Here is a 55,396-nt window from a genome sequence, read left to right on the forward strand (position 1 = left end):
CACCGCCGTGTCGACCATGCGCTCGCAGGCGGCGGCATCCGTCACGTCGGCGGCGGCGGCCTCCACCTCATGGCCTTCGGCGCGCAGCGCATCGCGCGCGGCCGTGCAGGCCTCGGCATTCACGTCGGACAGCACCACACGGGCACCGGCCTGGGCGAAATGCCGGGCCAGCCCCAGGCCGATGCCCTGGGCCGCGCCGGTGATGGCCACCACCGCGCCCGCGGGCGGGAGCGTGGCAAGGGTCGGGCTGGAAACGCTCACTTGGCGGCGCGGATGCGTTGCAGTTCGGCGTTCACGGCGGCGAGCGTGTCCTCGCCCACCACCTTGGCCTGTGCAGCGTAGACGTCTTTCACGCGGTCGCGCATGCGCTGCAGTTCGGCGGGTGCCACCTCGTTCACCTGCATGCCGTTCTTCTTCAGCTTGGCGATGACTTCGGCGTCGGCGGCACGGCCGACGCGGCGCGACTCCTCCTGACCGGCAATGGCGCACTCCTGCATCACGGCCTGCTCCTGGGGCGAGAGCGTGTCGTACTTCTTCTTGGAGATCAGCACCGCCAGCGGGCTGTAGGCGTGACGGGTGAGCGAGAGGTACTTCTGCACTTCGTAGAACTTCATGTTCTCGATCAGCGCGATGGGGTTTTCCTGGCCGTCGACGGTGCGCGTCTCCAGCGCGGAATACACCTCGGAGAACGCCAGCGGCGTGGGGTTGCTGCCCAGCGCGCTAAAGGTGTCGAGGAACACCTTGTTCTGCATCACGCGCATCTTCACACCCTGCAGGTCTTCCCACTTGTTCACGGCGTGCCTGGAGTTGGTGACGTTGCGGAAACCGTTTTCCCAGTAGGCCAGGTTCACCAGGCCGGCAGCCTCGAACTTGGGCGCGAAGGATTTGCCGATCGGGCCGTCGAGCACCTGGTCGGCCTCTTTCTCGTTGGAGAACAGGAACGGCAGGTCGAACACGGCCAGCTGCGGGATCGCGCCGACCAGCGGAGCGGTGGAGGTCAGCACCATGTCCAGCGAACCGGTGCGCACCTGCTGCGAAGCGGTGGTGTCGTTGCCCAGCGCGCCGTCGTAATAGGTCACCAGCTTGAGCTTGCCGCCGGACTTGTCGGCCGCGCATTGCGTCATCTTGGTGATGCCGAAGCTGATCGGGTGGCCCTTGGCCACGCCGGAGGACACGCGCAGCGAGCGTGCTTCGAACTGGGCATGCGCGGGGGCAGCGATGGCGGCGACGGCGAGAGCAAGCGCGGAAATGCTCAGAAAACGGGACATCATGGCAAAGGTCTCCTGGTTGGAATGACGGGACAAGGGAAAAAGCGGAATGGCGCGCATCAACCTGTGAACCAGCGCAGCGGCACCAGCACGATGGACGGGAACAGCACCAGCAGGAACAGCACGGCGACCTCGGCGATCAGGAAGGGCATGATTCCCTTCATCAGCTCGCCCATGCGCAGCTTGGCCACGCCGCACACCACGTTGAGCACGATGCCCACGGGCGGTGTGATCAAGCCGATGGCGTTGTTCATGATGAACAGCACACCGAAGTACACGGGGTCGATGCCGGCCTCGCGCACCAGCGGCATGAGCACCGGCGTGAGGATCAGCAGCGTGGGCGCGAAGTCCAGTGCCGTGCCCACGATCACCACGAGGATCATCATGATCGCCATCAGCAGGATCGGGCTGTCCACGAAGGGCTGCAGCAGCTCGCTCACCTGCTGCGGAATGTCGGAAGCGGTGATCAGCCAGCCCGAGACGAGCGCGCAGGCGATCAGGAACACCACCACGGCCGTGGTCTTGGCGGCGCTGACGATCAGCGGGTAGATCGCGTTCCACCTGAGTTCGCGGTACACGAACATGCCCACCAGGAAGGCGTACACGGCGGCCACCACGGCGGCTTCGGTCGGCGTGAAGATGCCGAACTTCATGCCGCCCACGATGCCGATCGGCATCACCAGCGCCCAGGTGCTCTCGACCGCAACGCGCAGGCGCTGCTTCATGGGCATGCGCGGCAGCACGGCAACCTGGTCCTTGCGTGCCACGATCAGCCAGGCCACGAGCAGCGAGACGCCCATCAGCAAGCCCGGCACGATGGCGGCCATGAACAGCTTGCCGATGGACACGTTGGCCACCACGCCGAAGATGATCATGCCGATGGAGGGCGGCAGCACGGGGGCGATGACGCCACCGGCCGAGATCAGGCCCGCCGAGCGCGGGATGTTGTAGCCGGCCTGCCGCATCATGGGGATGAGCATGGTGGCCAGCGCGGCGGCGTCGGCAGCGGCCGACCCCGAGATCGCGGCCATGATCACCGCCGCGAGGATGGCCACGATGCCCAGACCACCGCGGATGTGGCCGACGAAAGCCAGCGCGAAGTTGACGATGCGCTTGGAGATGCCGCCCGCGTTCATCAGTTCGCCGGCCAGCATGAAGAAAGGAATGGCCAGCAGCGGGAAGCTGTCGGCACCTTCGATGATCTTCTGCGACAGGATGGTCGTGTCCACCTGGCCCTGCAGGAACATCAGCGCGACCGCGCACACCAGCAAGGCGAAGGCGATCGGCATGCCCAGCGCCATGGCGCCGAGCAGCGAGAAGACGAAAACGCCGGCGGTCATGCGCGCCCCCCGGTCGGTGCAGCGGGGGCCGCGGGCACATGGGTCACTTCTTCCTCGCTCTCCTGCACGCCGATGAGTTCGGCGTCGCTCAACCGGCCCGTGACCACGCGCCAGAGCTTGTGCAGGCTCACGATGGCAATGCCCACGCTGGTGAAGTAGCCCATGCCGAAGATCCAGATCATCGACATGCCGGTGACCTGCGCCATGGTGGTGGCGTTCACCTCGTGCTGGCGCCAGGTGCCCCAGAAGAACATGGCGCAGCACGCCAGGATCAGCAGCTCGCTGGCCACCAGACAGGCAATCTTGCCGCCACGCGGCAGCGCCTGCACCAGTGAATCCACGCCCAGGTGCGCACCTTCGTGCATGGCCACCACCGCGCCCACGAACACCAGCCAGATGAAGGCGAAGCGCGACAGCTCCTCGGACATCACCAGACCGGAATCAAAACCGTAGCGCAGCACCACGTTGCCGAACACCATCACCACCATGGCGATGAGACACACGGCCAGGAAGAACTCGAGCAGGCGGATCACCGGCCCGCGGCGGGAGGACGACGCGCTCATGAGCCCCCCAGAAAGAAAACCGCTTCCGCGTGGGGCGCGGATCGGCAGATGAAGGGGCACAACATGGTCTGTCTCCGGAAAAACTCGAACGGGGCGTATTGTTGTATGTAAGGTACGGTACACATATTAGGGTAACCACCTAGAAAAATGGCCACCGGTCGCCCACGCGACTCGGCGGCCGGGAGGACCAGCCAGAAGATTCAGTACGCCAGACGGGCGCCGGCGCGCAGCGCCTCGGCCGTGGTCGTGGGCAGGCCGAAGAACTCCAGGTAGGCGGGGATCTGCTCGAAGAGCATGTCGGTGCCGATCTGCACCGCGCAGCCCCGGGCCGTGGCGGCCTGCAGCAACGGCGTCATCTCGGCCTTCATCACCACCTCGCCCACGAAGGTGCCGGGCGAGAGGCGGTCCACGTCCAGCGGCAGTGGGTCCCTGGCGTTCATGCCCAGGGGCGTGGCGTTGACGACGAGGTCGAAGCCCTGCGGGTCGTTGCCACCCGCAAAAACCTCCAGCGCGGGATGGTGCTGGCGAAGCCGGTCCGCGAGCGCCAGGGCCGAGGCCGGATTCGCGTCGGACAGCGCCAGGGTGCCCACGCCCGCCCCGGCCAGCGCGGCGGCAATGGCGCTGCCCACACCACCGCTGCCCACGACCAGGGCGCGCGCACCCTGTAGCTGCAGGCCCTTGCGCCGCACGCCGCGCACGAAGCCCTCGCCATCGAACATGTCGCCCACCAGGCGACCGTCGGCATCGCGCCGCACGGCGTTGCACGAGCCGGCCACCTTCACCGCCACGCTGCTCTCGTCCAGCAGCCCCACGGTGGTGACCTTGTGCGGCATGGTGATGAGCGCGCCGACCGCGTTCTCCAGCGCGAAGAAGCTGCGCAGCACCGGCACGAAGTGTTCGGGTTTGCAGCCCATGGGGACCACGACCGCGTTGATGCCCGCCGATTCAAAGTACGGGTTGTAGATCATCGGCGACTTGAAGGTGTGCGTCGGGTAGCCGATGTGGGCGATCAGCCCGGTGTGTCCGTCAATGTTCATCCGATACCCCCGCCTTGTGGGCAGCACTCAAGCGTCCACCAGTGCGCCGCCCGCCTTCAACACCTCGCGCAGCCGTGCGGCATCGACCCCGCGCACGTCCAACGCGCCCTCGCCTTCGCAGGCCAGGGCAGCGGCGGTGCCGGCGGCCTGGCCGACGGCCATGGAGATCGTCATCACGCGGATCGCGGCCAGCGCAGCGTGCGTGGCCGAGATGCCTCGCCCGGCCACCAGCGCGTTGGTGACGCCTTTGGGAATGAGGCTGCGGTACGGAATCTGGTACGCGTGGTCATCGCCCATCGAGGCGTAGAGCAGTTCGCCACCCGACGCGGGATGGATGTCGATCGGGTACGCACCGCAGGCGATCGCATCGTCGAACGCCACCGGCTGCGTGAGCTCCTGCGCGGTGAGGACGTGTTCGCCTTCGACGCGGCGCGTCTCGCGGATGCCGACCTGCGTGGCGAACGCGCGCAGGCGCCCGCCTTCGCAACCGGGCACGGCGCGCCGCAGGTAGGCGGCCGCCTTCCAGGCCTGCCGGCGGCCTTCGATCTCGCCCTGGCTCAGCGCCTGCGCGTCGGTCGCATCGATGCCGAGGCGGCTGATGTTGAACCAGCCGTCGGTGGAGTACGGATCGCGCGAGGCATGCAGCGCGGCACGGGCGAGGTCTCCGCTGGCGTAACCCTCGGTGGCCAGCACCTTCATCTCGGCGGTGGTGATCGCGTCGAAGCGCTCGAAGTCGATCGGGCCGAAGCGGAACATCATGGTGGCCGGCTGCAGGGCATCGCCCTCGTCCAGCGACAGGAACCGCGCGCCCGCGCGGTGCAGCACGTCGATGTCGCCCGAGGTGTCGATCACCACGCGCGGGTGCACGTTGACCACGCCGCTCCTGGTGAGCATCCGCACGGCGCGGATGCGCCCGTCCTCGCAGACCACATCGCACACGCTGGCGTGCAGCATGGGTTGCACGCCGGCCCCGGTCACCATGTCGTCGAGCACCAGCTTGAGCACCTCCGGCGCGTACTCGACGCGGTCCATGCGGTGGCCGGTGGACATCACGAACACCTGGTGCTCGCCGGCGGCCTCGTAGGTGCGCAGCCGCTGCACCACTTCATCGGCCAGGCCCGCCACCACGCGGCGGCCGGCCTCGGTCTGCCAGCTGTTGAACTGCGCCACGGCGCCGCCCGTGGCGTTGCCGCCCAGGAAGCCGTAGCGCTCCACCAGCATCACGGTGGCGCCCTGGCGCGCCGCGGCCACCGCCGCCATGGTGCCGGCAACGCCGCCACCGCACACCAGCACATCGACCGCCCGTGGCGGCACCGGGTTGGGTTTCGTCACGCTCACTCCGCCTTGATACCGCGGGCCTTGATGACAGCGGCATAGCGCTCGCCCTCGGCCTTCATGAACTTCGCGGTGTCGGCGCGGCTCTGGATCACCGGCGACACACCCAGCGTGGTGAAGCGGTTCTTCACCGCGTCCGATGCGAGCGCGGCGGACAGCAGGGTTTCCAGGCGCGCCAGACCGGCGGCAGGGATCGAGTCCCTGGGCGCGAACAACGCGGCCCAGCCCTGCACTTCCAGGCTGGGCTGGTTCAGCGCGCGGAAGGTGGGCACACCCGGCAGCTCCGGCACTTCCTTCGGCGACGACACCGCCAGCGCGCGCAGCTTGCCCGAGCGGATGTGCACCAGCACGCTGGGCAGGTTCAGGAAGCCCAGCGACACCAGGCCGCCCAGCAGATCGGGCATGAGCGCGCTCTCGCCCTTGTAGGGCACGGGCGTGAGCGTGGCGCCGGTCTGGCTGGCGAAGATTTCCGAGGTCAGGTGCGCCAGCGTGCCATTGCCGCTGTTGCCCGCCATCAGTTCGCCGGGCCTGGCCTTGGCGGTGGCGACCACATCGGCAAAGCTCTTGAGCGGCGAGGCGGCCGGCACCACCAGCACCAGCGGCTGCGCCGAGACCATGCCCACGGCGTCGAAGTCGCGCACCACGTCGTAGCCGATGTTGGGGAACAGCGACGGGTTGATCACCATGCTGTTGCTGCCCATGAGCAGCGTGTGGCCGTCGCGGCTCTGCGCGGCGGCGTTCACGCCGATGGCACTGCCCGCGCCAGGGCGGTTGTCCACGATCACGCTCTGCCCCAGCTGGGGCGCGAGCAGTTCGGCCAGCACGCGGGCGGAACTGTCGGCACCGCCACCCGGAGCAAAGGGCACGATGATGCGCACCGTCTTCGACGGCCAGGCGTCGGCGGCGAAAACGCCATGGGGCCAGAGCGCGGTGGCGGTCAGCGCGGCGGCGCCAGAGAGCAGCGTGCGGCGGCGCACGGGGAAGGTTGGGGAAGTCATGTCATGTCTCCTGGTCAATTCAAAAGGATCCGGTGAATCCACGCAAATGCAGCCGGCATCCTAGGAACGCACCCTCTAACAGGCAAATACCAATCTTGCGCCATGCAATAACATGTTGTTATCAACTCCACGGGATGAAGCCACATGAACCTGCGCCAGATCGAAGTGTTCCGGGCCACCATGCTCACCGGCTCCACCGCCGACGCCGCGCGGCTGCTGCACGTGTCGCAGCCCGGCATCAGCCGCATGATCGGGCACATCGAGCTGCAGCTGGGCCTGCGGCTGTTCGAGCGTGGCAAGGGCCGGCTCAAACCCACGCCAGAAGCCCACGCGCTGTATGCCGAGGTGGAACACGTGTACCGGGGGGTGCGGCGCATCGACGAGCGCGCCCAGGCGCTGAAATCGGGCGGCGGCCTGGCGCTGCGCGTGCTGGCCAGCCCCAGCACGCTGCTGGAGATCGTGCCCCGCGCCGTGGCCTCGCTCTCGGCCGACTACCCCGATTCCATGATCTACCTCGAATCGCAGCTGGTGCGCGACATGGTCCGCCTGCTGGCCATCGGCGAGGCCGACGTGGGCATCAGCAACCTGCCCATCGATCATCCCCTGCTGGTGTCGGAGGTGGTGGGCTCGTGGTCGCTGAGCTGCGTATTCCAGCGCGGGCACCGCTTCGAGCAGGAGACGTCGGTGTCCATCAGCGAGATCGTCAAGGAACGGTTGATCGCCTTCAGCCCCGATACGCCACAGGGCCGGCTGGTGGCCGAACACTACCCGCGCACGCTGGACACCGGGCCACGGCGCATCGAGGTGCGATCCGGCCAGGTCGCCTGCGCACTCGCCGAGGCCGGCGCCGGCGTGGCGGTGGTGGACAACCTCACCGCCCGCGCCTGGCGTAAGGACCAGCTCTCTTTCCGCCCCATCAAGCGCTCGCCCCGCACCCAGGTGTTCCGCGTGCGCAACCCCGCGTTCCCCGGCTCGGTGCTGGAAGACGGGCTGGTCGAACGCATCCGCCAGGGCTTTCGCGCCATGGACCGGCCAGGCCAGTGACGGCACCTGGCATCTCCGGCCCTATGATCCGCTGACCCCACGGATGCCACAGAATGCCGCCCATGAGTACCGCCAGCGCACAGACGCCCCCTGCGCTCTCCCCCGCCACCTTTCGCGGTGACCTGGGTGGTTCGCTCGGCGATCTCGGCACGCTGTTGCCTTTTCTGGTGGGGTACATCGTCGTGGCCGGCGTGCAGGCCAGTGCGATTCTGCTGGCGTTCGGCATCAGTCTGCTGGCCGTCGGGTGGCGTTACGGCATTCCGTTTCCGGTTCAGCCCATGAAGGCTGTGGGCGCCGCGGCGCTGGCCCACACGGCCACCGCCGCCCACAGCATGCCCGAGGTGCTGGCCTTGACCGCCGCCATGACCGCCGCCTTCTGGCTCGTCGCGGGCTGGACGGGAGTCGCCCGCTGGCTGGCGGCGCACCTGTCGCGCGATGTGGTCCACGGCGTGGTGCTCGGCCTGGGCATCGCGCTCATCCTCGGCAGCCTGCGCCGCATCGAGGGCGACTGGGTGGTGGGTCTGACTTCGGTACTGGCCGCCCTGGTGCTGCTGGGCAGAGGCGCCTGGCTGCTCATGCCGTTGCTGTTGCTCGCCGGGTTCGCCGTGGGCACCTGGCGCCAACCCGAGCTGATGGCTGCGGCGCTGCAGACGCCTGCGGCCGTCGCCCTCCCGCAGCCCGTGTGGAATGGCATCCCCGCCACCAGCGTGTGGCTGAGCGCGGCCGCCCTCACCCTGGCCCAGACACCGCTGACCTTCGGCAATGCCATCCTCGGCATCGTTTCTGAAACAAAGCGGCTGTTTCCCGCCACCCGCATCGACGAAAACCGCGTGGCCCGCAGCACCGGCTGGATGAACCTGCTGGCCGCCGGCCTGAGCGCGCCACCCATGTGCCACGGTGCCGGTGGACTCGTGGCCCAGGCAGCACTGGGCGCGCGCACCGGGCGCGCGCCGATGTGGCTCGGTGGCGCGCTCGTGCTGCTCGCGCTGTTCGCCAGCGCCCCCGTGGCCGCGCTGCTGGCCCTGCTGCCCCAAGGCACCCTCGGCGCCATGCTGTTCGTGGCCGGTTTCTCGCTGGTCATCGGCACCGCCGGCAACCCGCGCGACAAACAGGCCCGGGCCGTGCTGCTAACCACCGCGGCCATCTCTGTCTGGAACGCAGGTGTCGGCGTCCTGGCCGGCCTGCTGCTGGAAAAAGGTCTGCAGACCCGCGTCTTCAAACTCTGACCTGAACGAGGCGTCAGCCGGCGCGCGCAGGGCAGCGAGCGAAGCAACCCGTCCAGAGACAGCGAGGGACGGCTACGCCGGCCCCAGCTGTCGCCCCCTTTCCAAGGGGGGTGGCGCCGAAGGCGACGCGGGGGGTTTAGATGTTTCCGTAATAAACAACCAAAAAAGCATTCGTTCCCTATCCGTGGCTTTGTCGGGATCATCCCGTCCATCCCATCAACCACGGACTCTTCCGAAGGAACGACATGACCACCCGCCGCCAACTCATCCAGGCTTTTGCCGCCACCGCCCTGACCGCCAGCGCCCTCACGGCCGTGGCCCAGACGCCGGCCCCGGTGACGCTGCTCAACGTGTCGTACGATCCGACGCGTGAGCTCTATGTGGAATACAACGCCGCTTTCACCAAGTTCTGGAAGGCCAAGACCGGCCAGGACGTGACCATCAAGCAGAGCCACGGCGGCTCGGGCAAGCAGGCCCGTTCCATCATCGACGGCCTGGACGCCGATGTGGCCACCCTGGCGCTGGCCGGTGACACCGACGCCCTGCACGACAACGGCAACTGGATCCCCAAGGACTGGCAGAAGCGCCTGCCGCTCAACAGCACGCCGTACGCCTCCACCATCGTGCTCGTGACCCGCGCCGGCAACCCCAAGAACATCAAGGACTGGGACGACCTGATCCGCCCCGACGTGAAGGTCATCACCCCCAACCCCAAGACCTCGGGCGGCGCCCGCTGGAACTACCTGGCCGCCTGGGAATTCGCCAAGCGCAAGTACGGCGGCGACGACAAGGCCAAGGAATTCGTGAGCAAGCTCTATAACAACGTGCCCGTGCTCGACACCGGCGCGCGTGGTTCCACCATCACCTTCTCGCAGCGCAACCAGGGCGACGTGCTGGTGGCCTGGGAGAACGAGGCCTACCTGCTGGAGAAAGAGTTCGGCAACAAGGTGGACTTCGTCTATCCCTCGCTGTCCATCCTGGCCGAACCCGCCGTGACCATCGTCGACAAGAACGTGGACAAGAAGGGCACGCGCGCCGTGGCACAGGCCTACCTGGAATTCCTGTACACGGAAGAGGCACAGGACATCATCGGCAAGCACTTCTACCGTCCGACCTCCGCCAAGGCCCAGGCCAAGTACGCCAAGCAGTTGCCCAAGATCAACCTCTTCAAGATCGAGGACGCGTTCGGCGGCTGGGAGAAGGCGGCCAAGGTGCACTTCTCCGACGGCGGCAGCTTCGACCAGATCTACACGAAGAAGTAAGCCGCGCGCCGCTGTCACACGCCAGAACCAGAACGCTCCAGGGAACCGCACCGTGTCCATTCTTCTGATCGCAGGCAGCCCGTCCGAGCATTCGCGCTCGGCGGCGCTGCTCGACGCGGTGTCCCAACGGCTGGGTCTGCGCCACGCGCTGATCGAACGCCTCCACATCCGTGACCTCTCGCCCCAGGCCCTGCTGCTGGCCGACGTGGGTCACAAGTCGATCCGCGCCGCGGTCTCCCAGGTGGAGACCGCCCGCGCCCTCGTGGTCGCCACACCGGTCTACAAGGCCGCCTACAGCGGGGTGCTCAAGGTCTTCCTGGACCTGCTGCCGCAGACTGCCCTCAAGGGCAAGGTGGTGCTGCCACTGGCCACCGGCGGCAGCCCGCACCACATGCTCGCGCTCGACTACGCATTGCGCCCCGTGCTGCAGTCGCTCGCGGCGCGGCACATTCTCCCCGGGGTCTATGCCACCGATGCGCAGATCCCGAAAGACACCGAAGGCCAGTACCAGGTCGGCCGCGACATCGGCGAACGACTGGACGACGCGGTGAACACCCTCCTTCACGAAGGCCTGCGAATGCCGGTCACGGCCGGGTTCGCGCCCGTGCCGTTCGCCCAGGTGCGATGTAGCGTCTGAACCGCCGATACGGTTCTGCATTCAAGCGCAGAACCGTAGGAGAGCCGGGACCACCCGGCCCATCCCGTCCGCATCCCCGATCCGCATTTTTCAGCCACCGCGCGGGTGGCCTGGACGGCCTTTGCCTGCGCTTTCATCAAGAGGATTCCATCATGAGTGAACTGTTCCAACACCACCCCGAGGCCGGCACGCCCGTCGAGCCGTCCCGCTTCGACCACATCAAGCGCTGGGCCATCGGCTTCCTGGTCTTCGTCATCGCCGCCTTCGGCCTCGCGTTGCTGCTGTTGCCTGTGCCCGAAGCCAAGGCACAGACGAAAGGCGAGCTGCGCATCGGCTACCAGAAGTCGGCCAGCCTGTTCGTGCTGCAGAAAGCACAAGGCACCCTGGACAAGAAACTCGCGCCCCTGGGCTTCGGCGTGAAATGGGTGGAGTTTCCCGCCGGCCCGCAGCTGCTCGAAGGCCTGAACGTGGGCGCGGTGGACGTGGGCTACGTGGGTGAGGCGCCGCCCATCTTCGCGCAGGCCGCCGGTGCGCAGTTCGTCTACTTCGGTTACGACCCAGCCGCGCCGCGCGCCGAAGCCATCCTCGTCACGAAGGACTCGCCCATCAAGTCGGTCGCCGATCTGAAGGGCAAGAAGGTCGCGCTCAACAAGGGCAGCAACGTGCACTACCTGCTGGTGAAACAGCTGGAGAAACACGGCCTGAAGATCACCGACATCACACCCGTCTACCTCGCACCCGCTGACGGCCGCGCCGCGTTCGAGAGCAAGAACGTCGACGCCTGGGTGATCTGGGATCCGTTCCAGGCCGCCGCCGAGAAAGCCACCGGCGCCCGCGTGCTGGCCGACGGCACGGGGGGTGTGGTCAACAACTACCAGTACTACCTGGGCGCGCGCAACTTCGTCACCAAAAACCCCCGGGTGATCGAGGCCCTGTTCGCCGACTCGGTGGAGCAAGGCATCTGGCTCAAGAAGAACCTGCGCCAGGCCGCCGAGCTCATCGCGCCGCTGCAGGGCCTGCCGGTGGACGTGGTGGAACTCGCGCTGCAGCGCTACGAGTTCAACGTGAAGCCAATCACCGCCGCCGTGGCCGCCGACCAGCAAAAGATCGCCGACACCTTCTTCGACCTGAAGCTGATTCCCAAGGCCATCAAGGTGAGCGAGGCGGTGGTGGTGTCGCAACCCTGACGCGCCGACCCACACGCGGAGCCCGCCATGTCCAAGCCCTTCGATGCGGCCGACCTGCGCCGCCAGATCGCCAGGCTGCTCGCCACCACCGCCGCCGCCTGGAGCATCGCCGCCGCGAAAGCGCGCAGCGCCCTTTCAACACCCACCAGGACACCCATGACTTTCGATTTCTCCGACCGCCGCCGCTTCGTCCTCTCGGGCGTGGGCGCCGCCGCCCTCGCCACGCTGCCCCAGTTCCCTGCGCAGGCACAGGTGCAGGCCACCGCCGGCAATCGCGTGCTGCGCATCGGCCACCAGAAAGGTTTCCTCAGCCTGCTCAAGGGCCGGGGCACGCTAGAACAGCGCCTCGCCCCGCTCGGCGTGAAACTGAGCTGGACCGAATTCACCGCCGGCCCGGTGCAGCTGGAAGCACTCAACGTCGGCTCGATCGACTTCGGTGACGTGGGCGAGGCCCCGCCGATCTTCGCGCAGGCCGCCGGTGCGCCGCTGGCCTACGTGGCCGCCACCGTGCCGCGCCCCGCCACCGAAGCCGTGCTGGTGCAGAAGGACTCGGCCATCAAGACCGTGGCCGATCTCAAAGGCAGGAAGGTTGCCTACAACAAAGGCTCCAACGTCCACTACTTCCTGGTGAAGCTGCTGGAGAAGAACGGCCTGAAGTACGACGACGTGCAGTCCGTCTTCCTGCCCCCGTCCGATGCGCGCGCCGCGTTCGAGAAGGGCGCCGTGGATGCCTGGGTGATCTGGGACCCGTTCCTGGCCGCCGCCGAGGTGGGCCTGGGCGGCCGCATCCTGGCCGACGCGAACGGCGTGGTGAACAACCGCGCCTACTACTTCTCCACGCTCGACTACGCGGCGAAGAACGCCGACGTGGTGAAGATCGTGATCGAGGAGATCAACAAGCTCGACCAGTGGGGCAGCACCAACCGCGACGCCCTCGCCGCCGAGTTCGCGCCGCTGTGGGGCATTCCCAAGCCCGTCGTCGACCGCGCGGTGACCCGCTCGGCCTACGGCACCGGCTCGATCACCAAGGCGATCCTGCAGGAACAGCAGGTCATCGCCGACACCTTCTTCAACCTCAAGCTGATCCCGAAAAGGATCAACGTGCTTGAAGCCGCTGTAAATGCTGGTTGACCACCCCCGCCGCGCTTCGCGCGCCCCCCTCAAGGGGGCGGCACCAGAGGCCCGGCAGAGCCGGTTCCTCGGTGCCACTTGAACAAACCCCTTCGTTCGGAACGTCATGTCACTCAACATCTTCTGGTTCATCCCCACCCACGGCGACAGCCGTTACCTCGGCACGGCGCAGGGCGGGCGGCAGCTCAACCACGACTACCTCAAGCAGGTGGCGCAGGCGGCAGACAGCCTGGGCTATGAAGGCGTGCTGATTCCCACCGGCCGTTCCTGCGAAGACCCCTGGGTCGTCGCGGCCAGCCTGCTGCCGGTGACGCAGCGGCTCAAGTTCCTGGTGGCCGTGCGCCCGGGCCTGCACCAGCCGGCGCTGGCCGCGCGCATGGCCGCCAGCTTCGACCGCCTCTCCGGCGGACGACTGCTCATCAACCTGGTCACCGGCGGCGACCGCGCCGAACTCGAAGGCGACGGCGTGTTCCTCGACCACGCGCAACGCTACGAACAGTCGGCCGAATTCATCCGCATCTGGCGCGAGATCCTGGCGCGCAGCCACGAGGGCGAGACCTTCGACTACGACGGCAAGCACCTGCAGGTCAAGGGCGCCAAGCTGTTCTTCCCACCGCTGCAACACCCCTACCCACCGGTGTACTTCGGCGGTTCTTCCGAGGCCGCGCACGAGCTCGCGGGCGAGCAGGTCGACACCTACCTCACCTGGGGCGAACCGCCCGCCGAGGTCGCGAAGAAGGTGGCCGACGTGCGCGCCCGCGCCGCGAAGCACGGCCGCACGGTGAAGTTCGGCATCCGCCTGCACGTGATCGTGCGCGAGACCGACGCCGAAGCCTGGGCCGCCGCCGACTCGCTCATCAGCAAGCTCGACGACGACGTGGTGAACCGCGCGCAGGCCGCGTTCGCCAAGATGGATTCCGAAGGCCAGCGCCGCATGGCCGCCCTGCACACGCAGGGCAGCAAGCGCACCCGCGCCGACCTGGAGATCAGCCCGAACCTGTGGGCCGGCGTGGGCCTGGTGCGTGGCGGAGCTGGCACCGCGCTGGTGGGTGACCCCGAGACCGTGGCCGCGCGCATCCAGGAATACGCCGAGCTGGGCCTGGAGAACTTCATCTTCTCGGGCTACCCGCACCTGGAAGAGGCCTACCGCTTCGCCGAACTGGTGTTCCCGCTGCTGCCGCGCAAGCTGCGCGAAAAGCTGCCTGGCCCGGCGCTCACCGGCCCCTTCGGTGAGACCGTGGCCAACGTGTTCGTGCCGCGCGCCGCGCAGAGCTGAGGGCGCGCCATGAGCATCCATTCCATCCACCATGTGCAGCTCGGCTTTCCCGCCGGCCAGCAGGCGCTGGTGCGGCACTTCTACGGCGAACTGCTGGGCCTGAAGGAATTCCGCCTGGGCACGGGCAACACGCTGCGCTTCTACGCCGCGTCCCAGCGTGTGGACCTCGTGCCCGTGCCGAACTGGACGGCCTCGCCCTCGCCGTCGCACCTGGCCTTCGAGGTGCAGAACCTGCCGGGCTTTCGCGCGCGCCTGCTCGATGCGGGCCTGGAGATCGACGAGAGCCAGCCGCTGGCCGGCCACCTGCGCTTCCGTGTCAACGACCCGGCGGGCAACCCCATCGAATTCCTCGAACCCGACCCTTCCCAAGGAGGCGCCGCATGACGCAGGCCCAGGCTCAGACTTTTCGCGAAGCCCCGGTGACGCCGGTGCCCGACACCATCGACGCACCCGGCTGGGGCCTGCTGCCCGGCCCCACCGGCAAGGCTTCGTGGCTGGCGCCCGCGCTGCGCGGCGCGTGGCAGCGCTTCCTGCCATGGCTGGTGCCGGTGCTGCTGGTGGCGGTGTGGCAGCTGTCCTCTTCGCAGGGCTGGTTGTCCACCCGCGTGCTGCCCGCCCCGCTCGATGTGGTCACCGCGTTCTGGACGCTCGCGGTCTCCGGCGAACTCTGGACGCACGTGAAGGTGAGCGCGGGCCGCGCGCTGATCGGCCTGGCCATCGGCGGCGGGCTCGGCCTGCTGCTGGGGCTGCTCACCGGCTCGTTGAAGTTCTTCGAGACCCTGCTCGATTCCAGCGTGCAGATGGTGCGCAACATTCCCGCGCTCGCGCTGATCCCGCTGGTCATCCTGTGGTTCGGTATCGACGAAGCGGCCAAGCTGTTCCTCATCGCCGTGGCGGTGTTCTTCCCGATCTACCTCAACACCTTCCACGGCATCCGCAACGTGGACCCGGGCCTGATCGAGATGGGCCGCACCTACGGCCTCACGCGCTGGGGCCTGTACACGCAGATCATCCTGCCCGGCGCGCTGTCCTCCATCCTGGTCGGCCTGCGTTTCTCACTCGGCCTGATGTGGGTGATCCTGATCGTGGCCGAGACCATCTCGGCGCAGGCCGGCATCGGCTACCTGACGATGAATGCCCGCGAATTCCTGCAGACCGACATCGTGCTCGTCGGCATCCTGCTCTACGCCGCCCTCGGCAAGCTCGCCGATGTCTTTGCCCGAGCCCTGGAAACCTATTGGCTCCGCTGGCACCCGGGCTACCAGACATGAACACCCCCCTGCGCCGCTGCGCGGCTTCCCCCCTCTCTTGCGCGCCTTCGGCGCTGGGAGGGGGGGACGGCGGCTCGGGCCGGCGGAGCCGGACCCTTGTCGCCCCTGGACCGACGTCCTCAAACGCAACCGCTTTTTTCATCCTGAGGTCTCTCATGACGCTATCCACTTTCACCCGCCGCGCCGCCCTGGGCGCCATCGGTTCCCTCGCGGCCAGTGCCGCGCTCGCGCAAGGCAACACACCGCGCACCGTGCGCCTGGGCTACCAGAAGTCGTCCACGCTGATTGCCGTGCTGCGCCTGCAGGGCACGCTGGAGCAGCGCCTGGCACCGCTCGGTGCCACGCTGAGCTGGCACGAGTTCACCAGCGGTCTGCCGCTGCTCGAAGCCCTGAACCTGGACAACCTCGACTTCAGCGCCGACGTGGCCGACACCGTGCCCGTATTCGCGCAGGCCGCTGGCGCGCAACTCACCTTCGTGGCGCAGGAAGCGCCCTCGCCCACGGCCCAGGCCATCCTGGTGCGCAGCGACTCGCCGCTCAAGAGCGTGAGCGAGCTCAAGGGCAAGCGCGTGGGCTTCGCCAAGGCCGCAGGCGCGCACTACCTGCTGCTGGCCGCGCTGGAGAAAGCCGGCCTGTCCTTCAGCGACATCGAGCCCGCCTACCTCACGCCCGCCGATGGCCGCGCCGCCTTCGAGCGTGGCGCCATCGATGCCTGGGTGGTGTGGGACCCGTTCCTCTCCGCGGCACAGAAGCAGGCCGGCGCGCGCGTGCTGGCCGATGGCACCGGCCTGGCTTCGTACCAGCGCTACTACCTCGCCAGCACCCGCTTCGCGCAGGCCCGGCCCGACGTACTCGGCGTGATCTACACCGAGCTGGAAAAGACCGGGCGCTGGGTCAAGCAGAACCCGAAGGAAGCGGCCGCGCTGCTCGCGCCCTTCTGGGGTCTGGACGCCGGCATCGTCGAACAGGCCAACGGCCGCCGCAGCTATGCGGTGCGCCCGGTCACGCCGCAGAACATCACCGAACAGCAGAAGATCGCCGACGACTTCCTGGCCGAGAAGCTGCTGCCCCGCCGCGTCAACGCGACCGACGTCGCGCTGTTCAAACCGCAGGTGTGAGCGCATGACAGAGAAGACCACCACCCCTGGCGTGCGCGTGCAGCTGCGCCACCTGAGCAAGCGCTACGGTGCGCGCGAGGTGCTGCGCGACAACCAGCTCACCATCGAACCTGGCGAGTTCGTCGCCATCGTGGGTCGCAGCGGCTGCGGCAAGAGCACGCTGCTGCGCCTCGTCGCGGGTCTGGAAGCCGTCAGTGGTGGCGAGCTCCTGCTCGACGGCAAGCACGTCGACGGCCTGCACGACGACACCCGCATCATGTTCCAGGACGCGCGCCTGCTGCCCTGGAAGCGCGTGCTCGACAACGTGGCGCTCGGCCTGCCGAAGGGTCAGCGCAAGGACGCCGAGGCCGTGCTCGGCCAGGTGGGCCTGGGCGACCGCCTGGGCGACTGGCCGGCCAAGCTCTCGGGTGGCCAGCGCCAGCGCGTCTCGCTGGCCCGCGCCCTGGTGCACCGGCCCCAGCTGCTGCTGCTCGACGAGCCGCTGGGCGCGCTGGACGCGCTCACCCGCATCGAGATGCACGAACTCATCGAGGGCCTGTGGAAGCGCCACGGCTTCACCGCCCTGCTCGTCACGCACGACGTGCAGGAAGCCGTCGCCCTGGCCGACCGCGTGATCCTGATCGAGGACGGTGCCATCGCGCTGGACGAGCGCGTGCCGCTGGCGCGCCCGCGTTCGCGCGGCGATGCGACCTTCGCCGCGATCGAGAAACGCATCCTGGACCGGGTGCTGCAGATCCCCGACAGCGCCCCGCCGTCGAACGACCCGGTCTGGCCCGCCCAACCTGCCCACGCCTTGCGCTGGGCCGTCTAGATGAACACCGCCCGCATCGCCTTTGGCACTACTCCCCACGGGGCAACGCCAGTGGCCCGGCAAAGCTGGTTCCACGGCGTTTCTTGATCAAGACATCTCTCTTCACTGCCTCTTTTCACAACCAAGGAAAACACCATGTCCATCCAAGCCATCAACGTGCGCAACCAGTTCAAGGGCAAGGTCCGCGAAATCATCAAGGGCGACGTCGTCTCCGAAGTCGACGTCGAAACGCCCTGGGGCATCGTCACCTCCGTCATCACCACCCGCTCGGTGAACGACCTCGGCCTGCAGGTCGGATCGGAGGTCGTGGCGCTCGTGAAGTCGACCGAAGTCTCCATCGCCAAGTTGTGAACACCTCCCTGCGCCTCTTCGCGGCTTCCCTCCTCTCTGACGCGCCTTCGGCGCTGGGAGGAAGGACGACACCAGCGGCCTGGCAAAGCCAGTTCCGCGGTGTCCCTGACGAACTCCCCCTCATTCTTTGCGATTCTTTGTGATCCTTCTCGACAACATCCACCAGACCTACCGCGGCCCGAAAGGCCCGGTGCACGCCCTGCGCGGCGTGAGCCTGCACATCCGTGCGGGTGAGGTCTTCGGCGTGATCGGACGCAGCGGCGCGGGCAAGAGCTCGCTGGTGCGCACCATCAACCTGCTCAACCGGCCCAGCCAGGGCACGGTGACAGTCGCCGGCCGTTCCCTCACCACGCTGAATGCCGCCGGGCTGCGCGCAGCGCGGCGCGACATCGGCATGATCTTCCAGCACTTCAACCTGCTGACCTCGCGCACGGTGTTCGACAACGTGGCGTTGCCGCTCGAACTGGCCGGCCTCTCGCGCCAGCAGATCCAGGCCCGCGTGAACCCGCTGCTCGAACTCGTGGGCCTGGGCCACCTGGCCGACCGCTACCCGGCGCAGATCAGCGGCGGTCAGAAGCAGCGCGTGGGCATTGCGCGCGCGCTCGCCAGCCAGCCCAAGGTGCTGCTGTCGGACGAAGCCACCTCCGCGCTCGACCCCGAAACCACCCGCTCCATCCTGGCGCTGCTGCAGCAGATCAACCGCGAGCTCGGCCTCACCATCGTGCTGATCACGCACCAGATGCAGGTGATCAAGCAGGTGGCGCACCGCCTCGCGGTGATGGAGGCCGGCGAGATCGTCGAACAGGGCGAAGCGCTCAAGGTGTTCAGCGACCCGCAGAACGAAACCACCCGCAGCCTGCTCGACGACGTGGTGCCGCGCGAGCTGCCGGCCAACGTGCTGGAGCGCGTGCGCACCCTGCTCGGCGCGCCGGGTCAGCCGCCCGCGAGCCTGCTGCGCCTGGTGTTCGCCGGCTCGGAATCCGACCAGCCGCTGCTCTCCGACCTGGTGCGCCGCTTCGGGCTGGACCTGAACATCGTGCACGGCCAGATCGACGAGGTGCAGGGGCACCCGTTCGGCACGCTCGCCGTGCTGGCGCGTGGCGCGCAGGAACAGCTGACCGCCGCCGTGAGCCACCTGCGGGGCGCCGGTGTGCAGGTGCAGGAGGTGGCCCATGCTTGAACAGCTGCAGAGCTGGTTCCCCCCGGCGCTCATCGATCTCTTCGTGCTCTCGTTCTGGGAGACGCTGGTGATGGTCGGCATCTCGGGCTTCGTGGGCGCGCTCATCGGCGTGCCGCTGGGTGTGCTGCTGCGCCTCACCGACCACGGCGGCGTGCTGCAGAACGCGGCGTTCAACCGCACGGTGGGCGGCATCGTGAACGCGGTGCGCTCCACGCCTTTCATCATCCTGCTGGTGGCGATCATTCCGTTCACGCGGCTGATCACCGGGTCGTCCATCGGCACCGCGGCCGCCGTGGTGCCGCTCACCATCGCCGCCGCGCCCTTCATTGCGCGGCTGGTGGAAACCTCGCTGCGCGAGGTGGACAGCGGGCTGATCGAAGCCGCGCAGGCCATGGGCGCGACCACGCCGCAGATCGTGTTCAAGGTGCTGCTGCCCGAGGCCTTCCCCGGCATCGTGGCCGGTTTCACCATCACCCTGGTCAGCCTCACCGGCTACTCGGCCATGGCCGGTGCCATCGGCGGCGGCGGCCTGGGCGACCTCGGCATCCGCTACGGCTACCAGCGCTTCCTGCCCGAGGTGATGCTGGCCGTGGTGCTGCTGCTCATCGTGTTCGTGCAGGCCGTGCAGAGCCTGGGCGACTGGCTGGTGCACCGACTGAACAAGAAATGAACACCCCCCTGCGCCGCTGCGCGGCTTCCCCCCTCTCTGGCGCGCCTTCGGCGCTGGGAGGGGGGACGGCATCTCGGGCCGGCGGAGCCGTCCCCTGATGCCTCTGGAATCTGCCACGCGCTCCGGCGCTGTGAACACTTTTATCAACCACTAGGAACCTTGAAATGATCAAACGGCAACTGCTCAAATCCACCCTGGCCATCGCCCTGGCGGCCAGCATCGTCACGCCCCTGCTCGCGCAGGACAAGCCGCTGAAGATCGGTGTCACCGCCGGCCCGCATGCACAGATCTTCGAACAGGTGAAGAAGATCGCGGAAAAAGACGGCCTGAAGATCCAGATCGTCGAGTTCAGCGACTACGTGCAGCCCAATGCCGCGCTCGCCGCCGGCGACCTGGACGCCAACAGCTACCAGCACAAGCCCTACCTGGACAACCAGATCAAGGACCGGGGCTACAAGTTCACTGCCGTTGGCTACACGGTGAACTTCCCCATCGGCATTTACAGCAAGAAGGTCAAGAGCCTGAAAGACCTGCCCGAGGGCGGCAAGGTTGGCATTCCGAACGACCCCACCAACGGTGGCCGCGTGCTGCTGGTGCTGCAGGACCAGGGCCTCATCAAGCTCAAACCCGACGCCGGCCTGCGCGCCACGCCGCTGGACGTGACCAGCAACCCCAAGAAGCTGAAGTTCGTGGAGCTCGACGCCGCCCAGCTGCCGCGTTCGCTCGACGACCTCGACGCCTCGGCCATCAACACCAACTACGCGCTCTCCGCCGGCCTGAACCCTGGCAAGGACGCTATCGCACAGGAAAGCGCCAAGAGCCCCTATGTCAACCTCATCGCCGTGCGCGAGGCCGACAAGGACAAGCCCTGGGTCGCCAAGCTGGTGAAGGCTTACCAGTCGCCCGAGATCAAGACCTTCATCCAGACCGAGTTCAAGGGCTCTGTCCTGGCTGGTTTTTGACCCACCCCTGCCGCGCTTCGCGCGACCCCCTCAAGGGGGCGACACCAGCGGCCCGGCAAAGCCGGTTCCGCGGTGTCTCTGGAACGAGAAAACGCCACCTCCATTTCTGACATGACAACCACTCGGCAGATGCACCTCGGTGCCTTGTTCTTCGGCGCGGGCCACCACCTGGCCGCCTGGCGGCACCCGGACGTGGTGCCCTCGGCGGGCGGGCAGATCGCCGCGCTCACCGAATGGACGCAGCTCGCCGAGGCCGCGAAGTTCGACGCCATCCTCTTCGCCGACAACGTCGGCCTGCCCGGCCCGCCCGACGAGGTGGTGACGAAGAACGCGCTCTGGTACCCGCTGGACCCGGTGCTCACCCTGGCCGCGCTGTCGCAGAACACCACGCACATCGGCCTGGTGGCCACCGTCTCCAGCACCTACCTGCCGCCCTACCACCTGGCCCGCAAGTACGCCACGCTCGACCAGCTGAGCGGCGGGCGCTCGGGCTGGAACCTCGTCACCTCGGGCAGCGACTTCGAAGCGCGCAGCTTCGGGCTGGACCAGCAGATCGCCCACGCCCAGCGCTACGAGCGCGCACGCGAATACGTGCAGGTGGTGAAAGGCCTGTGGGACACCTGGGAAGACGACGCCTTCATCGAGGACAAGGCGGCCAACCGCTTCTTCGACCCCGCGAAGCTGCACCGCGTGGCGCACGACGGCACGCACTACAAGGTGCACGGCGGCCTGCAGACGCGCCGTTCGCCGCAGGGCCACCCCGTGCTGGTGCAGGCCGGTTCGTCCGCCGACGGGCAGGACCTGGCCGCCGCCAGCGCCGAAGTGGTGTTCACCGCGCAGCAGAGCGCCGAGGAAGCGCGCAAGTTCTACAACAGCCTCAAGGGCCAGCTGGCGGCGTACGGCCGCTCGCACGACGCGCTGAAGATCCTGCCTGGCATCTCGCCCTTCGTGGGCCGCACCCAGCAGGAAGCGCAGGACAAGCTCGAGCAGCTCCAGTCGCTCATCGACCCGGTGCTCGGCGTCGGCCTGCTCTCCACCTTCCTTGGCAATGTGGATCTGTCCCGCTACCCGGTGGATGGCCCGTTCCCTCAGGACCTGCCCGTGACGGAAGGCTGGCAGAGTCGGCAGGAGCTGTTCGCCGGCCTTGCGCGCCGCGAAGGCCTGACGATCCGCCAGCTGTACGAACGCGTGGCCGGCGCCCGTGGCCACTGGACGGTGGTGGGCACGCCCGAGTCCATCGCCGACCAGCTCGAACACTGGTTCACCACCGGCGCCGCCGATGGTTTCAACGTGCTCGCGCCCACGCTGCCACACGGCCTGAAGGACTTCACGCAACTGGTGGTACCCGAACTGCAACGGCGCGGCCTGTTCCGCACCGAATACACCGGTCGCACGCTGCGCGAGCACCTGGGCCTGCCGCGCCCCGCGCACCCGGCCACCGCTTCACACCCCGCACGCGAAACCGTGCCCGCCTGACCCTTCTCATCAAGGAGCTTTTCCCCATGTCGAACGACCCGCAGAAAGACTGGCAATTCGAAACCCGTTCGGTGCACGCCGGCTACCGGCCTGACCCCACCACCAAGGCGGTGGCGGTGCCGATCTACCAGACCGCCGCCTACGCGTTCGACAACGCACAGCACGGCGCCGACCTGTTCGACCTGAAGGTGCCGGGCAACATCTACACGCGCATCATGAACCCGACGCAGGACGTGCTGGAGCAGCGCATTGCGTCGCTCGAAGGCGGCATTGCCGCGCTGGCGCTGGCCTCGGGGCAGGCTGCGGTGACGTACGCGATCCAGACCATCACCGAAGCCGGCGACAACATCGTCTCCAGCACCGCGCTGTACGGCGGCACCTACAACCTGTTCGCGCACACGCTGCCGCAGTTCGGCATCACCACCCGCTTCGCGGACCACCGCGATCCGGCCAGCTTCGAGCCGCTGATCGATGCGCGCACCAAAGCCATCTTCGTCGAGTCCATCGGCAACCCGCAGGGCAACATCACCGACATCGCGGCCATCGCCGCCATCGCGCACAAACACGGCGTGCCGCTGATCGTGGACAACACCGTGGCCACGCCCTGGCTGCTGCGCCCGATCGAACACGGTGCCGACATCGTGGTGCAGTCGCTCACCAAGTACCTGGGGGGCCACGGCACCAGCATCGGCGGCGCCATCATCGACAGCGGCAAATTCCCCTGGGCCGAGCACAAGGCCCGCTTCAAGCGACTGAACGAGCCCGACCCGAGCTACCACGGCGTGGTCTACACCGAGGCGCTGGGCCCGGCCGCCTACATCGGCCGCGCGCGCGTGGTGCCGCTGCGCAACACGGGTGCGGCCATCTCGCCGTTCAACGCCTTCCTCATCCTGCAAGGCATCGAGACGCTCTCGCTGCGGCTGGACCGCATCAACGCCAACACGCTGCGCGTGGCAAAGCACCTGGAAAAGCACGCCAGGGTGGCATGGGTGAACTACGCCGGCCTGCCCGGCCACCCTGACCACGCGCTCGCCCTGAAGTACCTCGGCGGCCACGCCTCGGGCCTGCTCACCTTCGGCGTGAAGGCCGCCCCCGGTGAAAGCCGCGCGGCCGGTGCGCGCTTCCTCGACGCGCTGCAGCTCTTCACCCGCCTCGTGAACATTGGCGATGCGAAATCGCTCGCCACGCACCCGGCCTCCACCACGCACCGCCAGCTCTCGCCTGAGGAGCTGCAGAAGTCGGGCGTGCCGGAAGACGCGGTGCGCCTGTCCATCGGCATCGAGCACATCGATGACCTGCTGGCGGATCTCGACCAGGCGCTTGCCGCTGTCTGACCTCTTTTTCAACAACAGGAGACCCCACGATGAAACGAACCCTCGGCCTGGTGGCCGCCACGCTCGCACTGCTGTGCGGCTCTGTGCAGGCCCAGACCGCGCCCGATGTGCAGACCCGCGCCTGGGCCGCTTCCTGCGCCGCGTGCCACGGCACCGGTGGCAAGAGCAACAGCGCCATTCCCTCCATCAACGGCCAGGACAAACAGGTGCTGCTGACCAAGCTGCTCGCCTACAAGCGCGACCAGTTGCCCGCCACCGTGATGCACCAGCACGCCAAGGGTTACACCGACGCCGAGCTCGACCGCCTGGCCGACCACTTCTCCCACCAACCGAAATAACAACGAGGAGCACCACCCCATGACCATCCAACTCAACCGCCGGCACCTGCTGGCCGCCGCCGGCGGCGCCGCAGCCGCACTCGCCCTGCCCGGCTGCGCCTCCGTGTCCAGCGCGCCCAAGGCGCGCGTCGTTGTCATCGGTGGCGGCTTCGGCGGCGCCACCGCCGCCAAGTACATCCGCCTGTGGGCCCCCGAGATCGAAGTGGTGCTGGTGGAACGCGAAGCCGCTTTCGTCTCCTGCCCGCTCAGCAACCTCGTGCTCGGCGGCTCCGAGAAGATCGAGAACATCACCACCGGCTACGACGCGCTGCAGAAGAAGCACGGTGTGCGCGTGGTGCGCGACGAGGCCATCGCCATCGACGCCGCGAAGAAGGAGGTGCGCCTGGCGCGCGGCGACACGCTGAAGTACGACCGCCTCATCGTTTCGCCCGGTGTCGACTTCCAGTACGACCAGGTGCCCGGCCTGCAGACGGCCGATGCCCAGGCCCGCGTGCTGCACGCCTGGAAGGCCGGCCCGCAGACCGTGGCCCTGCGCAAGCAGCTCGAAGCCCTGCCCGATGGCGGCGTGTACGCGCTGCACATCCCCAAGGCACCCTACCGTTGCCCGCCCGGCCCGTACGAACGCGCCGCGCAGGTGGCCTTCTATTTCAAGAACCACAAGCCGCGCAGCAAGGTGCTGGTGCTCGACGCCAACCCGGACATCACCTCCAAGAAGGCCCTCTTCCTGAAGGCCTGGAACGAGCTGTACCCCGGCATCGTGGAATACAAGCCCAACAGCGAAGTGGTGCGCGTGGACGCGGCGAACCACACGATCGAACTGCAGTTCGAGACCGTGCGCGCGGGCGTGCTCAACGTGGTGCCGCCACAGCAGGCAGGCCGCATCGCACAGACCGCCGGGCTCATCACCGCCAACAACAAGTGGTGCGGGGTGAACTTCCAGACCTTCGAGTCCACCGTGGCCCCGGGCATCCATGTGCTGGGCGATGCGACGCTCTCCGCACCCGGCATGCCCAAGTCCGGCTTCATGGCCAACAACCACGCCAAGGTGGCGGCCGACGCGGTGATCGCGCTCATCCAGGGCCGCCCGGTGAACCCCGACCCCATCATCGCCAACACCTGCTACAGCTTCGTGAGCGATACCGACGTGGTGCACGTCGCGTCCGTGCACAAGTGGAACGCCGAGCAGAAAACGCTGGTGGCCGTGCAGGGTGCGGGCGGGCTCACGCCCACCGCCAACGCGCTGGAAGGCCAGTACGCGAAATCGTGGGCAAAGAACATCTGGGCTGACGCATTGTTATGAAACACACCCGCCGCGCCTTGCGCGCGCCCCTCGAGGGGCAGGCTCTGCGGCCCGGCAAAGCCGGTTCCGCGATGCCCCTGGCCTGCGTCACCTCGCGCGGCGGGCGGATTGAACAGAAAGTCGAATCATGAACTTCCAGCAACTCCGATCGGTGCGTGAGACGGCGCGCAACGGCTTCAACCTCACCGAGGTCGCCGCCATGCTCTACACCTCGCAGCCCGGCGTGAGCCGGCAGATCCGCGAGCTGGAGGAAGAACTGGGCGTCACCATCTTCGCTCGCGCCGGCAAGCGCCTCACCGGCCTCACCGCGCCGGGGCAGACGCTGCTGCCCATCGTCGAGCGCCTGCTGCAGGAGGCCGACAACCTCAAGCAGGCCGGCAAGGACTTCGTTTCGCGCCTCGAGGGTGGCCTGTCCATCGCAGCCACGCACTCGCAGGCCCGCTACGCGCTGCCCCACGCGGTGCGCGACTTCCGCGCGCTGTTCCCGCAGGTCACGCTCAACCTGCACCAGGGCTCGCCCAAGCAGGTGGCCGAGATGCTGATCGCCGGCGAGGCCGACATCGGCATCGCCACCGAAGCACTGGCCACCTACCCGCAGCTCGTCACGCTGCCCTGCTACCGCTGGACGCACAGCATCGTGGTGCCGCACGGCCACGCGTTGCTGCGCGAGGAAGGCCCGCTCACGCTCGCGCAGCTGGCCGAGCACCCCATCATCACCTACGACCAGGGCTACACCGGCCGCTCGCACATCGACGACGCGTTCGCCAAACAGGGTGTGCAGCCCAATGTCGTCATCACGGCGATGGACGCCGACGTGATCAAGACCTACGTGGAGCTCGGCATGGGCGTGGGCATCGTCGCCAGCATCGCCGTGGACCCCGAGCGCGACCGCCTCCTGCACGCGCTCGACGCCCGGCACCTGTTCGAGATCAACGTCACGCGGCTGGCGGTGCGGCGCGGCACCTGGCTGCGCGGCTATGCGTACAGCTTCATCGAGAACTTCGCACCGGGCTTGAACCGCCAGGTGGTGGAGGAGGCGCTGAACGACGAGATCGTGACGGTGTGATTCGGTCACCCGCCCGCCTGCCCCTCAGCGCGACATCTTCTCCGCCTTCCACACCTCCGCAAACGCCTCGCAGAACGCCGCCTGGATCAGCGATGGCGGGCTGTAGCGGTTGCGCAGCACGGCCACGGGCAGGCGCTCCTGGGTCTGGAAGGGCTTCACGGTGAGGCGGCTGAAGGTGGCGCCCGCGACAGCCAGGCGGTCCACCACTGCCACACCGCCACCGGCCTGCGCCTGCCAGCAGGCCGATGTGGCGGAGCGCACGAGGGTGTGGATGTTCAGGCTGGTGTTCGCCCGGCCGTAGGCGCGACGCAGCGCCTGGCCATACGGCGTGTCGGCCGGCGAGCTGATCACGCGCTCCCCCACCAGATCCGTGGGTGTCACCGTCCGCTTGCTGGCGAGTCGATGGTCCGGTGGCACGACGCAGGCAAAACCGCATTCGTAGTCGGCCACCGGCATCAGGTTGGGATGCTCGTTGGGCAGCAATGCGACGCCCACATCCGCCGAGCGGTCGAGCAAGGCATCCACCAGAATGGGGGCCACCAGGATTTCCATGCGCGTCTGCAGGCCGGGAAATCGTGTGGACAACAGGGCCAGCGCTCTCGGCACGAGGTAAGGCGCCAGACTGGCCGAAACGGCGACCGTCAATGTGCCGCTGCGTGGCGAGGCCAGCGCTCGGGTGGTGTCTCGCACCCGTTCAACGCCGCGCCACAGCGCATCGATCTCGATGTGCAGGGCCTGTGCCTCGGCGGTCGGCACAAGCCGGCCCTTGACCCGCACGAACAGGGCGAACTTCAGCGAGCGCTGTGCCTGCGCCAGCATCTTGCTCACCGCGGGTTGCGAGATGTGCAGCAACTCGGCGGCACCCACCACGCCGCCCGTGAGCATGACGGCACGAAACACTTCCATCTGGCGCAGGTTCATGGCAGGAACATAACCGAAAGTTAAGTCCTATCCAACTCTTTTCATTTGACGCTGCGTGACGGCAAAAGCACCATCGACTCAAGAGGCCACCACGGCCCAACCCTGGAGACATCGCCATGCAGAAAGCCTTTTCCCTCACCCGGCGCCACACCGTCATGGGCGCGCTGGCCAGCCTTGCATTGCCCGCCTGGGCCCAGGGCGGCAAATACCCCAGCCGCAATGTGCGCATCGTTCTGCCGCAGCCACCGGGCGGTGCCGCCGACCGGCTCGCACGCCTCATCGGCGAGCGGCTGGAGGCGCACTGGAAGCAGAGCGTGATCATCGAAAACAAGCCAGGCGGCGGCGTGGTCATCGGCACGCAGACCGTGGCCCGTTCCGCACCCGATGGCTACACCATCGGTCTGCTCGGCAGTTCGTTGAGCATCAACGCCGTGCAGCGCAAAGACCTGCCCTACAGAATCGAGGATCTGACGCCCATCGCACGGGCGGGCTACTACACCGTGGCCCTGGTCGCCTCGTCGAAATTCCCCGCCAACGACATCAAGTCGCTCATCGAGTACGCGAAGTCGCAGCCCGCGGACAGCATCTCGTTCGGCTCCAACGGCATCGGCACGTCGGCGCATGTGGCGGGCGAGATGCTCAACCACATGGGCGGCATCCAGCTGCAGCATGTGCCATACAACGGCGCCGCCAAGATGTACACCGACATCGCTGGCGGTGTGCTGCCCATGGGTTTCTCCGTGGTGAGCTCGGCGGAGAGTTTCATCAGCTCAGGACAGATGAAAGTGCTCGGCGTCACGAGCCTGCAGCGCAGCCCGATGTACCCACAGTGGCCCACCATCGCCGACACCCTGCCCGGCTTCGAAGCCATCAACTGGGCCGGTTTCTGCGGGCCGGCTGGCATGCCGCGGGAGATCACGCAGCAGATTGGCCAGGATCTCATCGCCGTGCTGAAGATGCCCGACATGGCCAAGTCGCTGCAAGCCTCGGGCTTCGAGCTCGCCCCACAGGGCCCTGCCGAGTTCGGCGAATTCATCCAGAGCGAAATCAAGCGCTTCGCACAAGTCACCAAACCCCTGCCTGGACAGAAGTGAGCCATTTCGTGAGTGCCACCTACCAACTCTCCCGCACCATTCCCTCCGACGAACCCTACGACCTCGTCGTTGCGGGCGGCGGCCCGGCCGGCACCGCGGCAGCCGTCTGCGCGGCCCGCCTGGGCCTGAAAGTCCTGCTGGCCGAAGCCACCGGGTGTCTGGGTGGCATGGGCACCAGCGGACTGGTGGCGTCGTTCGGCCCGGTCTCCGACGGTGAACGCATGCTGGTGGGCGGCTTCATGAAAGAGTTGCTCGACACCATGTGGGCGCAGGACGCCTTTGCACCGCAGGTGACGCAGGAGTACCTGAACCGCCAGTTGAACCGCTGGGTGCCGTTCAAACCCGAACACCTCAAGCGCATCCTGGACGATTTCACGGTGCAGGCGGGGGTCGAGGTCCGCTTCTTCACGCGCGTGGTGGAAGCCGATGTCGATGGCCGCCGGCTCAACGGTGTGGTGGTCAGCAACGTGGAAGGGCTGCGCTACGTGCCCGCGAGGGCCTTCGTGGACGCCACCGGAGACGCGGCGCTCGCCACCCTGGCGGGCGCGGAATGCAAGGTCGTTCTGCGCGACACCGAAACCGTGGCACCGAGCACGCTGTGCTCCATCCTGGCCGGCATGAACTGGAACGACCCGGCCTACGACGGCAACGGGCTGGACACCATCAAGGCGCGCGTGCGCAGCGAATGGGTGCCCAAGGCCATCGACGACGGCTTCTTCACGCAGGAGGACCGCTTCTTCCCCGGCATGAACCGCATCGGTCCGCAGGGCGCCACGCTCAATGCGGGCCACGTCTTCAACCTGAATCCGCTGTCGGTCAGAAGCCTGTCGGACGGCATGGTGCTGGGCCGCAAACTCGCGGTCGAGTACACCGAGTTCTACCGCCAGTACGTGCCCGGCTGCGAGCAGGTGGAGCTGCTGGGCACCGCGCCGTCGATGGGGGTTCGCGACTCGCGCCGCATCGTGGGCGAGTTCGAACTGGGCATCGACGACTTCCTGGCGCGCCGGCAGTTCGCCGACCAGGTCGCGGTCTACAACCGGCCGACCGATGTGCACCCCAGCGACACCAGCAAGAAGGAGTACGAGCGCTTCCTCAAGGACTTCCACGGCAAGGACAACCTGGGGCATGGGGAGTGCGTGGGCATCCCCTACAGCATCCTGGTGCCCCGTGGCTGGGAAAACCTCTGGGTGGCCGGCCGTTGCCATTCGAGCGAGACCAAGGTGCATGGCTCCATCCGCGCCCAGTCGGCCGCATACATGATGGGCCAGGCCGTGGGCACCGCGGCCGCCCAGTCCATCCGCACCGGACAACCCGCGAACGACCTCGACACCCGGGACCTCGTGCAGACCTTGCGCCAGGCCGGCGCCTTCCTGCCCCAGAAAGAGCTCGCGCGCGACATGACCCGCGTCTGAGGCTTCGAGAAATTCCATGTTCACCACCAACTCACACCCGACCGGCCGCCACTTCCTGCAGATTCCCGGCCCGAGCCCCGTGCCCGACCGCGTGCTGCGGGCCATGAGCCTGCCCACCATCGACCACCGGGGCCCCGAGTTCGGCGCGCTCGGTCGCCAGGTGCTGCTGGGCATGCGCGAGATTTTTCAGACGAAGCAGCCGGTGGTCATCTACCCGGCATCGGGCACCGGTGCATGGGAAGCCGCGCTGGTGAACACGCTCAGCCCGGGCGATGACGTGCTGATGTACGAGACCGGGCACTTCGCTTCGCTCTGGGCCCAATTGGCCAGGCGGCTGGGCCTCAAGCCGGAAGTGCTCACGCTGCAGGTGGACGATCCGGTGCTGCCCAACGCACCCGGCTGGCGGCGCGGCGTCCAGGCCGATCTCATCGAGGAACGCCTGCGCAAGGACGATGCGCACCGCATCAAGGCGGTCTGCGTCGTGCACAACGAAACGTCCACCGGCGTGACGTCGGACATCGCGGCCGTCCGCCGTGCCATCGACGCCGCGCGGCACCCTGCCCTGCTCCTGGTCGACAGCATCTCAGGGCTCGCCAGCGCCGACTACCGCCACGATGAGTGGGGCGTCGACGTCACGGTGAGCGGATCGCAGAAGGGCTTGATGCTGCCGCCCGGCATGAGCTTCAACGCCCTCTCCCCTCGTGCACTGGAGGCCTCGAAGACGGCCAGGCTGCCGCGCTCCTTCTGGGCGTGGGACGAGATCGTGGAGATGAACAAGACCGGGTACTGGCCCTACACCCCCAACACCAACCTGCTCTACGGCCTGTCCGAGTCGCTGGACATGCTGCTGGGCGAAGGCCTGCCGCAGGTCTTCGCACGCCACCAGCGCTGGGCAGCGGGCGTGCGCGCGGCGGTGGAGGCCTGGGGCCTGCCCATCCAGTGCGCGGACCCGGCGGTGTACTCACCCATCCTCACCGGCGTCATCACCCCCGAGGGTGTGGACGCCGACGAGGTGCGCCGGCTGATCCACGAACGGTTCGACCTGTCGCTGGGCACGGGCCTCGGAAAACTCAAGGGGCGCATGTTCCGCATGGGCCACCTGGGCGACAGCAACGACCTCACGCTGGTGGCGATGGTGGCGGGTGTGGAGATGGGCTTGAAGCTGGCGGGTGTTCCGCTTGCGGACAGCGGCGTGCGGGCGATCATGGCGCACTTCGAGCGGGGCTAGGACAACCACTCCCGCACCACCTCTTCCGTGTGCGCCCCGAGCGCAGGCGGCCCCAGCGCGTACGACACCGGCGTGGCCGACAGGCGCAGCGGGCTGGCCACGGTGCTCAGCTCACCGGCCGGCCCGGGCATGGGCACACGCAGGCTGCGCGCCACCACGTGGGGGTCGGCGAACACCTGGGCGATGTCGTTGATCGGCCCGCAGGGCACGCCCGCCTTTTCCAGCGCGTCGATCCATTGCGCGGTGGTGCGCTTCACCGTCTCGGCCCTGAGCAGCGCGACCAGTGCCTCCCGGTGCTCCACGCGCGCCGCGTTGGTGCGAAAGCGCGCGTCGGCGGCCCATTCGGCGTGGCCGGCCACTGTGCACAGGCGCTCGAACTGGCCGTCGTTGCCGACCGTGAGGATCATGTGCCCGTCGGCGGTCGGGAAGTCCTGGTAGGGAACGATGTTGGGGTGCGCATTGCCCATGCGCTGCGGCACGAGGCCGCCCACCAGGTGGTTGGCGGCCTGGTTGGCGAGGGCGGCCACCTGCACGTCGAGCAGGGCCACGTCGATGTGCTGGCCCTCGCCGGTGCGGTGGCGGTGTTGCAGGGCGGCCAGGATGGCGTTCGAGGCGTAGAGCCCGGTCATCACATCGACCAGCGCCACGCCCACCTTCATCGGTCCGCCCCCGGGTTCGGTGTCGGCCTGGCCGGTCACGCTCATCAGGCCGCCCATGCCCTGGACGAGGAAGTCGTAGCCGGGCCGCTGGGCGTAGGGCCCGGTCTGGCCAAAGCCGGTGATGGAGCAGTAGATGAGCCCGGGGTTGACCTGGCTCAGGCTCGCGTAGTCCAGCCCGTACTGCGTGAGCCCGCCGACCTTGAAGTTCTCGACCAGCACATCGGTCTGCGCGGCGAGCCGGCGGATGAGCGCCTGCCCGTCTTCGGACGACAGGTCGATGGCGACGGAGCGCTTGCTGCGGTTCGCGCAGGTGAAGTAGGCGGACATGTCATGCGCCGGGTGGTCGGCACCACCCACCCAGGGCGGCCCCCACGCGCGCGTGTCGTCACCGGTGCCCGGGCGTTCGACCTTGACCACATCGGCCCCGAGATCGCCCAGCATCTGCGTGGCCCAGGGACCCGCGAGCACGCGCGAGAGATCGAGCACCTTCACGCCGTGAAGGGCCCCCGGCTTCGGCGAGCTCATTCGGCGCGGATGCCGTTGCGCAGCGTGCCGATGGCGTCCACCTCCACCTCGCACACGTCGCCCGGCTTCATGAAGACGGGTGGCGTGCGCTTGCTGCCGACACCGCCCGGCGTGCCGGTGACGATCACGTCGCCGGCCTCGAGTGGCACGAAGGTGGAGATGTAGGCGATCAGGCGCGGAATGCTGTGCACCATCATGTCGGTGGTGGCGCGCTGCAGTTCCTGCCCGTTCAGGCGGGTGACGAGCGTCATGGTCTGGTCGGGCGCGATCTCGTCGGCGCTCACCATCCAGGGGCCGAACGCGCCGGTCTTCCAGAAGTTCTTGCCGGGGCCCCATTGCGAGGTGTGGAACTGCCAGTCGCGCACGCTGCCGTCGTTGTAGCAGCTGTAGCCCGCGATGTGCGGCCAGGCATCGGCTTCGGCGATGTGGCGGCCGCCCTGGCCGATGACGATGGCGATCTCGCCTTCGTAGTCCAGCTGTTCGGAGACGCGGGGATGCACGATGTCGTCGCCACTCGCCACCTGCGAACTCGCCACGCGCAGGAAGATGACGGGTTTCTCCGTCACGGTCTTGCCGGTCTCGCGGATGTGTTCACCGTAGTTCAGGCCGACGCAGAGGATCTTGCCCGGGTTGGGGATGACGGGGAGCAGCGTCACCTCGCTCAAGGGCAGCGCGACCTGCGCCTGCGCGATCCGGGTGGAGGCGTCCGCGAAGAGGTCGGCCGCGATGAACGCTTTCAGGTCTGGTGCACGCGCGCCGTAGAGCCGCCCGAGGTCGACCACCCCGTCGCCCACGATGGCGCCGTAGCTGTCCTGGCCGGTGTGTTGGTAACTGACGAGTTTCATGGCTGTCTTGCGTCGCGGCCTCTCACTCCGGTGTGATCTTCGCGGTGCGCACGATCTCGGCGTAGCGCTTTTCCTCGGACTGCACGAAGGCGGCGAACTCCGCCTGCGGCCGGCCCGAGGGTTCGTAGCCGCCCTGGATGAGGAAGTTGCGCACCTCCGGCACGGTGATCGCCTTGCGGAACTCGGTGTTCAGCCGCGCCACGATGGGCGCCGGCGTGCCGGCCGGGGCGAACACCGCGTGCCAGCCGCTGTCGAACGTGAAGCCTTGCAGGGACTCGGCAACTGTCGGCACGTTCGGCAGTTCGGACCAGCGCTTGGTGCTGGAGAAGCCAATGGCCTTGAGCTTGCCGCTCTTGACCTGGGCGACCGCCGTGGTCGGCGGGATGAACATGGCCTGCACCTCGCCCGACATCACGGCCGTGAGTGCCGGTGCCGCGCCCTTGTAGGGCACATGGGTCATCTCGATGCCGGCGCGGCTGGCAAACGTCTCCGCAGCCAGGTGCAGCGTGTTGCCGATGCCGGGCGACGAGAAGCTGACCGGGCGGTTGCGCTTGGCGTAGTCGAGGAAGGCAGGGATCGTGTCCACGCCCAGCGCGGGGTTGACCACCAGCAGGTAGCCGTCGCCCATCGCCACATCGGTGATCGGCAGGATCTCGCGGGCGAGGTCGTAGGGCACCTTCTTGTACACGCTGGGGTTGATCACGATGGATGGCGTGGTCAGCAGCAGCGTGTAGCCGTCTGGCGCGGCCTTGGCCACGGCCTGTGCGGCGATCATGCCGTTGGCGCCCGCGCGGTTCTCGATCACGAGGGACTGGCCGATCGAGCGCGACACCTGTTCGGCGATCGTGCGGGCGATGGAATCTGGCGTGCCGCCTGCGGCAAAACCCACCAGCAGCTTGATGGGGCGCTGCGGATAGGTGTCCTGCGCGAAGCCCATGCCAGGCAGCAGCGCGGCGCCTGCGGCGAGCGCCAGGAAAGAACGCCGGTTCGGCGGGGCCTCGAAAGGAATGTGCTGGGATGTCATGCGTGTTGTCTCGCTCTGGGTTGGTGGATGGCTCGAAAAAATCTTAGAGCGCCAGCCCGCTGCCTACAATCCGGGTCATGCACGAAAGTCCACAACATGGACGTTAAGTCCAAGACGCCCACCCAGGGGGCACAAAGCCTGCGGCGCGCCCTGGCGGTGTTGCGCCTGGTCGCCGAGACCCAGGAGCACGGCATCCGTCTGGTCGACCTGGTGGCCGGCACCGGCCTCAACCGCCCCACCGTGCACCGCCTGCTGCAGGTGCTGCGCGAGGAAGGCGTGATCGAGCAGGACGAGGAAACGCGCCGCTACCGGGTGGGTGCCGAACTCGCGCTGCTGGGCATGGCGCGCGGCAACCGCTTTCCCATCCGCGGCATCGCCGAGCCCTTTCTTCACGACCTGGCGGCGAAGGTCGGCGACACGGTGTTCCTCACCATCCGCCAGGGCGCCGACAGCATCGCCATCGACCGGGTCACCGGCCGGTACCCGATCCAGGTGCTGGCCACGGAAACCGGCGTGCGCCGCCCGCTGGGCGTGGGCGTGGCCGGTGTGGTCATGCTCGCCTGCATGCCAGCGGACGAGGCCACGGCGCTCATCAGCGGCAACGCCCGCCGGCTGGCCCGCCTCGGCATGACGGCCACCGGCCTGCAGGCGCGGGTGGCCGAAGCGCACAAGCTCGGCTATGCCTGGGCGCCGAGTGGGGTGGTGCCCAACACCAGCGCCGTGTCCGTTCCCGTGCTCGACGAGCACGGCGAGGCGCTGGCGGCGGTCACCGTCGCGGCGATGGCAGACCGGCTGTCCGACCACCGGCTGACCGAGGTCGTCGCGGCGCTGCAGGACACCGTGCGCCGCATCGCGCGCCGTCGAAGGGAACTGGCGGCGCGCCGCACGCGTTGACGTCCACGATATGGACGTTTGCGGAAGTTGGCGATTGCCTGCCTGGCAGGACGGGGGCTAGAGTCCCGTTCTCCTGACCAGCGCACCCCACCTTCACAATGAAAGCCATCCAGATCCACCACACGGGGGGACCCGAGGTGTTGCGCCATGTCGATCTGCCCGACCCACAGCCCGGGCCCGGTGAGGCCGTCGTCCGGGCCGAGGTCATCGGCGTCGGCAAACCGGACGTGATGATCCGCACCGGCGTCTACCCGTGGATGCCGCCGCTGCCGGCGGTCCTCGGCAACGAGATGGTGGGCACCGTGGAATCGCTCGGGCCCGGTGCCAGCGGCGTTCAGACCGGCCAGCGGGTGCTGATCAGCGCGCGCGAACTGCCCACGCGGGGTGGCTGCTATGCGGAACGAATCCGTGTGCCGGCCGACGCCCTCTTCCTGCTGCCGCCGTCGGTGGACGCCTTCGCCGCCGCGAGCCTGGGCAACTACCAGCTTGCGCAGGGCATGCTGTTCGACTCCGGCTCTCCGGCACCGCGGTCGATCGTGGTGCAGGCCGCGGCCGGGGGAGTCGGCATCGCGCTGGTGCAGACCGCCGCCGCGCACGGCATCCAGGTGATCGCGGTGGCGGGTTCGGAAGCCAAGTGCGCCTACGCCCGCGAGGCGGGCGCGCACCACACCCACCTGCGCGGCAGCGGCGACCTGAGGCAGGCCGTGCTGGCCGCCACCGAAGGGCGCGGTGTCGACATGGTGTTCGACCACGTCGGCGGCCCTGGCCTTCTGCCGCAGCTCGACCTGCTCGCGCCGCGCGGCACCCTGCTTTCGTACAACGTGCTGCAGGGCCTGCCGGAAGAGAACGTCGTCGCGGCGCTGCGCCAGCGGCTCGACCGCAGCCTGGCCATCCGCTGCTACTCGGTGCACGTGCTGGACCGCGAGCCCGTGCGCCGGCGCGAGCTGATGAACAACGCGATCGGGATGCTGGCGCAAGGCCGCATCCAACCACCGGCACCCCGCCGATTCCCACTGAAGGATGCGCAGGAGGCGCACCGCCTGCTCGCCGCGCCAGACGCCCTCGGAAAGATCGTGTTGGTGCCCTGACCCCTCAACCAGAAGGACTTTGAAAATGATGATTGCCGATTCCCAAGTGCACCTCTGGGGCGACGAGACGCCCGACCGCCCCTGGATTCCGGGTGGCCAGGAGCGCCTGCGCCACATGGGGCACCTCACCTCGCTCGGGCCCGACTTCCTCATCGGCCAGATGGACGAAGCGGGCATTGACCGCGCGGTGATCGTGCCGCCCACCTGGGACCGCGACCGCATCGACGTGGCCCTGCAGGCCTGGCGCCGCGCGCCAGACCGCTTCCGGATCATGACGCGCATTCCCCTGGACGATCCCGAGGCCGCCAAGAAGATGCTGCAGTCGCTGCGCGACGAGCCCGCGGTGGCCGGTGTGCGGCTGACCTTCAGCTTCGAGGTCGAGCGCGACTGGATCCACGACGGCACGGCCGACTGGTTCTGGCCCTACGCCGAGGAGCACGACATTCCCGTGATGATGCTGGTGCCGCGCCACAAGGACAAGGTGGCAAGGGTCGCCGAGAAGCACCCCGGCCTGCGGATCGCCATCGACCACATGGGCATCCTGGGCAACACGACCGACGACAAGATCGCCCCCTTCATCGCGGACACCGTCCAGCTCGCGCGCTACCCGAACATCGCGGTGAAGATCTCGAACATCCCGAGCTTCTCCACCGCGAAGTACCCCTTCACCAACGTCATGCCGTATGTGAAGCAACTGGTGGAGGCCTTCGGCGCGCAGCGCTGCTTCTGGGGCACCGACCTGTCGCGCCAGCTGGGCAAGTACGGGGTCGGCTACAAGGAAGGTGTCGAGCTCGTGACCGAGCACATGCCCTTCCTCTCCGATCGCGAAAAAGCCCTGGTGCTCGGCGAGGCGCTGTGCACCTGGCTGCGCTGGGACGGCCGCTGAGCAGGAGGCCGCATGAATCTCGGAATCGCGGGCCGGCACGCCCTCATCTGCGCATCGTCCAAAGGCCTGGGCCTGGCCTGCGCCACCGCCCTGGCGCAGGAAGGCTGCGAGGTGACGATCAACGGGCGCGACGCGCAGGCACTGGAGAGCGCCGCGCAGCAACTGCGCAAACTCACCGGCGCCAGGGTCACGGCCATCCAGGCCGACCTGAACACCGTGCAAGGCCGCGAACAGATCATTGCCGCCTGCCCTGCGCCCGACATCCTGGTCAACAACAACGCCGGCCCCCCACCTGGCGACTGGGCCAGTTTCACGCGTGAAGACTGGCTTGGCGCAGTGGAGTCGAACATGCTCGCGCCGATCGCGCTGATCCAGGCCTATGTGCCCGGCATGCGCGCGCGCAGGTTCGGGCGCGTGGTGAACATCACCTCGGCCATGGTGAAGGCGCCGCTGGTGCACATGTCGCTTTCGACCACGGCGCGCGCCGGGCTCACGGCCTTCTGCAAAGCCGTGTCGCGCGACGTGGCGGCGGACAACGTGACCATCAACAACCTGCTGCCGGAGCGGATCGACACGGGCCGGCAGCAGTTCATGATCGAGCGCCGCGCCAGGCTCGATGGCGTGTCGCTCGAACAGGCCCGGCACACCATCACCCAGACCATCGCCGCCAGACGCTTCGGCACACCGGAAGAATTCGCCGCCACCTGCGCCTACCTCTGCAGCGATCTGGCCGGCTTCATCTCGGGCCAGAACGTGCAGGTGGACGGGGGCACGTATGCCGGCTTGATGTAGGCGCGCATCCAGGTCGTGCCCCATGGCTATACTCCGGCGGCCAAGCCCGCGAAGGGCCTGACCGGGCTGGTTCTCCTGCTGGAATTCCTGTAGCGAAAGATCGGGAACACCTGGGCGGCCCCACCCGTTCGAACCACGCCCCTCACGAGGGGGCGGTGGTGGTTGCAGAGAGCACCAGGGAGCAACAGACATGAGCACGAAACTCAGCCCGTCCGGGTCGGTATTCACCCGTGAGCGCCGCACGCAGTTCGCGTCCCGCGTTGTCACCGTTTCCGCGAAGGCCGCCAACCAGGCGCAGCAGCTCGCCCAATCCTTGCAAAAGCTCACCGCGCTGGTGGAAGAGCTGTCCACGCGGGCGGCCACCGACCCGGGCGGACGCGGGCCGGTGGCCGCCAGGGTGCGCCTGTTTCCCGAACGTAGCCTGGCCATGGGCCGCCACCTGGAGAGCCAGCTCCGGGGCCTGCAACAGACGATCGAAACGCTGCAGAGCCTGGCGCGGAGCGAAACCAGCAAGTGACGGTGCGGATGGCGCGGGGCCGGCGAAGGCCTTGGTGGTGGAGAAATGGCGAACAAGCCCCTCCTACAATCCGGCCAGCACAGCCCCTCGACGACAACCCGTGCCTGAACGTGCCCCACACCGGTGACCCCCCTGCAAGACAGACGACATTCCGGCTGATCGCCGTGATGTTCATGTGCCTGCTGGTGCTGGCCGGGGTTTCGCTGGGCGGCGCGGCCGCACATCCGGGGCAGAGCGCACCCGATACGCACCTCTTCGACCACGGCTCGCCGTTGCGCCATGCCGTGATGACGGCGCCCGCACGCCCGGCGATCGCCGCCGCACGCCCCGCTGCGACAAAGGCCAGCCTGTCCAAGCGCTCGGGCGACGCACTCCCTCCGGAAGAGCACATCTGCGTTGTGCCCGGCGTGTCCGGCGGACCTGCCCCCGGCGCGCACGCTTCGACGTTCACCGGGCCCGCACCCCGCGGCTACCTGGCCCGCGCCCCGCCTGCCCGGGCGTGACGCCTGGCGCATTCCTCCGAAGCGCACCCCCTCTGAAGACACCGCTGTCGCGATGTGCCGCCGCGCCCATGGCGCCGCGCCGCTTCGCCGCGCGTGTCCATCGCCTCTTCACGGATTCCTTGTCATGACTTCATACGACTACGCCCTGACCATCGGCTCGCTGGCGGCCCTGCTGCTCTGGATCGCCTGGAACGAACGCAAGAACGACAACCCGCGCGACGCCAGGCTGCTGCTCGCGCTGGGCTCCGTTGCCGGGTTGGCCGCCGGCGCTCTGGCGCTTCTGGCTCCGCCCTGAACAAGGTGCCAGAACCAGCCATGGTTGCCGATGAAGGTGGCCATGAGCCCACCCTCATCGGCGTGCGCGCCTCGGCCTTTCTCTTGGGTGCGCGATGGGGCATGTCCGGCAGTTTCACGGTCCCGGCCATGGCCCCACGCCGCTTGCAACCCGCGCCCGCTAGTACAGTGCACTGCCTTATCAACAACTTCACCCAAGGAAACGACATGCCCAAGGCTTACTGGATGGCCACCTACCGCTCGATCAGCAACCCCGACGCCCTGGCCGAGTACGCCCGGCTGGCCGGCCCGGCCATCCAGGCGGCCGGCGGGCGTTTTCTGGCGCGTGGCCTGCCCGCACAGGTGTATGAAGCTGCAGAGAACCAGCGCGCCGTGCTGATCGAGTTCGACAGCGTGGCCAGCGCCAAGGCAGCGCACGACAGCGCGCAATACCAGCTGGCGCTCGAGGCGCTGGGCGATGGCGCGGTGCGCGACATCCGCATCGTCGAGGCGGTGGAGTAATCGCCAGCGGGTCTGCCAGGGTGAATGGGTGAGCCCGATGCGGCGGCGGCACCCCGCAGTGGCACGTGAGCAGGGTCATCTGTTGACTACCGAACAGTGCGCGCAGTGGCTTCGTGGTGTGATGCGGGGAAGATTGACCGTCACCAACCATCTTTGAAGCCAACCTGGAGGACCACAGCGTGGACGAACCCATTCGGTGGATTCCGTATTGCGGCGAGGCGCCGGGTCCGGAAGTCTGGCTGAGCCGCTGGAATCTCGATCCGCTGCTGGGTGGGGTTCTGTTCCTGTTCGGGCTGGCGCTCTGGCTCTGGCCCTCGAGTGACGATCTCACTCCCAGGCAGCGCCTGGGTCTGCGTGCCGCGTGGGTTCTCACGCTCGTGCTCTACGTATCGCCTCTGTGCGCCCTGAGTTCGGCCTTCTTCACGGTGCGGGTGGTCCACCATATGGCGCTCGTGCTGGCGATCGCGCCGCTCCTGGCATTCGGGCTTGAACCATGGCTTCGGCGGCTGCCGACCCCGCTCTGGAGCGTCACGGCCCTCAGCGCGGTGGTTTTCTGGATCTGGCACGCACCCGCTCCGTACGCGGCCGCCCTGTCGTCGGACGGGATCTACGCGCTGATGCAACTCACCCTGCTGGCCAGCGCAATCGGCTTCTGGACGGCGATCCGTCGATCGCCACCGGCATCGGCGCTGGGCGCCATCCTGGTCACGACGGTGTTGATGGGCCTGCTGGGCGCCTTGATCACGTTCGCCGCACAGCCGTTGTACCCCCCGCACTTCGCGTCCGCCCTGGCCTGGGGTGTTTCGCCACTGGAAGACCAGCAGGTCGCCGGCATCGTGATGTGGGCACCGGGCAGTTTCGCCTACCTCGCCGCGGCGATGTGGATCGGCTGGCGCTGGATGTCTGACGAACGTGCGAGCGGCTGGCGCGCCGGTCCCGCATGAATCTCGTTGCGGCCATCGAGTGGGCCGAGGGCTGCATGGGCGCGGTCGTCAGTCGCGGATGGGTGTTGCCTTCCATTGGGTGATGACCGTGCTGTTCAGCGCCATGCCTTCCTTCGTTTTCATGACCTGACGGCGGTTCCCGCTCCGCCAGCCCTGAGCGCGGGAACACGGCTTGCCAATGGATGCCATGAGCCCGCCTGCCTTCAACCCCTTCGGCCCCGACATCGGGGATGTCGCCGAGCACGGAGAGCCTTTGCTGGCGGGCAACCGCTTCGATCTTTTCGAGCATGCCGACGAGGTTCGCGTCGCCCAGGTGGCAATGTTTGAACGCGCGCTGGTGAAGGCCATTCTGGCGGCGACCGAGCGTGGGTGGACGTGTCGGTGCTGGTGCCGGGTGGCATGTGGAGCCACTGGTGGTGGCAGCGCTGCGCGGCGCACTCCTGCGCTCGACGGCGCGTGCACCAGGGGGATCGCAAGTGCCCCTTCCCACCCCACTGCGTGATGGAAGGGACGTGGTCCCGCCTGGCGCTGGACGGCGGGGCGCGTCGGCATGGGCTTGCGCTGGAGGAAGGCGCCGATCTGATCGTGCAAGACACCGGATTCGCCCACGCCCTCGAGGCGGTGTGCCGCCGCGCCACGCTGCATGCGGCGGCGCTGGCGGGTGGCGTTTCTCGTCCCGCGAAGCTGGCCAGCCCGGGCCTTTGAGGGCTGGCAGGTATGTCCATTGCCCCTGCAGGTCACAGATGACGCTTGAACGGTGAAACGGCATCTGCATTTGTGACCACTCACCGAAAGGACACTCTCATGCCTCAGAACGACAACCGCAACCGCCAGCGCGGGGGTTCGCAGCAGCAAGCCTACAGCCAGAACGAGCGCCAGCAGGGCTGGCACGAGACGTCGCGCCAGCCACAGGGCGACTATGGCTGGGGCCGCGACCACGCTCCCCTGGGCAGTGGCAACGACAACGATTGGCGCCGCCAGCAGGACAACCTGGGCGCCTACCGCGATTCGGAATCGCGCGACGACTGGCGCGACGCCCGCAACGCGCAGGTCCCTTACCACCCGCGCGATCAGGACGACCGCTATGGACAGTACGGCCTGCGCCGTTCATCAGGCGGTGGGCAGCAGGACCGCTGGGACGACAACGGGGACTACGGACCGTTCGGTCGCGACTATGGCTATGGCATGCGCGACCGCGATGAGCAGCGCCACCGTGCCTTCGACCAGCAGGAACGTGACCGCTCTCAACGCCCCAGCGGCCTGGATCGTGACTACCGAGGGGCCAGCTACGCAGGCCCGGGTGGCTACGGAGGTGGCTACGGCAGCAGCTACAGCGGCTCAGGCCAGGGTCGCGAACGTGATCGCGAGCAGGGGCACGACGCCGACTACAGCCAGTGGCGCCGCGAACAGCTGAGGGCGCTGGACGACGACTACGACCAGTGGCGTCAGGACCGGTTCAAGAAGTTCTCTGACGAGTTCACCACCTGGCGCTCCTCGCGCAGCCAGCAGCAGAACCTGGGCAAGGACGAAGCCGGCTCCACGCCGGGCAAGAAGAAGGACCCGAGCTGACCGCTCGACACGTGAATCCGGAGGGCGGCGCACGCTGCTCTCCGGCCTTTGCTGACCGTGGGGCCGCACAAGAAGGATTTGCAGCAAGACATGCGGTCGCATCCTCACCTGGAGATTCCCATGAGACCACGGCCTGCCGTCTTGCGATTCCACACCGGGACGATCGGCTTTCGTTGAACACATCCAGGGAGAGTTCCATGGCGAAGTACCGCCCCAAGGCGTCCGAGAAGGTGGAGAAGGCAGTGCACGAGATGAAGGAAGGCACGCTCAAGACCGGCTCGGGGAAGAAGGTCACCAGCCGCAAACAGGCCGTGGCGATCGGGTTGTCCGAAGCGCGCGATGCCGGCGGCAAGGTGCCGAAGAAGCGCTCTGACCGCTCCAGCTGACCGTCCCCCACACACCCGCACAGACCGATGACACCACCATCCGACCGAAGCCGCCTCCTCGTCCTCCTCTCCGTTCTGCTGGCGCTGACGGGCCTCTGGTTCGTGGGCGGGGGCGCCTGGCTGGTGTCGCTCGGTGGGTCGGTGTACTACGTGGTGGCCGGTGTGGTGCTGCTGCTGGTGGCGGTACAGGTGTGGAACCGGCACGCCGGCGCGCTCTGGCTGTACGCGGCGTTCTTCCTGGCCACGCTGGCGTGGAGCCTGTGGGAAACGGGCCTGGCCTGGTGGCCGCTGGCCGCACGCACCGACGTGTTCTTCCTGCTGGGCCTGCTGTTGATCACACCATGGACGGTGCGCCGCCTGCGGCACGATCCGTCGCCCGGAAGCCGCGAACCCGGGGAGCACCTTCATCCAGGCTGGTCCAGCGGGCGCAGCGTGCTCGCGGTGGTGCTCACGCTGTACGCCGGTGTGGCCGTGGGCACCTGGATGGCCGATCCCACGGCGATCAAGGGCACGCTCGGCGACGCCCCCCGCGATGCAGCCGTGGCCGATGCCGGGGTGCCTGAAGGGGAGTGGCACGCCTACGGACGCACCGGCCAGGGCCAGCGCCATTCGCCCCTGAGCCAGATCCAGGTGGACAACATCCACAGGCTGGAGGTGGCATGGCAGTACCACACCGGCGACCGGCGCGGGCAGCCGGGTGACCCGGAGGAGACCACGTTCCAGGTGGCGCCGCTCAAGGTCGGCGACCGCCTGTTCATCTGCACGCCGCACCACTTCGCCATCGCCCTGGACGCCACCACCGGCAAAGAGCTCTGGCGTTTCGACCCGAAGGTGCAGAGCGGCCTGGCCCTGCAGCACCAGACCTGCCGCGGCCTGTCGTACTCCCCGGCGGCCAGCGCCGCCGAGGCGGTGCCAGACGCTCCGTTCCCCGATGCACCCGAGCTGCCCGTGGCCGCGCAGACCGGCCCCGCCGTGGACAGCTGCATCGGCATGCTGTACCTGCCGACGGCAGACGGGCGCGTGATCGCGCTGGACCCCGAGACCGGTGCGGTGTGCCGCACGTTCGGCGGCGGCACGGGCCAGATCAACCTCTGGCGGGGCATGCCCAACGTGCGTCTGGGCGGTTACTACGCCACATCGCCTGTCGTCGTCTCCGAACGCGTGCTCGTCGTGGGCGGCACGGTGCTCGACAACACATCCACACGCGAGCCTTCGGGCGTGGTGCGCGGATACGACGTGCGAACCGGCGCGCTGCTGTGGAACTGGGACCCGGCGCGGCCCGACGGCGACACCGCACCCATCCAGCCAGGTCAGACCTACGTGGAGAGCACACCGAACGTGTGGTCGATCATGAGCGTGGACGAGACGCTGGGCATGGTGTACCTGCCGGTGGGCAACCCCACCACCGACCAGTGGGGGGGCGAGCGCAGCGAGGCCACGGGCCGGGTCGGCTCGTCCGTGGTGGCGCTGGACCTGGCCACCGGCCGCCTGCGCTGGGTGTTCCAGACCGTGCACCACGATCTGTGGGACTACGACGTGCCCGCGCAGCCCACGCTGGTGGACCTGACCATCCGCAACGAAAAGGTTCCCGCGCTGGTGCAGCCCACCAAGCAGGGCGAGCTGTTCGTGCTCGATCGCCGCACCGGTGAGCCGGTGCACCCCGTGAACGAAGCGCCGGCGCCACAGGGCGCCGCGAGCGGTGACCGCACCGCGCCCACGCAGCCCGTGTCGGCCCTGTCGTTCGATCCGCCGCCGCTGAAGGGCAAGTCCATGTGGGGCGCCACCCCGCTGGACCAGCTGTTCTGCCGCATCGCCTTCCACCGCCTGCGCTACGAGGGGCGCTTCACGCCGCCCTCCACCGAAGGCACGCTGGTCTACCCCGGCAACTTCGGCGTGTTCAACTGGGGCGGCATCGCGGTGGACCCGGACCGGCAGATCGCATTCACCACGCCGGGCTATCTCGCATTCACTTCCACGCTGGTGCCCCGGCCGGACCACACCACACCGATCGTGCAGGACAAAGGCGACCCCGAGGGCGCGCTGCCCGCGCTCAACGAGAACTTCGGCGCGCCCTTTGCGGTCAGGATGGCCCCCTTCGTCTCGCCGCTGGGCATTCCCTGCCAGGCGCCGCCCTGGGGCTATGTGGCCGGGGTGGACCTCAACACCGGCCGCATCGCCTGGAAGTACCGCAACGGCACCGTGCGCGACGTCACGCCGGTGCCATTGCCTTTCAGGATGGGCGTGCCCAGCCTCGGTGGCCCCCTGCTCACGGCCGGTGGCATCGCCTTCCTGTCGGGCACGCTGGACAACTACCTGCGCGCGTACGACGTGAACAGCGGCAAACAGCTCTGGCAGAGCCGCCTGCCCGCCGGCGGCCAGGCCACCCCCGTGAGCTACATTGGCCAGGATGGACGGCAGTACGTGGTGGTGGCCGCCGGTGGTCACGGTTCCCTCGGCACGAAGGCGGGCGACGCCGTCATCGCCTACGCCTTGCCCCGCGCCACACCGCCTCGTTGAGGAGCGGTGGCCGTGAAGGCGCTGGTGGACTGGTTCACCGCGCGGGGCTGGACGCCGGCCCCTTTCCAGCGGCAGGTGTGGCGCCACTGGGCCCGCGGCGAATCGGGTCTGCTCGTCACCCCCACCGGCAGTGGCAAGACGCTCGCGGCCTTGGGCGGTGCCCTGATCGAGGGCCTGCAGGAACCCGCGGTCGCACGCCGGCGTGGCGACACGGCCACCCGCCTGCGCCTGCTCTGGGTCACGCCGCTGCGCGCGCTGGCCACCGACACCACACAGGCGCTGCAGGCCCCGATCGATGCACTGGGCCTGCCATGGACCGTGGCCAAACGCACCGGGGATGCCAGTTCGCGCGACCGGCGCCTCGCCCGGCAAGGCCAGGCCGAGGTGCTGGTGATCACGCCGGAATCGCTCGCGCTGCTGCTCTCCTACCCCGACAGCGCGGCGCAGTTCGCGGGCCTGCGCGGTGTGGTGGTGGACGAGTGGCACGAGCTGCTGGGCAACAAGCGCGGCGTGCTGCTGCAGCTCACGCTGGCGCGCATCCGCGCCCTGGCGCCGGGGGCCGTGACCTGGGGCCTGTCGGCCACACTGGGCAATCTGGACGAAGCCCGCGACGTGCTGCTGCCACAACGGCCCGCAGCGCCGGTGGTGAGCGCCGCGAAGCGCCGGCGCGTCGCCCTCAGGACGCTGCTGCCCGAGGAAGGCGAGCGCTTCGCCTGGGCCGGCCACCTGGGCCTGTCGCAACTCGGGCGTGTGGCCGGACTGATCGCCGGCACGCGCAGCGCCATCCTGTTCACCAACACGCGCGCGCAGGCCGAGCTGTGGCACCGCGCGCTCGCGTCCATCTGGCTCGAAGCACCCGAGACACTGGCGCTGCACCACGGCTCGCTGGACGCGGGTCTGCGCCAGGCGGCCGAACAAGGCCTGCGCGACGGCAGCGTGCGCTGCGTGGTGGCCACTTCCAGCCTGGACCTCGGGGTGGACTTTCCCGCCGTGGACCTCGTGCTGCAGGTGGGCAGCCCCAAGGGCATGGCGCGGTTGCTGCAGCGCGCCGGCCGTGCGCACCACCGGCCGGGTGCCGCCAGCGAGATTCACTGCGTGCCCACGCACGCGCTGGAACTGGCCGAGTACGCCGCCGCGCGCCACGCCATCGAGGCCGGCCAGATCGAGGCACGCCACCCGCCGCGCCTGTCGCTGGACGTGCTGTCGCAGCACTGCGTGACGCTGGCACTGGGTGGCGGCTTCCGGCCCGACGCGCTGCTCGCCGAGGTGCGCGGCACGCACGCCTTCGCCGCCCTCACCGACACCCAATGGCAGGGCGTGCTGGCCTTCATCGAACGCGGCGGCCAGGCGCTGGAGAACTACCCCGATTTCCACCGCGCCGTGCAGGACGCGGACGGCGTGTTCCGCGTGACCGAACGGCGCGTCGCACTGCGCCACCGGCTGTCCATCGGCACCATCACGGCCGATGGGGCGGTGCAGGTGCGTTTCCTGCGCGGCGCATCGCTCGGCTCGGTGGAAGAGAGCTTCATCAGCCGACTGCGCCCGCGCGACCGCTTCCAGTTCGCCGGGCGCACGCTGGAGCTGGTGGTGGTGGATGGCATGACGGCCTACGTGCGCAAGGCCAGCGGCGTGAGCGCCACCGTGCCGCGCTGGCAGGGTGGACGCATGCCGCTCTCCACCGAACTCGGCGCGGCGGTGGAAGCCGCGCTGGCGGGCCCGCGCGACAGCCCCGAGCTGCGCGCGCTATCACCACTGCTGGATCTGCAGGCGCGCGCATCGGCCCTGCCCACGCCGCAGACCCTGCTGGTGGAAGCGGTGCGCCTGCGCCGGGGTGGCTCGCTGTTCGTCTACCCGTTCGCGGGCCGCACCGTGCACGAAGGCATGGCCGCGCTGTTCGCGCTGCGCTGGGGCCGCATCAGCCCCAACACCTTCGTGTACGCGGTGAACGACTATGGCTTCGTGCTCACCTCGCCGCAGCCGGTGTCGATGGACGAGGCCACGCTCGCGCGGCTGCTGTCGCCCGACAGGCTGATGGACGACCTGCAGGAAGGCCTGAACCTGACCGAGATGGCGCGCCGCCAGTTCCGCGACATCGCGCGCGTGGCCGGCATGCTCACGCCGTCGGTGCCCGGTGCCGCCCAGCGCAGCCTGCGCCAGCTGCAGGCCTCCAGCGGTCTGCTGTTCGACGTCCTGCAGCGGTACGACCCCGACCACCTGCTGCTGGCCCAGGCACGGCGCGAGGTGTTCGAGGCGCAGATGGACGTGCAGGCGCTGGCCGCCACACTGGCCCGCTGCGCCGCGCGCCGCCCCGACCTGCGCCAGCCCCGCACGCTCACGCCGCTGTCGTTCCCGCTGTGGGCCGAGACGGTGCGTGGCGAGCTCAGCACGGAGGACTGGTCCACCCGTGTGCGGCGCGCGGCCGAGCAGCTGCAGGCGCGCCATGGATGACACCCTGGCCACCGTTCTGGCGGGCGAGCCCTTGCAGCTGTGCGCCGACCGCGCGCTGTACTGGCCCGCGCGGCGCCGCCTGCTCGTGGCCGACGTGCACCTGGGCAAGGACGACACCTTCCGCGCCGCCGGCATCGCGCTGCCCGCCGGCGGCACGCGCGCCGACCTGGACCGGCTCACGGCGCTGATCGAACGCCACGGTGCACAGTCGCTCTGGGTGCTGGGCGACCTGCTGCACGGCCCGCTGGTCGACGCACGCTGGCGTGAAGACTGGGCGCGCTTCCTGGCGCGCCACGCGGGCCTGGAGATGCTGCTGATCGAGGGCAACCACGACCGAGCAGCAGTGCATGCGAAGCTGGGCATCGCGCAGCGGGCCGACCGCATGGTCGACGGACCTTTCAGCTTCGCGCACGCCCCGCACACGCCGGGCGACGGACGCCTCGCGATCTGCGGCCACTTGCACCCGGTGGTTCGCGTGCCGGGCTTTCGCGGGCGCTTTCCGGCGTTCGCGGTCATCGGCCCGCAGCTGGTGCTGCCGGCTTTCTCGCTGTTCACCGGCGGCCAGCTGGTCGAGCGCGCCGACGCGCGCTACGCCTGCCTCGGCGCGCACGTGGTGGACGCCGGGCCCACGCGCCTGCCGCCGCGCTGACCGCACAAGTCAACTATCGATCTGCGAAAAACGCATTGGCCGGTTTTCTGGCGGCTCCCTATTCTCATCGGTCCCTCGTCGGCACCCTTTGTGCCGACGTCCATTCCCAAGGACCTTGCATGAACGCCCGGGTGCTCAACGCCACCATCTTCACCGCCGCCTTCGCGGCCTCCATCGCGCCCGCCTTCGCCCAGGCACCCGCCTACCCGAACAAGCCCATCACCCTGGTGGTGCCCTACCCGCCGGGCGGCCCGAACGATGCCATCGCGCGCGCCCTCGGCCCCGAACTGGCCAAGGCACTGGCCGTGCCGGTGGTCATCGAGAACAAGGCCGGCGCCGCCGGCAACATCGGCACCTCTTTTGCAGCGCGCGCCCCGGCCGACGGCTACACCATCGCGCTGCCGGGTTCGGCACTCTCCATCAACACCGTGATCTTCGACAACGCCCCCTACAAGATCGGCGACTTCCGCGCCGTCGGCATGGTGGCGCAAGGCCCGGTGGTCGCGGTGGCGCACCCCTCGCTCAACATCAAGACCATCGCGCAACTGGTGGCCCACGCCAAGGCCCACCCCGGCGTGCTGTCGTTCCCCTCGGGCGGCAAGGGCACCTCGCCCTACCTGGCCGGTGAACTGCTGAAGAACACCGCGCAGATCAACATGGTCCACGTGCCGTACAAGGGCACGGGCGAGTTCATTCCCGACCTGCTCGCGGGCCGCGTGCCGGTGGCCTTCGTGAGCCCGCTGATCGCGCGCCAGCATGTGGACACGGGTGCCCTGGTGCCGCTGGCCACCACCGGCACGAAACGCCTGCGCGGCTGGGAATACCTGCCCACCGTGGAAGAGGCCGGCGTGCGCGGCTTCCGCGTGCTGCCCTGGTACGCCGTGGTCGTTCCAGCCGCCACGCCCGCGCCCATCGTGAGCCGCCTCAACGCCGCGCTGCAGCAGGCACTGGCCTCGGCCGAGATCCAGAAGAAGCTGGTCGACCTGGGGCTGGACGCATTGCCCGGCACGTCCGAAGAAGCACAGACCATCGTCGCGCAGGAAGTGCAGCTCTGGAAGAACGTGCCGCTGAGCGATTGACGCCGGCACACCGAACAGGCCACCGCATCGTTCGGGCTCACGCGGCGTGAGCGTGGAGGCACTTCCGTAAACTCGGTGGCGATACCCGAGCCCACCCGAGATGCAAGACCTTTTCACGCCACGCGCACCGCTGCCACCCTCCTCCACAGAAACGGGTCCCGGGGCCGGAGGGCTTCGCGCATGACCCGGCTGTCCCTGGAGCGCCACCAGGTCTGGGTCTATCTCCTGGCGATCGGCACGGGTCTGGTGGCCGGAACGGCCTGGCCTTCGGCGGGCCCGGCATTGGAAGCCCTGCTCTGGCCCGCCATCGCGCTGCTCATGCTGGCCACCTTCCTGCAGGTACCGCTGCTGCACGTGCGCGACGCGTGGCGGGATCGGCGCTTTGCGTCGGCCATGCTGCTGGGCAATTTCGTCGCGGTGCCTCTGCTGGCCTGGCTGCTGGTGACGGTCTTTCAGGTGAACGACGTCGTTCGCCTTGGTGTCCTGCTGGTGCTGCTGGTGCCTTGCACCGACTGGTTCATCACGTTCACGCAGCTGGGCAAGGGGGACGTGCCCCGGGCGGTGGCGCTCACGCCACTCAACCTGTTGCTGCAATTCCTGCTGCTGCCGGTCTTCCTCTGGCTGATGGCCGACACGGGCAGCATGCCATCCTGGGAATGGACGACGCTGGCTTCGGCCACGGCCGTGATCCTCGTCCCGCTGCTCGTGGCCGCCGTGGCTGAACGCAGGATGGAGCGGCATCCTGCAGGCGCACGGCTTCGGGAGACGATGGCGTGGGGACCCGTGCCGTTGCTGGCCCTGGTGCTGCTGGCCATCGCAGGTGCGCAGGTGGGTGCAGTTCGCTCCGCGCTGGGCTGGCTGGTCGCCGTGCTGCCGATCTTCGTGCTCTTCCTCGTGGCTGCGGTGCTGCTGGCCCGTGCCATCGGCCGGTGGTTCGGGCTGCCCGTCGAGCAAGGCAGAACCCTGGCCTTCAGCATGGGCACACGCAATTCCTTCGTCGTGCTGCCACTGGCCCTGGCTCTTCCCCCGGGATGGGAACTCGCCGCGCTGGTGATCGTGTTCCAGTCGCTGGTTGAGCTGTTCGGCATGGTCGTCTGCGTGTGGGCGATCCCCAGGCAGATATTCAAGTCGCAGCGCGGTAGTCCATGAAGAAAACCCGGCCAGTCGCAAGACTGGCCGGGTTCCGGGAACCCTCCAACGCTGAAACGTCAGCAGGTCAGGGAATCACCTCCCGGGCATCAGGACAGTTTCAGGTTCGGATAACGCACATGCTCCACCAGCTCCTGGACCTTGCGGCTGGGTGCCGGCGTCACGAGACTGACCAGGATGATGACGGCAAAGCCCAGTGGCACGCCGAACAGGCCGGCTGAGATGGGCTGGATGCCCCACCACAGCTCGATCGGCGAAGTCACGCCAAAGATGCCGCGCAACCACGGCTGGGTGGTCACCATGTAGTAGAACGTGATGCCCAGTCCCGCAATCATGCCGAGCGAGGCGGCAATACCCGTCGCGCGCTTCCAGAAGATGCCCAGCACCAACGCAGGGAAGAACGCCGCCGCCGCGAACGAGAACGCCGCCGAGACCAGGAACAGGATGTCCGCCGGCTTCTGCGCCGCCACGTAAGCCGCTGCCAGTGCCACGATCAGCAGCAGGACCTTGGAGATGGTCACGCGACGGGTCGTGGAGGCGTTGGGGTCGATCATCTTGTAGTACAGGTCATGCGACAGCGCGTTGGCGATCGTGAGCAGCAGGCCGTCCGCCGTGGAGAGTGCGGCAGCCAGGCCCCCGGCAGCCACCAGACCGGAGATCACGTACGGCAGGCCGCCGATTTCCGGGGTCGCCAGCACGATGATGTCGCCACCAATCGTCATCTCGTTGAGCTGCAGGATGCCGTCCTTGTTGACGTCCGTGATGGCCAGCAGTGACGGGTCCACCTTGTTCCACGACGCCACCCAGGCGGGTAACTGGTCGAACGGCGTGCCCACCAGCATGTGGAACACCTCGTATTTCACCAGCACCGCCAGGGCGGGGGCCGTGAAGTACAGCAGGAAGATGAAGAACAGCGACCACGTCACCGATTGCCGGGCCTCTCTCACACTGGGCACCGTGTAGTAGCGCATCAGGATGTGCGGCAGCGCGGCCGTGCCGATCATCAGGCAGAAGATGAGTGCCAGGAAGTTGCGGCGCGAGGTGTCATAGGCGGCCTGGGCCGCGGCATCCCCGTTCGGATCGCCCGCGTACTGCTGGGCGTGCGGTGGCATGCCGTTGAGCGGGCGCGCCTTGGTGTCCGCAGCGGCTTTGGCGCGCGTCCAGGCGGCCTTCGCATCGGCCTCGTCCTTCGGCAGGTCGGCCACGGCCTTCTCGGCAGCGGCCACCTCGGCAGCGGGCGCATTGGCGGCACGCAGCTGGGCCAGCTTGGCTTCGGCGGCGGCCTTGTCGGCGGCCAGCGCGGCGGCGGGGTCCTTCAGCTTTTCAGCCAGGGCGGCCGAGCGCTGCTTGAAGATCTCGCGCACCTCCAGCTCCTTCGGGTCGTTCGCCAGGAGCTTCTCCTTGGCCGTGACCTTTTCAAGCTGGACGCCATAGATCGCCTGCGGCACCGGCACGCTGGTCTGCTTCACCGACAGCCACACCACCGGGATCATGTAGGCCACGATCAGGATGATGTACTGGGCCACCTGCGTCCAGGTCACCGCGCGCATGCCACCGAGGAACGAGCACACCAGAATGCCGCCGAGGCCAAGGAAGATCCCGAGCTCGAAGGCCACACCGGTCAGTCGCGAGGTGATCAGGCCCACACCGTAGATCTGCGCCACCACATAGGTGAACGAGCACAGGATGGCGGCCGCGATGCCGAGGAAACGCGGCAGGTTGCCGCCATAACGCTCGCCCAGGAAGTCAGGGATGGTGAACTGGCCGAACTTGCGCAGGTAGGGCGCAAGGAACAGCGCCACCAGGCAGTAACCGCCGGTCCATCCCATGATGAAGGCCAGACCGCTGTAGCCAGTGAGGTAGAGCGTGCCGGCCATGCCGATGAACGACGCCGCCGACATCCAGTCGGCGCCCGTGGCCATGCCGTTGTAGACCGCCGGCACGCGGCGACCCGCCACGTAGTACTCCGCAGCATCGGTGGTGCGGCTCATGATGCCGATGCCGGCATACAGGCCAATCGTGGCGAGCAGGAAGATGAAGCCGATCCACTCGCGGGAGAGACCCATCTGCTCGAGGATCGCCAGCGCCACCACGAAGATGAAGAAGCCCCCGGTGTACCAGGTGTACACCTTGTTGAGCTGGCTCTTGAAGGCCTTGTTGCTGGTTGCTCCGCCAGCGCCTGTTTCGAACATGCCTGCCATGGTGTTACTCCTCGATCTCTTCGACGCCGTGTTCGATGTCGAGTTTGTTCATGTACCAGGCGTAGTACCCAATGATCACGCAGTACACCACCAAGGCGCCCTGGGCTCCCATCCAGAAGCTGAAAGGCCAACCAAAAAAGTTGAAACTCAGCTCACGGGCGAAATAGCTCACGACAAACGTCACCACAAACCAAATGGCGAGCAAGATGGCTGTGATGTTCAGGTTTTTCCGCCAATACCGGCGGTGCTTGTCAGTCAGTTCCATGCGATCGACCTCCGTCAACAAAACCCTTTCGGGCACGTCACGAACACCACCCCTGTCCCCCGGGCAGCCTGCAACCGGTCCGCGTTTTTCGGTCAATGGCTGGCGCCACTGACCCCTTTTTTCAGCCGCACAGCGACAGCTTGAGACCTCAGGCCCGGGATTGAAGCAGCCCTGTTTCGCGCTCCAGCTGTGCAGCGACTTTGGGCTCGAAACCACGAAGGTGGCGAATGATCTTCGCGGCTTCCTCGGGTTCGTGCCGGTCGACATGAACCCTGGCCAGCTGGTACCAGCCGTAGGGGCTCATGGGTTGCAGTTCGGTGTTTTTCCGCAGGGCGACGACGGCTTCGTCGAAGCGCTGCTGCCGGATCAGGCTCAGGGCCAGGCCATACCAGGCACGGTCGAGCTTGTTGTCGATCTCGATGGCGCGGCGGAACGCCGCCTCGGCCTGTTCGAGCAGACCCATTTCTTCGCTGAGGAAACCCAGGTTGAACCAGCCAGGCGCGCCATCGGGCTGTGCCGCCACCTGGCGCTGAAGGGCTTGCAAGGCACCGGCCTTGTCGCCCAACTCGGCGAGCACATGGGCCCGGGTGGCCCATGCGTACACGTCGGCCTCATTGGCCTGCAGAAGACTGTCGATGCGATCCAGCGCGGCCTGGCGCCGACCGAACACCAGCAGGATGCGAACCTGCGAGCGGGCATAGAAGTGATTGACACAAGCCATTACTGGCACAGCGCCACTCCGATCTTCAGGCAATGGCTCACCTTGACCATCGTCACACCAACCCAGATGAAGCCCAGAATGAAAAACGCCACCAGGGGAAGGTGGCGTTCAAGCACGACTTTGGGGGCGACGAACCGGGCCAGCCTTACAAACGGCCGGCCGATTTGCTGGAGGAGCTTGTAGAAAACATTCTGGTCCTTGCGCTGCCCGGCAAGCAGCCCAAGCACCCACTGGCCGGCCAGGGCCAGCAAGGCAATTTCGGCAACGAGCTTGATGGCAGAGATGAAAAGCAGCATGGGCGGGTCACGAGTTGTCGCCATTCTGATTTCAAAACTTACCGTTTTCTTACGGAATGACCAGAATGGCCTTGGAGGCAGGTCAAACCCTGTCAGTATTTACCCGCGAAACTCAAACCATCTTCCGCACCTCGCCGTCCGGCAACACCGAGAAGGTCTCGAAGTGGCGCGGCAACACCTGGATGGCGTCGGGCGCGGTCTTGCGCACTTCCTCCTGGAACACGGCCGCGTGATCGAGCGCGGCGGACTGGTCGGCACCATAGGGAAAGGTCTGCACGTCCCAGTGCGTGGCCACCACCACGCGCGGCAGGCCGGAGGCCTTGAGCAGGCGCTCGGTGTAGCGGAAGATCTGCAGGCGCGGCCGCGCCGATGGCACCAGCAGGATCGAGGGGCGCAGGCCCTGCACTTCGCGCTCGATGTAGTTCATGGAACCGAACAGCAGAATCTCGTGGTGCCTGAAGCGCACCAGATAGCCGAAGGTGCCGCCTTCCGAGAAGGCCTTGAGCGGCAGTGGGCCTTGCAGGCCTTCGGGCACGATGCCGGCGTCGAAGTAGCACTTGTCGCACAGCGCCGAATGCAGGCTGGGGATGACGCGGATGGAGAGGTCGCCGAAGTCGTAGTCCTCGCCGCCGCGCACCGGCACCAGCTGCTTCTCGTCCACGCCGTAGGCGCGAGCGATGTTGGTCGCGCTGTACGAACCCACCACGTGCGCACCCGTCTTCTTCGCGATGTGCGGCATGTCCATGCAGTGGTTGAAGTGCGCATGCGACAGCAGGATGTGCGTGGCATCGTGGATGTGCTGATCGATCGTGGCGGTGTCGCTGGGCACGATCTCGTCGAAGCTGTGCGCGGGCCGTGTGTCGCCCGGTGCTGCGTTGGCCGGCAGCATGCCGAAGCGGTTGCCGCTGTAGCGCAGCCGGGTGAAGTAGGGGTCCAGCAGCACGGTGTGCCGGCCATCGGTGATCTTCCAGGCGGCCGACCCGTAATGGGTCAGCTCGATTCTCTCGTCGTCAAAGTACGCTCTCGCGGCGGTCACAGGTCAAACCTCGAATGAAGGATGCAGGGCGAAATGCCTCGCGCATCATCGCCGCCGGCCCCATGCACCCTGGCACGTTTTTCATGTTTGCATATGCGCAAAACTGCTCAACCCTCATACCCCTGCGCTTTGCATGGGGCGATCTGACTCTGTCGCGCGATTGGATCGTTTTTCTGGACAATGCATCCAGCCTGCGCAGGCTGATCTCGCGCCGATGGCTGCCTAGACTGGACGCTCCTTCAATCCTTCACGGGAGATAGACCATGGCAGACCATTCCATCTACGGCAAGGTGGTGCTCATCGCCGGCGGCGCCAAGAATCTCGGCGGGCTGATCGCCCGCGACCTCGCCGCGCACGGCGCCAAGGCGATCGCCATCCACTACAACAGCGCGGCCAGCAAGGCCGATGCCGACGCCACGGTGGCGTCCGTGCGGGCGGCCGGTGCACAGGCCATCGCGATCCAGGCAAACCTCACCACCGCAGGCGCGGTCGAGAAACTGTTCAAGGAAGCGGTCGCCACCGTGGGACGCCCCGACATCGCCATCAACACCGTCGGCAAGGTGCTCAAGAAGCCCTTCGCCGAGATCAGCGAGGCCGAGTACGACGAGATGTCCGACGTCAACGCCAAGTCCGCGTTCTTCTTCCTCAAGGAGGCGGGCCGGCATGTCAACGACAACGGCAAGATCTGCACACTGGTGACCTCGCTGCTGGGCGCCTTCACGCCTTTCTACGCGGCCTATGCGGGCACCAAGGCGCCGGTGGAGCATTTCAC

At 67.9% G+C, this 55,396-nt stretch carries 59 protein-coding genes (2 of these 59 only partly in view); 42 read left to right on the forward strand and 17 right to left on the reverse strand.

All coding sequences use genetic code 11. From position 1 onward, the window contains the following. The 7 genes from J2X09_RS01595 to J2X09_RS01625 all read right to left on the reverse strand — a co-directional run. Nucleotides 1–261, reverse strand: partial view of an SDR family NAD(P)-dependent oxidoreductase gene (locus J2X09_RS01595; RefSeq protein WP_204731599.1) — the start only. 576 nt of this gene lie to the left of the window's left edge; the window shows 261 of its 837 coding nt (coding positions 1–261); the start codon lies at nt 259–261; the stop codon falls past the left edge of the window. Further along, complete coding sequence (locus tag J2X09_RS01600) at nt 258–1,271, reverse strand: TRAP transporter substrate-binding protein (RefSeq protein ID WP_204731600.1); 1,014 nt, start codon at nt 1,269–1,271, stop codon at nt 258–260. The genes J2X09_RS01595 and J2X09_RS01600 overlap by 4 nt, the downstream gene beginning before the upstream one ends. A 56-nt stretch (nt 1,272–1,327) precedes the next feature. Next, nucleotides 1,328–2,608, reverse strand: a complete 1,281-nt coding sequence (locus J2X09_RS01605; protein ID WP_204731601.1) for a TRAP transporter large permease — start codon at nt 2,606–2,608, stop codon at nt 1,328–1,330. Beyond that, on the reverse strand, nt 2,605–3,171 hold the full coding sequence (locus tag J2X09_RS01610) for a TRAP transporter small permease (protein ID WP_204731602.1): 567 nt from the start codon (nt 3,169–3,171) through the stop codon (nt 2,605–2,607). The genes J2X09_RS01605 and J2X09_RS01610 overlap by 4 nt, the downstream gene beginning before the upstream one ends. Nucleotides 3,172–3,371: 200 nt before the next feature. After that, nucleotides 3,372–4,208 carry a shikimate dehydrogenase family protein gene (locus tag J2X09_RS01615; protein ID WP_204731603.1) on the reverse strand — a complete coding sequence of 279 codons (837 nt, stop codon included), beginning with the start codon at nt 4,206–4,208 and terminating at the stop codon, nt 3,372–3,374. Between the two features lie 27 nt (nt 4,209–4,235). Next, nucleotides 4,236–5,540, reverse strand: coding sequence for an FAD-dependent oxidoreductase (locus J2X09_RS01620; RefSeq protein WP_310307159.1), 1,305 nt, complete (start codon nt 5,538–5,540; stop codon nt 4,236–4,238). Nucleotides 5,541–5,542: 2 nt separating this feature from the next. After that, nucleotides 5,543–6,541: a Bug family tripartite tricarboxylate transporter substrate binding protein gene (locus J2X09_RS01625; RefSeq protein WP_204731604.1), complete on the reverse strand. Its 999-nt coding sequence runs from the start codon at nt 6,539–6,541 to the stop codon at nt 5,543–5,545. Nucleotides 6,542–6,685: 144 nt separating this feature from the next. Here J2X09_RS01625 and J2X09_RS01630 point away from each other — a divergent pair, with 144 nt between their 5' ends. From J2X09_RS01630 to J2X09_RS01725, 20 genes are all read left to right on the forward strand, one after another. Then, the gene (locus J2X09_RS01630) at nt 6,686–7,585 is read left to right on the forward strand and encodes a LysR family transcriptional regulator (protein WP_204731605.1); all 900 of its coding nucleotides are present in this window, start codon (nt 6,686–6,688) and stop codon (nt 7,583–7,585) included. A gap of 62 nt (nt 7,586–7,647) precedes the next feature. Then, nucleotides 7,648–8,811, forward strand: a complete 1,164-nt coding sequence (locus tag J2X09_RS01635; RefSeq protein WP_204731606.1) for a molybdate transporter family protein — start codon at nt 7,648–7,650, stop codon at nt 8,809–8,811. A gap of 245 nt (nt 8,812–9,056) precedes the next feature. Further along, nucleotides 9,057–10,073, forward strand: a complete 1,017-nt coding sequence (locus J2X09_RS01640; protein WP_204731607.1) for a sulfate ABC transporter substrate-binding protein — start codon at nt 9,057–9,059, stop codon at nt 10,071–10,073. A gap of 52 nt (nt 10,074–10,125) precedes the next feature. Further along, the gene (gene ssuE, locus J2X09_RS01645) at nt 10,126–10,710 is read left to right on the forward strand and encodes an NADPH-dependent FMN reductase (protein ID WP_204731608.1); all 585 of its coding nucleotides are present in this window, start codon (nt 10,126–10,128) and stop codon (nt 10,708–10,710) included. Nucleotides 10,711–10,862: 152 nt separating this feature from the next. Next, complete coding sequence (locus J2X09_RS01650) at nt 10,863–11,897, forward strand: sulfonate ABC transporter substrate-binding protein (RefSeq protein WP_204731609.1); 1,035 nt, start codon at nt 10,863–10,865, stop codon at nt 11,895–11,897. A 156-nt stretch (nt 11,898–12,053) separates the two neighbouring features. Further along, entirely contained in the window at nt 12,054–13,028 is a 975-nt protein-coding gene (locus tag J2X09_RS01655) for a sulfonate ABC transporter substrate-binding protein (RefSeq protein ID WP_204731938.1), read from the forward strand. A 106-nt stretch (nt 13,029–13,134) separates the two neighbouring features. Beyond that, nucleotides 13,135–14,304 carry an FMNH2-dependent alkanesulfonate monooxygenase gene (ssuD, locus tag J2X09_RS01660; protein WP_204731610.1) on the forward strand — a complete coding sequence of 390 codons (1,170 nt, stop codon included), beginning with the start codon at nt 13,135–13,137 and terminating at the stop codon, nt 14,302–14,304. 9 nt (nt 14,305–14,313) lie between these two features. After that, nucleotides 14,314–14,688: a VOC family protein gene (locus J2X09_RS01665; RefSeq protein ID WP_204731611.1), complete on the forward strand. Its 375-nt coding sequence runs from the start codon at nt 14,314–14,316 to the stop codon at nt 14,686–14,688. Then, the gene (gene ssuC, locus J2X09_RS01670; protein ID WP_204731612.1) at nt 14,685–15,575 is read left to right on the forward strand and encodes an aliphatic sulfonate ABC transporter permease SsuC; all 891 of its coding nucleotides are present in this window, start codon (nt 14,685–14,687) and stop codon (nt 15,573–15,575) included. Before J2X09_RS01665 ends, ssuC begins: the two co-directional genes overlap by 4 nt. A 155-nt stretch (nt 15,576–15,730) precedes the next feature. Continuing rightward, on the forward strand, nt 15,731–16,693 hold the full coding sequence (locus J2X09_RS01675) for an aliphatic sulfonate ABC transporter substrate-binding protein (RefSeq protein WP_204731613.1): 963 nt from the start codon (nt 15,731–15,733) through the stop codon (nt 16,691–16,693). A 4-nt stretch (nt 16,694–16,697) separates the two neighbouring features. After that, nucleotides 16,698–17,504 carry an ATP-binding cassette domain-containing protein gene (locus J2X09_RS01680; protein ID WP_204731614.1) on the forward strand — a complete coding sequence of 269 codons (807 nt, stop codon included), beginning with the start codon at nt 16,698–16,700 and terminating at the stop codon, nt 17,502–17,504. A gap of 135 nt (nt 17,505–17,639) precedes the next feature. Further along, the gene (locus tag J2X09_RS01685) at nt 17,640–17,855 is read left to right on the forward strand and encodes a TOBE domain-containing protein (RefSeq protein ID WP_204731615.1); all 216 of its coding nucleotides are present in this window, start codon (nt 17,640–17,642) and stop codon (nt 17,853–17,855) included. A 139-nt stretch (nt 17,856–17,994) separates the two neighbouring features. Continuing rightward, a complete protein-coding gene (locus J2X09_RS01690; RefSeq protein ID WP_204731616.1) occupies nt 17,995–19,035 on the forward strand; it encodes a methionine ABC transporter ATP-binding protein in 1,041 nt (346 codons plus the stop codon). Beyond that, the gene (locus J2X09_RS01695; RefSeq protein ID WP_204731617.1) at nt 19,028–19,705 is read left to right on the forward strand and encodes a methionine ABC transporter permease; all 678 of its coding nucleotides are present in this window, start codon (nt 19,028–19,030) and stop codon (nt 19,703–19,705) included. The genes J2X09_RS01690 and J2X09_RS01695 overlap by 8 nt, the downstream gene beginning before the upstream one ends. A 164-nt stretch (nt 19,706–19,869) precedes the next feature. Next, entirely contained in the window at nt 19,870–20,667 is a 798-nt protein-coding gene (locus J2X09_RS01700) for a MetQ/NlpA family ABC transporter substrate-binding protein (RefSeq protein WP_204731618.1), read from the forward strand. Nucleotides 20,668–20,778: 111 nt separating this feature from the next. Beyond that, nucleotides 20,779–22,143 (forward strand): LLM class flavin-dependent oxidoreductase, encoded by a 1,365-nt coding sequence (locus J2X09_RS01705; RefSeq protein WP_204731619.1) that lies wholly within the window; start codon nt 20,779–20,781, stop codon nt 22,141–22,143. Nucleotides 22,144–22,169: 26 nt separating this feature from the next. Then, nucleotides 22,170–23,477: an O-acetylhomoserine aminocarboxypropyltransferase/cysteine synthase family protein gene (locus J2X09_RS01710; RefSeq protein ID WP_204731620.1), complete on the forward strand. Its 1,308-nt coding sequence runs from the start codon at nt 22,170–22,172 to the stop codon at nt 23,475–23,477. 29 nt (nt 23,478–23,506) lie between these two features. Then, nucleotides 23,507–23,815 carry a c-type cytochrome gene (locus J2X09_RS01715; protein ID WP_204731621.1) on the forward strand — a complete coding sequence of 103 codons (309 nt, stop codon included), beginning with the start codon at nt 23,507–23,509 and terminating at the stop codon, nt 23,813–23,815. Nucleotides 23,816–23,834: 19 nt separating this feature from the next. Continuing rightward, complete coding sequence (locus tag J2X09_RS01720; RefSeq protein WP_204731622.1) at nt 23,835–25,115, forward strand: NAD(P)/FAD-dependent oxidoreductase; 1,281 nt, start codon at nt 23,835–23,837, stop codon at nt 25,113–25,115. Between the two features lie 127 nt (nt 25,116–25,242). Continuing rightward, nucleotides 25,243–26,181, forward strand: a complete 939-nt coding sequence (locus tag J2X09_RS01725) for a CysB family HTH-type transcriptional regulator (RefSeq protein WP_204731623.1) — start codon at nt 25,243–25,245, stop codon at nt 26,179–26,181. A gap of 24 nt (nt 26,182–26,205) precedes the next feature. Here the strand turns inward: J2X09_RS01725 and J2X09_RS01730 are convergent, their stop codons facing one another. Next, a complete protein-coding gene (locus tag J2X09_RS01730; RefSeq protein WP_204731624.1) occupies nt 26,206–27,102 on the reverse strand; it encodes a LysR family transcriptional regulator in 897 nt (298 codons plus the stop codon). Between the two features lie 116 nt (nt 27,103–27,218). Between J2X09_RS01730 and J2X09_RS01735 the strand changes: the two genes are divergently transcribed. The 3 genes from J2X09_RS01735 to J2X09_RS01745 are packed head-to-tail and all read left to right on the forward strand — an operon-like array spanning nt 27,219 to nt 30,836. Then, complete coding sequence (locus J2X09_RS01735) at nt 27,219–28,196, forward strand: Bug family tripartite tricarboxylate transporter substrate binding protein (protein WP_204731625.1); 978 nt, start codon at nt 27,219–27,221, stop codon at nt 28,194–28,196. Between the two features lie 8 nt (nt 28,197–28,204). Beyond that, entirely contained in the window at nt 28,205–29,608 is a 1,404-nt protein-coding gene (locus J2X09_RS01740; RefSeq protein ID WP_204731626.1) for an FAD-dependent oxidoreductase, read from the forward strand. Nucleotides 29,609–29,624: 16 nt separating this feature from the next. Next, entirely contained in the window at nt 29,625–30,836 is a 1,212-nt protein-coding gene (locus tag J2X09_RS01745) for a pyridoxal-phosphate-dependent aminotransferase family protein (protein WP_204731627.1), read from the forward strand. Here the strand turns inward: J2X09_RS01745 and J2X09_RS01750 are convergent. Genes J2X09_RS01750 through J2X09_RS01760 form a run of 3 tightly spaced genes read right to left on the reverse strand, consistent with a single transcriptional unit; the run spans nt 30,833 to nt 33,889 of the window. Then, nucleotides 30,833–32,020, reverse strand: a complete 1,188-nt coding sequence (locus J2X09_RS01750; protein ID WP_204731628.1) for a CaiB/BaiF CoA transferase family protein — start codon at nt 32,018–32,020, stop codon at nt 30,833–30,835. The genes J2X09_RS01745 and J2X09_RS01750 overlap by 4 nt on opposite strands. After that, on the reverse strand, nt 32,017–32,865 hold the full coding sequence (locus J2X09_RS01755) for a fumarylacetoacetate hydrolase family protein (RefSeq protein ID WP_204731629.1): 849 nt from the start codon (nt 32,863–32,865) through the stop codon (nt 32,017–32,019). Before J2X09_RS01755 ends, J2X09_RS01750 begins: the two co-directional genes overlap by 4 nt. 22 nt (nt 32,866–32,887) lie before the next feature. Continuing rightward, on the reverse strand, nt 32,888–33,889 hold the full coding sequence (locus J2X09_RS01760; protein WP_204731630.1) for a Bug family tripartite tricarboxylate transporter substrate binding protein: 1,002 nt from the start codon (nt 33,887–33,889) through the stop codon (nt 32,888–32,890). Nucleotides 33,890–33,985: 96 nt separating this feature from the next. On the opposite strand from J2X09_RS01760, the gene J2X09_RS01765 reads away from it, so the two are divergent. The 9 genes from J2X09_RS01765 (at nt 33,986) to J2X09_RS01805 (ending at nt 40,308) form a co-directional block, all read left to right on the forward strand. Then, entirely contained in the window at nt 33,986–34,783 is a 798-nt protein-coding gene (locus J2X09_RS01765; RefSeq protein ID WP_204731631.1) for an IclR family transcriptional regulator, read from the forward strand. 98 nt (nt 34,784–34,881) lie between these two features. Beyond that, nucleotides 34,882–35,871: a zinc-dependent alcohol dehydrogenase family protein gene (locus tag J2X09_RS01770; RefSeq protein ID WP_204731632.1), complete on the forward strand. Its 990-nt coding sequence runs from the start codon at nt 34,882–34,884 to the stop codon at nt 35,869–35,871. Nucleotides 35,872–35,896: 25 nt separating this feature from the next. Beyond that, complete coding sequence (locus tag J2X09_RS01775) at nt 35,897–36,757, forward strand: amidohydrolase family protein (protein WP_204731633.1); 861 nt, start codon at nt 35,897–35,899, stop codon at nt 36,755–36,757. Between the two features lie 12 nt (nt 36,758–36,769). Further along, entirely contained in the window at nt 36,770–37,549 is a 780-nt protein-coding gene (locus tag J2X09_RS01780; protein ID WP_204731634.1) for an SDR family oxidoreductase, read from the forward strand. 190 nt (nt 37,550–37,739) lie between these two features. Continuing rightward, nucleotides 37,740–38,066: a hypothetical protein gene (locus J2X09_RS01785; protein WP_204731635.1), complete on the forward strand. Its 327-nt coding sequence runs from the start codon at nt 37,740–37,742 to the stop codon at nt 38,064–38,066. Nucleotides 38,067–38,176: 110 nt separating this feature from the next. Continuing rightward, nucleotides 38,177–38,569: a hypothetical protein gene (locus tag J2X09_RS01790; RefSeq protein WP_204731636.1), complete on the forward strand. Its 393-nt coding sequence runs from the start codon at nt 38,177–38,179 to the stop codon at nt 38,567–38,569. Nucleotides 38,570–38,693: 124 nt separating this feature from the next. Beyond that, nucleotides 38,694–38,864 carry a hypothetical protein gene (locus tag J2X09_RS01795; RefSeq protein ID WP_204731637.1) on the forward strand — a complete coding sequence of 57 codons (171 nt, stop codon included), beginning with the start codon at nt 38,694–38,696 and terminating at the stop codon, nt 38,862–38,864. Between the two features lie 206 nt (nt 38,865–39,070). After that, nucleotides 39,071–39,364: a DUF1330 domain-containing protein gene (locus J2X09_RS01800; RefSeq protein WP_204731638.1), complete on the forward strand. Its 294-nt coding sequence runs from the start codon at nt 39,071–39,073 to the stop codon at nt 39,362–39,364. Nucleotides 39,365–39,543: 179 nt separating this feature from the next. Further along, entirely contained in the window at nt 39,544–40,308 is a 765-nt protein-coding gene (locus J2X09_RS01805; RefSeq protein ID WP_204731639.1) for a cytochrome c oxidase assembly protein, read from the forward strand. A gap of 48 nt (nt 40,309–40,356) precedes the next feature. On the opposite strand, the gene J2X09_RS01810 is transcribed toward J2X09_RS01805, so the two are convergent. Next, nucleotides 40,357–40,497, reverse strand: coding sequence for a hypothetical protein (locus J2X09_RS01810; RefSeq protein ID WP_310307186.1), 141 nt, complete (start codon nt 40,495–40,497; stop codon nt 40,357–40,359). Between J2X09_RS01810 and J2X09_RS01815 the strand changes: the two genes are divergently transcribed. From J2X09_RS01815 to J2X09_RS01855, 9 genes are all read left to right on the forward strand, one after another. After that, nucleotides 40,496–40,810: a hypothetical protein gene (locus tag J2X09_RS01815; RefSeq protein WP_310307188.1), complete on the forward strand. Its 315-nt coding sequence runs from the start codon at nt 40,496–40,498 to the stop codon at nt 40,808–40,810. The genes J2X09_RS01810 and J2X09_RS01815 overlap by 2 nt on opposite strands. Next, nucleotides 40,810–41,013: a hypothetical protein gene (locus J2X09_RS01820; protein ID WP_310307190.1), complete on the forward strand. Its 204-nt coding sequence runs from the start codon at nt 40,810–40,812 to the stop codon at nt 41,011–41,013. The genes J2X09_RS01815 and J2X09_RS01820 overlap by 1 nt, the downstream gene beginning before the upstream one ends. A 99-nt stretch (nt 41,014–41,112) precedes the next feature. After that, on the forward strand, nt 41,113–41,877 hold the full coding sequence (locus J2X09_RS01825; protein WP_204731641.1) for a hypothetical protein: 765 nt from the start codon (nt 41,113–41,115) through the stop codon (nt 41,875–41,877). 197 nt (nt 41,878–42,074) lie between these two features. Then, nucleotides 42,075–42,263, forward strand: coding sequence for a DUF6496 domain-containing protein (locus J2X09_RS01830; RefSeq protein WP_204731642.1), 189 nt, complete (start codon nt 42,075–42,077; stop codon nt 42,261–42,263). Between the two features lie 27 nt (nt 42,264–42,290). Further along, nucleotides 42,291–44,780, forward strand: a complete 2,490-nt coding sequence (locus J2X09_RS01835) for a membrane-bound PQQ-dependent dehydrogenase, glucose/quinate/shikimate family (protein WP_204731643.1) — start codon at nt 42,291–42,293, stop codon at nt 44,778–44,780. Between the two features lie 12 nt (nt 44,781–44,792). Further along, nucleotides 44,793–47,228, forward strand: coding sequence for a ligase-associated DNA damage response DEXH box helicase (locus J2X09_RS01840; protein ID WP_310307193.1), 2,436 nt, complete (start codon nt 44,793–44,795; stop codon nt 47,226–47,228). After that, a complete protein-coding gene (pdeM, locus tag J2X09_RS01845) occupies nt 47,221–47,877 on the forward strand; it encodes a ligase-associated DNA damage response endonuclease PdeM (protein WP_204731645.1) in 657 nt (218 codons plus the stop codon). The genes J2X09_RS01840 and pdeM overlap by 8 nt, the downstream gene beginning before the upstream one ends. A gap of 119 nt (nt 47,878–47,996) precedes the next feature. After that, entirely contained in the window at nt 47,997–48,956 is a 960-nt protein-coding gene (locus J2X09_RS01850) for a tripartite tricarboxylate transporter substrate-binding protein (protein ID WP_204731646.1), read from the forward strand. A gap of 180 nt (nt 48,957–49,136) precedes the next feature. Then, entirely contained in the window at nt 49,137–50,105 is a 969-nt protein-coding gene (locus J2X09_RS01855) for an arsenic resistance protein (RefSeq protein ID WP_204731647.1), read from the forward strand. 89 nt (nt 50,106–50,194) lie between these two features. Here J2X09_RS01855 and J2X09_RS01860 read toward each other — a convergent pair whose 3' ends face one another. From J2X09_RS01860 to J2X09_RS01880, 5 genes are all read right to left on the reverse strand, one after another. Next, entirely contained in the window at nt 50,195–52,306 is a 2,112-nt protein-coding gene (locus J2X09_RS01860) for a sodium:solute symporter family protein (RefSeq protein ID WP_204731648.1), read from the reverse strand. Nucleotides 52,307–52,310: 4 nt separating this feature from the next. After that, nucleotides 52,311–52,571 carry a DUF4212 domain-containing protein gene (locus J2X09_RS01865; RefSeq protein WP_204731649.1) on the reverse strand — a complete coding sequence of 87 codons (261 nt, stop codon included), beginning with the start codon at nt 52,569–52,571 and terminating at the stop codon, nt 52,311–52,313. Nucleotides 52,572–52,719: 148 nt separating this feature from the next. Then, nucleotides 52,720–53,292, reverse strand: a complete 573-nt coding sequence (locus tag J2X09_RS01870; protein WP_204731650.1) for a tetratricopeptide repeat protein — start codon at nt 53,290–53,292, stop codon at nt 52,720–52,722. Next, nucleotides 53,292–53,588 carry a hypothetical protein gene (locus J2X09_RS01875; RefSeq protein WP_204731651.1) on the reverse strand — a complete coding sequence of 99 codons (297 nt, stop codon included), beginning with the start codon at nt 53,586–53,588 and terminating at the stop codon, nt 53,292–53,294. The genes J2X09_RS01870 and J2X09_RS01875 overlap by 1 nt, the downstream gene beginning before the upstream one ends. A 112-nt stretch (nt 53,589–53,700) precedes the next feature. Beyond that, the gene (locus J2X09_RS01880) at nt 53,701–54,624 is read right to left on the reverse strand and encodes an MBL fold metallo-hydrolase (protein WP_204731652.1); all 924 of its coding nucleotides are present in this window, start codon (nt 54,622–54,624) and stop codon (nt 53,701–53,703) included. Nucleotides 54,625–54,887: 263 nt separating this feature from the next. On the opposite strand from J2X09_RS01880, the gene J2X09_RS01885 reads away from it, so the two are divergent. After that, on the forward strand, nt 54,888–55,396 hold the 5' portion of the coding sequence (locus J2X09_RS01885; RefSeq protein ID WP_204731653.1) for an SDR family oxidoreductase. It continues 265 nt past the right edge of the window; only the first 509 of its 774 coding nucleotides appear in the window; the start codon lies at nt 54,888–54,890; the stop codon falls past the right edge of the window.

It is taken from the genome of Hydrogenophaga laconesensis (genome assembly GCF_031457235.1).
GTDB lineage: Bacteria > Pseudomonadota > Gammaproteobacteria > Burkholderiales > Burkholderiaceae_C > Hydrogenophaga > Hydrogenophaga laconesensis.

Bases quoted from the DNA above. Each gene is read 5' to 3' on its own strand.
- J2X09_RS01600 (WP_204731600.1), bottom strand. From the start codon at position 1,271: ATGATGTCCCGTTTTCTGAGCATTTCCGCGCTTGCTCTCGCCGTCGCC.
- J2X09_RS01605 (WP_204731601.1), bottom strand. From the start codon at position 2,608: ATGACCGCCGGCGTTTTCGTCTTCTCGCTGCTCGGCGCCATGGCGCTG.
- J2X09_RS01610 (WP_204731602.1), bottom strand. From the start codon at position 3,171: ATGAGCGCGTCGTCCTCCCGCCGCGGGCCGGTGATCCGCCTGCTCGAG.
- J2X09_RS01615 (WP_204731603.1), bottom strand. From the start codon at position 4,208: ATGAACATTGACGGACACACCGGGCTGATCGCCCACATCGGCTACCCG.
- J2X09_RS01625 (WP_204731604.1), bottom strand. From the start codon at position 6,541: ATGACTTCCCCAACCTTCCCCGTGCGCCGCCGCACGCTGCTCTCTGGC.
- J2X09_RS01630 (WP_204731605.1), top strand. From the start codon at position 6,686: ATGAACCTGCGCCAGATCGAAGTGTTCCGGGCCACCATGCTCACCGGC.
- J2X09_RS01635 (WP_204731606.1), top strand. From the start codon at position 7,648: ATGAGTACCGCCAGCGCACAGACGCCCCCTGCGCTCTCCCCCGCCACC.
- J2X09_RS01640 (WP_204731607.1), top strand. From the start codon at position 9,057: ATGACCACCCGCCGCCAACTCATCCAGGCTTTTGCCGCCACCGCCCTG.
- J2X09_RS01650 (WP_204731609.1), top strand. From the start codon at position 10,863: ATGAGTGAACTGTTCCAACACCACCCCGAGGCCGGCACGCCCGTCGAG.
- J2X09_RS01655 (WP_204731938.1), top strand. From the start codon at position 12,054: ATGACTTTCGATTTCTCCGACCGCCGCCGCTTCGTCCTCTCGGGCGTG.
- ssuD (WP_204731610.1), top strand. From the start codon at position 13,135: ATGTCACTCAACATCTTCTGGTTCATCCCCACCCACGGCGACAGCCGT.
- J2X09_RS01665 (WP_204731611.1), top strand. From the start codon at position 14,314: ATGAGCATCCATTCCATCCACCATGTGCAGCTCGGCTTTCCCGCCGGC.
- ssuC (WP_204731612.1), top strand. From the start codon at position 14,685: ATGACGCAGGCCCAGGCTCAGACTTTTCGCGAAGCCCCGGTGACGCCG.
- J2X09_RS01675 (WP_204731613.1), top strand. From the start codon at position 15,731: ATGACGCTATCCACTTTCACCCGCCGCGCCGCCCTGGGCGCCATCGGT.
- J2X09_RS01680 (WP_204731614.1), top strand. From the start codon at position 16,698: ATGACAGAGAAGACCACCACCCCTGGCGTGCGCGTGCAGCTGCGCCAC.
- J2X09_RS01685 (WP_204731615.1), top strand. From the start codon at position 17,640: ATGTCCATCCAAGCCATCAACGTGCGCAACCAGTTCAAGGGCAAGGTC.
- J2X09_RS01695 (WP_204731617.1), top strand. From the start codon at position 19,028: ATGCTTGAACAGCTGCAGAGCTGGTTCCCCCCGGCGCTCATCGATCTC.
- J2X09_RS01700 (WP_204731618.1), top strand. From the start codon at position 19,870: ATGATCAAACGGCAACTGCTCAAATCCACCCTGGCCATCGCCCTGGCG.
- J2X09_RS01705 (WP_204731619.1), top strand. From the start codon at position 20,779: ATGACAACCACTCGGCAGATGCACCTCGGTGCCTTGTTCTTCGGCGCG.
- J2X09_RS01710 (WP_204731620.1), top strand. From the start codon at position 22,170: ATGTCGAACGACCCGCAGAAAGACTGGCAATTCGAAACCCGTTCGGTG.
- J2X09_RS01715 (WP_204731621.1), top strand. From the start codon at position 23,507: ATGAAACGAACCCTCGGCCTGGTGGCCGCCACGCTCGCACTGCTGTGC.
- J2X09_RS01720 (WP_204731622.1), top strand. From the start codon at position 23,835: ATGACCATCCAACTCAACCGCCGGCACCTGCTGGCCGCCGCCGGCGGC.
- J2X09_RS01725 (WP_204731623.1), top strand. From the start codon at position 25,243: ATGAACTTCCAGCAACTCCGATCGGTGCGTGAGACGGCGCGCAACGGC.
- J2X09_RS01730 (WP_204731624.1), bottom strand. From the start codon at position 27,102: ATGAACCTGCGCCAGATGGAAGTGTTTCGTGCCGTCATGCTCACGGGC.
- J2X09_RS01735 (WP_204731625.1), top strand. From the start codon at position 27,219: ATGCAGAAAGCCTTTTCCCTCACCCGGCGCCACACCGTCATGGGCGCG.
- J2X09_RS01745 (WP_204731627.1), top strand. From the start codon at position 29,625: ATGTTCACCACCAACTCACACCCGACCGGCCGCCACTTCCTGCAGATT.
- J2X09_RS01750 (WP_204731628.1), bottom strand. From the start codon at position 32,020: ATGAGCTCGCCGAAGCCGGGGGCCCTTCACGGCGTGAAGGTGCTCGAT.
- J2X09_RS01755 (WP_204731629.1), bottom strand. From the start codon at position 32,865: ATGAAACTCGTCAGTTACCAACACACCGGCCAGGACAGCTACGGCGCC.
- J2X09_RS01760 (WP_204731630.1), bottom strand. From the start codon at position 33,889: ATGACATCCCAGCACATTCCTTTCGAGGCCCCGCCGAACCGGCGTTCT.
- J2X09_RS01765 (WP_204731631.1), top strand. From the start codon at position 33,986: ATGGACGTTAAGTCCAAGACGCCCACCCAGGGGGCACAAAGCCTGCGG.
- J2X09_RS01770 (WP_204731632.1), top strand. From the start codon at position 34,882: ATGAAAGCCATCCAGATCCACCACACGGGGGGACCCGAGGTGTTGCGC.
- J2X09_RS01775 (WP_204731633.1), top strand. From the start codon at position 35,897: ATGATGATTGCCGATTCCCAAGTGCACCTCTGGGGCGACGAGACGCCC.
- J2X09_RS01780 (WP_204731634.1), top strand. From the start codon at position 36,770: ATGAATCTCGGAATCGCGGGCCGGCACGCCCTCATCTGCGCATCGTCC.
- J2X09_RS01785 (WP_204731635.1), top strand. From the start codon at position 37,740: ATGAGCACGAAACTCAGCCCGTCCGGGTCGGTATTCACCCGTGAGCGC.
- J2X09_RS01795 (WP_204731637.1), top strand. From the start codon at position 38,694: ATGACTTCATACGACTACGCCCTGACCATCGGCTCGCTGGCGGCCCTG.
- J2X09_RS01800 (WP_204731638.1), top strand. From the start codon at position 39,071: ATGCCCAAGGCTTACTGGATGGCCACCTACCGCTCGATCAGCAACCCC.
- J2X09_RS01815 (WP_310307188.1), top strand. From the start codon at position 40,496: ATGAGCCCGCCTGCCTTCAACCCCTTCGGCCCCGACATCGGGGATGTC.
- J2X09_RS01810 (WP_310307186.1), bottom strand. From the start codon at position 40,497: ATGGCATCCATTGGCAAGCCGTGTTCCCGCGCTCAGGGCTGGCGGAGC.
- J2X09_RS01820 (WP_310307190.1), top strand. From the start codon at position 40,810: ATGGAAGGGACGTGGTCCCGCCTGGCGCTGGACGGCGGGGCGCGTCGG.
- J2X09_RS01825 (WP_204731641.1), top strand. From the start codon at position 41,113: ATGCCTCAGAACGACAACCGCAACCGCCAGCGCGGGGGTTCGCAGCAG.
- J2X09_RS01830 (WP_204731642.1), top strand. From the start codon at position 42,075: ATGGCGAAGTACCGCCCCAAGGCGTCCGAGAAGGTGGAGAAGGCAGTG.
- J2X09_RS01835 (WP_204731643.1), top strand. From the start codon at position 42,291: ATGACACCACCATCCGACCGAAGCCGCCTCCTCGTCCTCCTCTCCGTT.
- pdeM (WP_204731645.1), top strand. From the start codon at position 47,221: ATGGATGACACCCTGGCCACCGTTCTGGCGGGCGAGCCCTTGCAGCTG.
- J2X09_RS01850 (WP_204731646.1), top strand. From the start codon at position 47,997: ATGAACGCCCGGGTGCTCAACGCCACCATCTTCACCGCCGCCTTCGCG.
- J2X09_RS01855 (WP_204731647.1), top strand. From the start codon at position 49,137: ATGACCCGGCTGTCCCTGGAGCGCCACCAGGTCTGGGTCTATCTCCTG.
- J2X09_RS01860 (WP_204731648.1), bottom strand. From the start codon at position 52,306: ATGGCAGGCATGTTCGAAACAGGCGCTGGCGGAGCAACCAGCAACAAG.
- J2X09_RS01865 (WP_204731649.1), bottom strand. From the start codon at position 52,571: ATGGAACTGACTGACAAGCACCGCCGGTATTGGCGGAAAAACCTGAAC.
- J2X09_RS01870 (WP_204731650.1), bottom strand. From the start codon at position 53,292: ATGGCTTGTGTCAATCACTTCTATGCCCGCTCGCAGGTTCGCATCCTG.
- J2X09_RS01875 (WP_204731651.1), bottom strand. From the start codon at position 53,588: ATGCTGCTTTTCATCTCTGCCATCAAGCTCGTTGCCGAAATTGCCTTG.